General features: G+C 35.2%; 44 protein-coding genes and 7 pseudogenes (2 of these 51 cut by a window edge). 40 read left to right on the forward strand and 11 right to left on the reverse strand.

What is annotated here, in order from left to right:
• Positions 1–420, reverse strand: partial view of a bis(5'-nucleosyl)-tetraphosphatase gene (locus J6L97_RS04530; protein ID WP_013086487.1) — the 5' portion only. Its footprint begins 36 nt before the window's first position; the window shows 420 of its 456 coding nt (coding positions 1–420); its start codon is at positions 418–420; the stop codon falls past the left edge of the window.
• A gap of 107 nt (positions 421–527) precedes the next feature.
• Here J6L97_RS04530 and lepA point away from each other — a divergent pair, with 107 nt between their 5' ends.
• The 5 genes from lepA to J6L97_RS04555 all read left to right on the forward strand — a co-directional run bounded on the left by lepA (position 528) and on the right by J6L97_RS04555 (position 7,771).
• Positions 528–2,366, forward strand: a complete 1,839-nt coding sequence (gene lepA, locus J6L97_RS04535) for a translation elongation factor 4 (RefSeq protein ID WP_013086486.1) — start codon at positions 528–530, stop codon at positions 2,364–2,366.
• 1 nt (position 2,367) lies between these two features.
• Entirely contained in the window at positions 2,368–3,051 is a 684-nt protein-coding gene (locus J6L97_RS04540; protein ID WP_057726507.1) for a class A sortase, read from the forward strand.
• A gap of 120 nt (positions 3,052–3,171) precedes the next feature.
• Positions 3,172–5,445 (forward strand): single-stranded-DNA-specific exonuclease RecJ, encoded by a 2,274-nt coding sequence (recJ, locus tag J6L97_RS04545; RefSeq protein WP_013086484.1) that lies wholly within the window; start codon positions 3,172–3,174, stop codon positions 5,443–5,445.
• A gap of 37 nt (positions 5,446–5,482) precedes the next feature.
• A complete protein-coding gene (locus J6L97_RS04550) occupies positions 5,483–5,998 on the forward strand; it encodes an adenine phosphoribosyltransferase (RefSeq protein ID WP_054832699.1) in 516 nt (171 codons plus the stop codon).
• A gap of 453 nt (positions 5,999–6,451) precedes the next feature.
• Complete coding sequence (locus J6L97_RS04555) at positions 6,452–7,771, forward strand: FAD-dependent oxidoreductase (RefSeq protein WP_054832701.1); 1,320 nt, start codon at positions 6,452–6,454, stop codon at positions 7,769–7,771.
• Between the two features lie 43 nt (positions 7,772–7,814).
• Here the strand turns inward: J6L97_RS04555 and J6L97_RS04560 are convergent, their stop codons facing one another.
• On the reverse strand, positions 7,815–8,909 hold the full coding sequence (locus J6L97_RS04560; RefSeq protein WP_005719249.1) for a DUF871 domain-containing protein: 1,095 nt from the start codon (positions 8,907–8,909) through the stop codon (positions 7,815–7,817).
• Positions 8,910–9,083: 174 nt separating this feature from the next.
• Between J6L97_RS04560 and J6L97_RS04565 the strand changes: the two are divergent.
• Positions 9,084–9,627, forward strand: a pseudogene (locus J6L97_RS04565) (Bax inhibitor-1/YccA family protein).
• A gap of 87 nt (positions 9,628–9,714) precedes the next feature.
• Entirely contained in the window at positions 9,715–10,029 is a 315-nt protein-coding gene (locus tag J6L97_RS04570) for a sunset domain-containing protein (RefSeq protein WP_013086477.1), read from the forward strand.
• A 67-nt stretch (positions 10,030–10,096) separates the two neighbouring features.
• Here J6L97_RS04570 and J6L97_RS04575 read toward each other — a convergent pair whose 3' ends face one another.
• Entirely contained in the window at positions 10,097–12,370 is a 2,274-nt protein-coding gene (locus tag J6L97_RS04575; RefSeq protein ID WP_013086476.1) for an HAD-IC family P-type ATPase, read from the reverse strand.
• Positions 12,371–12,498: 128 nt separating this feature from the next.
• Here J6L97_RS04575 and J6L97_RS04580 point away from each other — a divergent pair, with 128 nt between their 5' ends.
• From J6L97_RS04580 to J6L97_RS04650, 14 genes and pseudogenes are all read left to right on the forward strand, one after another.
• Positions 12,499–13,347: a LysR family transcriptional regulator gene (locus J6L97_RS04580; protein ID WP_057726506.1), complete on the forward strand. Its 849-nt coding sequence runs from the start codon at positions 12,499–12,501 to the stop codon at positions 13,345–13,347.
• A 73-nt stretch (positions 13,348–13,420) separates the two neighbouring features.
• Positions 13,421–14,257, forward strand: a pseudogene (locus J6L97_RS04585) (arginine deiminase); the annotation flags it as partial.
• A gap of 100 nt (positions 14,258–14,357) precedes the next feature.
• Complete coding sequence (locus J6L97_RS04590; protein WP_118992340.1) at positions 14,358–15,215, forward strand: IS982 family transposase; 858 nt, start codon at positions 14,358–14,360, stop codon at positions 15,213–15,215.
• Positions 15,211–15,624: pseudogene (locus J6L97_RS04595) on the forward strand (arginine deiminase family protein); the annotation flags it as partial. The gene J6L97_RS04590 and the pseudogene J6L97_RS04595, both read left to right, overlap by 5 nt.
• 10 nt (positions 15,625–15,634) lie before the next feature.
• Positions 15,635–16,929 (forward strand): annotated as a pseudogene (locus J6L97_RS04605) (amino acid kinase family protein).
• Positions 16,930–16,942: 13 nt separating this feature from the next.
• Entirely contained in the window at positions 16,943–17,479 is a 537-nt protein-coding gene (gene citX, locus J6L97_RS04610; protein ID WP_013086469.1) for a citrate lyase holo-[acyl-carrier protein] synthase, read from the forward strand.
• A 115-nt stretch (positions 17,480–17,594) separates the two neighbouring features.
• Positions 17,595–18,761 carry a GNAT family N-acetyltransferase gene (locus J6L97_RS04615; RefSeq protein ID WP_057726908.1) on the forward strand — a complete coding sequence of 389 codons (1,167 nt, stop codon included), beginning with the start codon at positions 17,595–17,597 and terminating at the stop codon, positions 18,759–18,761.
• Positions 18,762–18,776: 15 nt separating this feature from the next.
• The gene (locus J6L97_RS04620; RefSeq protein ID WP_005719234.1) at positions 18,777–18,938 is read left to right on the forward strand and encodes a hypothetical protein; all 162 of its coding nucleotides are present in this window, start codon (positions 18,777–18,779) and stop codon (positions 18,936–18,938) included.
• Positions 18,928–19,545, forward strand: coding sequence for a LysR family transcriptional regulator substrate-binding protein (locus tag J6L97_RS04625; RefSeq protein ID WP_013086467.1), 618 nt, complete (start codon positions 18,928–18,930; stop codon positions 19,543–19,545). Before J6L97_RS04620 ends, J6L97_RS04625 begins: the two co-directional genes overlap by 11 nt.
• Positions 19,546–19,634: 89 nt before the next feature.
• On the forward strand, positions 19,635–20,183 hold the full coding sequence (locus tag J6L97_RS04630; RefSeq protein ID WP_013086466.1) for a hypothetical protein: 549 nt from the start codon (positions 19,635–19,637) through the stop codon (positions 20,181–20,183).
• A gap of 95 nt (positions 20,184–20,278) precedes the next feature.
• On the forward strand, positions 20,279–20,941 hold the full coding sequence (locus J6L97_RS04635) for a putative quinol monooxygenase (RefSeq protein ID WP_054832952.1): 663 nt from the start codon (positions 20,279–20,281) through the stop codon (positions 20,939–20,941).
• 570 nt (positions 20,942–21,511) lie between these two features.
• A complete protein-coding gene (locus J6L97_RS04640) occupies positions 21,512–22,549 on the forward strand; it encodes a hypothetical protein (RefSeq protein WP_054832954.1) in 1,038 nt (345 codons plus the stop codon).
• Positions 22,550–22,722: 173 nt separating this feature from the next.
• Positions 22,723–24,321, forward strand: a complete 1,599-nt coding sequence (locus tag J6L97_RS04645) for an ATP-binding cassette domain-containing protein (protein WP_013086463.1) — start codon at positions 22,723–22,725, stop codon at positions 24,319–24,321.
• A complete protein-coding gene (locus tag J6L97_RS04650) occupies positions 24,318–25,901 on the forward strand; it encodes an ATP-binding cassette domain-containing protein (protein ID WP_057726909.1) in 1,584 nt (527 codons plus the stop codon). Before J6L97_RS04645 ends, J6L97_RS04650 begins: the two co-directional genes overlap by 4 nt.
• A gap of 43 nt (positions 25,902–25,944) precedes the next feature.
• Here J6L97_RS04650 and J6L97_RS04655 read toward each other — a convergent pair whose 3' ends face one another.
• Together J6L97_RS04655 and J6L97_RS04660 are read right to left on the reverse strand one after the other, a co-directional pair.
• Positions 25,945–26,664 carry a hypothetical protein gene (locus tag J6L97_RS04655; protein ID WP_057726910.1) on the reverse strand — a complete coding sequence of 240 codons (720 nt, stop codon included), beginning with the start codon at positions 26,662–26,664 and terminating at the stop codon, positions 25,945–25,947.
• A gap of 388 nt (positions 26,665–27,052) precedes the next feature.
• A complete protein-coding gene (locus J6L97_RS04660; protein ID WP_005719224.1) occupies positions 27,053–27,292 on the reverse strand; it encodes an RpiB/LacA/LacB family sugar-phosphate isomerase in 240 nt (79 codons plus the stop codon).
• A gap of 75 nt (positions 27,293–27,367) precedes the next feature.
• Here J6L97_RS04660 and J6L97_RS04665 point away from each other — a divergent pair, with 75 nt between their 5' ends.
• Complete coding sequence (locus J6L97_RS04665) at positions 27,368–27,937, forward strand: hypothetical protein (protein ID WP_057726911.1); 570 nt, start codon at positions 27,368–27,370, stop codon at positions 27,935–27,937.
• Complete coding sequence (locus J6L97_RS04670) at positions 27,938–28,309, forward strand: nuclear transport factor 2 family protein (protein WP_057726912.1); 372 nt, start codon at positions 27,938–27,940, stop codon at positions 28,307–28,309.
• Between the two features lie 47 nt (positions 28,310–28,356).
• Here J6L97_RS04670 and J6L97_RS04675 read toward each other — a convergent pair.
• Positions 28,357–30,667, reverse strand: a pseudogene (locus J6L97_RS04675) (phospholipase D family protein).
• A gap of 307 nt (positions 30,668–30,974) precedes the next feature.
• Between J6L97_RS04675 and J6L97_RS04680 the strand changes: the two are divergent.
• Together J6L97_RS04680 and J6L97_RS04685 are read left to right on the forward strand one after the other, a co-directional pair.
• Positions 30,975–32,153, forward strand: coding sequence for an IS256 family transposase (locus J6L97_RS04680; RefSeq protein WP_005728142.1), 1,179 nt, complete (start codon positions 30,975–30,977; stop codon positions 32,151–32,153).
• A 66-nt stretch (positions 32,154–32,219) separates the two neighbouring features.
• On the forward strand, positions 32,220–32,780 hold the full coding sequence (locus J6L97_RS04685; RefSeq protein ID WP_057726997.1) for a histidine phosphatase family protein: 561 nt from the start codon (positions 32,220–32,222) through the stop codon (positions 32,778–32,780).
• 90 nt (positions 32,781–32,870) lie between these two features.
• Here J6L97_RS04685 and J6L97_RS04690 read toward each other — a convergent pair whose 3' ends face one another.
• On the reverse strand, positions 32,871–34,238 hold the full coding sequence (locus tag J6L97_RS04690) for an aspartate kinase (RefSeq protein WP_054833014.1): 1,368 nt from the start codon (positions 34,236–34,238) through the stop codon (positions 32,871–32,873).
• 19 nt (positions 34,239–34,257) lie between these two features.
• Positions 34,258–35,748 carry a threonine synthase gene (gene thrC / locus J6L97_RS04695; protein ID WP_057726998.1) on the reverse strand — a complete coding sequence of 497 codons (1,491 nt, stop codon included), beginning with the start codon at positions 35,746–35,748 and terminating at the stop codon, positions 34,258–34,260.
• Between the two features lie 111 nt (positions 35,749–35,859).
• Between thrC and J6L97_RS04700 the strand changes: the two genes are divergently transcribed.
• Complete coding sequence (locus tag J6L97_RS04700) at positions 35,860–37,095, forward strand: homoserine dehydrogenase (RefSeq protein ID WP_054833015.1); 1,236 nt, start codon at positions 35,860–35,862, stop codon at positions 37,093–37,095.
• Positions 37,096–37,110: 15 nt separating this feature from the next.
• A complete protein-coding gene (thrB, locus tag J6L97_RS04705; RefSeq protein WP_013086455.1) occupies positions 37,111–37,974 on the forward strand; it encodes a homoserine kinase in 864 nt (287 codons plus the stop codon).
• A gap of 26 nt (positions 37,975–38,000) precedes the next feature.
• Here thrB and J6L97_RS04710 read toward each other — a convergent pair whose 3' ends face one another.
• The gene (locus J6L97_RS04710) at positions 38,001–38,648 is read right to left on the reverse strand and encodes a hypothetical protein (protein WP_057726999.1); all 648 of its coding nucleotides are present in this window, start codon (positions 38,646–38,648) and stop codon (positions 38,001–38,003) included.
• A 170-nt stretch (positions 38,649–38,818) separates the two neighbouring features.
• Between J6L97_RS04710 and J6L97_RS04715 the strand changes: the two genes are divergently transcribed.
• From J6L97_RS04715 to msrA, 6 genes are all read left to right on the forward strand, one after another.
• Positions 38,819–39,697 (forward strand): YitT family protein, encoded by an 879-nt coding sequence (locus tag J6L97_RS04715; RefSeq protein ID WP_057727000.1) that lies wholly within the window; start codon positions 38,819–38,821, stop codon positions 39,695–39,697.
• A gap of 491 nt (positions 39,698–40,188) precedes the next feature.
• The gene (locus tag J6L97_RS04720; RefSeq protein WP_057727001.1) at positions 40,189–40,734 is read left to right on the forward strand and encodes a DUF6994 family protein; all 546 of its coding nucleotides are present in this window, start codon (positions 40,189–40,191) and stop codon (positions 40,732–40,734) included.
• A gap of 37 nt (positions 40,735–40,771) precedes the next feature.
• The gene (locus tag J6L97_RS04725; RefSeq protein ID WP_123811765.1) at positions 40,772–41,806 is read left to right on the forward strand and encodes an IS30 family transposase; all 1,035 of its coding nucleotides are present in this window, start codon (positions 40,772–40,774) and stop codon (positions 41,804–41,806) included.
• A gap of 1,226 nt (positions 41,807–43,032) precedes the next feature.
• A complete protein-coding gene (locus J6L97_RS11215) occupies positions 43,033–43,167 on the forward strand; it encodes a hypothetical protein (RefSeq protein WP_263386387.1) in 135 nt (44 codons plus the stop codon).
• Positions 43,160–43,327, forward strand: a complete 168-nt coding sequence (locus J6L97_RS04730) for a hypothetical protein (RefSeq protein ID WP_013086450.1) — start codon at positions 43,160–43,162, stop codon at positions 43,325–43,327. Before J6L97_RS11215 ends, J6L97_RS04730 begins: the two co-directional genes overlap by 8 nt.
• 116 nt (positions 43,328–43,443) lie before the next feature.
• A complete protein-coding gene (msrA, locus tag J6L97_RS04735; protein WP_057726633.1) occupies positions 43,444–44,010 on the forward strand; it encodes a peptide-methionine (S)-S-oxide reductase MsrA in 567 nt (188 codons plus the stop codon).
• Between the two features lie 70 nt (positions 44,011–44,080).
• Here the strand turns inward: msrA and J6L97_RS04740 are convergent, their stop codons facing one another.
• Positions 44,081–44,704 (reverse strand): M23 family metallopeptidase, encoded by a 624-nt coding sequence (locus J6L97_RS04740; protein ID WP_057726632.1) that lies wholly within the window; start codon positions 44,702–44,704, stop codon positions 44,081–44,083.
• 652 nt (positions 44,705–45,356) lie between these two features.
• Here J6L97_RS04740 and J6L97_RS04745 point away from each other — a divergent pair.
• The 5 genes and pseudogenes from J6L97_RS04745 to J6L97_RS04765 form a co-directional block, all read left to right on the forward strand.
• Positions 45,357–45,551, forward strand: a pseudogene (locus J6L97_RS04745) (hypothetical protein); the annotation flags it as partial.
• A 648-nt stretch (positions 45,552–46,199) separates the two neighbouring features.
• Positions 46,200–48,044: a heavy metal translocating P-type ATPase gene (locus J6L97_RS04750; RefSeq protein ID WP_057726631.1), complete on the forward strand. Its 1,845-nt coding sequence runs from the start codon at positions 46,200–46,202 to the stop codon at positions 48,042–48,044.
• A gap of 82 nt (positions 48,045–48,126) precedes the next feature.
• Positions 48,127–48,357: a heavy-metal-associated domain-containing protein gene (locus J6L97_RS04755; RefSeq protein WP_057726630.1), complete on the forward strand. Its 231-nt coding sequence runs from the start codon at positions 48,127–48,129 to the stop codon at positions 48,355–48,357.
• Positions 48,357–48,902 (forward strand): hypothetical protein, encoded by a 546-nt coding sequence (locus tag J6L97_RS04760; protein ID WP_057726629.1) that lies wholly within the window; start codon positions 48,357–48,359, stop codon positions 48,900–48,902. Before J6L97_RS04755 ends, J6L97_RS04760 begins: the two co-directional genes overlap by 1 nt.
• A gap of 19 nt (positions 48,903–48,921) precedes the next feature.
• The gene (locus tag J6L97_RS04765) at positions 48,922–49,557 is read left to right on the forward strand and encodes a Crp/Fnr family transcriptional regulator (protein ID WP_057726628.1); all 636 of its coding nucleotides are present in this window, start codon (positions 48,922–48,924) and stop codon (positions 49,555–49,557) included.
• Between the two features lie 340 nt (positions 49,558–49,897).
• Here J6L97_RS04765 and J6L97_RS11340 read toward each other — a convergent pair.
• A pseudogene (locus J6L97_RS11340) lies at positions 49,898–50,698 on the reverse strand (transposase).
• Between the two features lie 623 nt (positions 50,699–51,321).
• On the opposite strand from J6L97_RS11340, the gene J6L97_RS04775 reads away from it, so the two are divergent.
• Entirely contained in the window at positions 51,322–55,419 is a 4,098-nt protein-coding gene (locus J6L97_RS04775) for a YSIRK-type signal peptide-containing protein (protein ID WP_057726627.1), read from the forward strand.
• Positions 55,376–57,671: the 5' portion of a mucin-binding protein gene (locus J6L97_RS04780; RefSeq protein ID WP_263386388.1), read on the forward strand. It continues 1,886 nt past the right edge of the window; the window shows 2,296 of its 4,182 coding nt (coding positions 1–2,296); the start codon lies at positions 55,376–55,378; its stop codon lies off the right edge, out of view. Before J6L97_RS04775 ends, J6L97_RS04780 begins: the two co-directional genes overlap by 44 nt.

A 57,671-nucleotide genomic window follows, 5' to 3' on the forward strand; every position in this document is an offset into this window, starting at 1 on the left:
TTTTAAGATTAATTGAAGTTCTTTGTAGCTGAATTCTTTGTAATTTTGTGCAGCCAGACATTTTTGAGCTTCATCATAACTTAACCAGGCACTTTGACGAATTTCGCTTTCTTGTAGTTTAATTTGTTGTCCTTCAATAAATTCTGCTAAAAAGAAAGTAACCTCTTTTTGGCGATTTTTTGTTAAATGGTATGTATCAACTTGATGAAACGTAAAGTCAAATTTAGGGTTAAGACCCACTTCCTCATAAACTTCTCTTTGTGCAGCGTCCTCATTAGATTCTGTTCCTTCTAAATGTCCTTTAGTAAATCCCCAAGCACTTGGAAATTGTTTATAAGGTTGACTTTGAATCATTAGATATTCTAGTTGTGATTTCTGTTTGCGCCAGATGATAGCACCGGCTGATTTTTCAGTTATCATCATTAAACTCCTTGTATTATTAAATTTGGAAATTATTATGCTACAATTTCGTGATTTTATCTAGCTTTGCTATAATAATTATTACATAGTAAAGGGTGAACGATTTTATGGATTTAGAAAAATTAAAAGACTATCAAAAACATATTCGAAATTTTGCGATCGTGGCACACATTGATCACGGTAAATCAACTATTGCTGACAGAATTTTGGAATTAACTGATACTGTTAGTCAGCGTCAACTTAAGAATCAAATGTTAGATGATATGCCGCTCGAACGCCAACGGGGAATTACTATCAAGATGAACTCTGTTGAAGTTAAATACCATGCTGAAGATGGTGAAGACTATATTTTCCACTTAATCGACACACCAGGGCACGTAGACTTCTCTTATGAAGTATCACGCTCTTTGGCTGCTTGTGAAGGGGCTTTGATGGTAGTTGATGCTTCTCAAGGTGTACAAGCTCAAACTTTAGCTAACACCTATCTAGCAATTGATGATGATTTGGCAATTTTGCCAGTTATCAATAAGATTGACTTGCCATCAGCTGATGTTCCTAAAACAAAGGAAGAAATTGAAGAGATGCTCGGCTTAGATGCTTCTGAAGCTGCTGAAGTTTCAGGTAAAACTGGTCAAGGCATCAAGGATATGTTGGAAAAAGTGGTTAAGGACATCCCGGCGCCAGCTGGTGATATTGAAGCACCACTGAAAGCCTTAATTTTTGATTCAAAGTATGATGATTATCGTGGTGTGGTAATGTCCGTTAAAATTGAAGATGGCATGGTTAAGGCAGGCGATCGGATTCAAATTATGAATACCGGTAAGGAATATGAAGTTACCGAGGTTGGTGTTTCAAGTCCTCATCCAATTAAGAAGGATGTCCTGATCGCCGGGGATGTAGGCTACATTACTGCTAATATCAAGTCAGTTCGTGAAACTCGGGTTGGTGATACGATTACTCAAGCAGATAATCCTACTGCAGAAGCTCTGCCAGGCTATCGTCAAATTCCACCAATGGTATATTCAGGTATGTATCCTGTTGATAATCGAGACTATGAAGATTTAAAGGAAGCCTTGCAAAAACTACAACTGAATGATGCTGCCTTGGAATTCGAACCAGAAACTTCAACGGCCTTGGGCTTTGGTTTCCGTTGTGGCTTCTTAGGCTTGCTTCACATGGATGTAGTTCAAGAAAGATTAGAGCAAGAATTTGATCTTGACTTGATCATGACAGCGCCATCGGTTGATTATCATGCAATTATGAACGATGGTTCAACTAAGGTTATCGATAACCCGTCTGATTTACCTGATGCAGGGGAATACAAAGAAGTGCAAGAGCCTTATGTTAAGGCAGAGATTATGGTGCCAAATGACTTTGTTGGTCCGGTAATGGAACTTTGTCAACGTAAGCGTGGCGAATTTGTCACTATGGATTATCTTGATAAGTATCGTGTGAATGTTATTTACAACATGCCATTAGCTGAAATTATTTTTGACTTCTTTGATGATTTAAAGTCATCGACTAAGGGTTATGCTTCATTAGACTATGAAATTACAGGTTACCGCGCAACTGATTTAGTTAAGATTGATATTTTGCTTAACAAGGAGCCAATTGATGCCTTGAGCTTTATTGCTCACAGATCGGAAGCTCAAGACCGGGCTCGACAAATGACTTCAATGCTGAAGAAACTAATTCCACGGCAAAACTTTGAAGTAGATATTCAAGGTGCAATTGGTGCTAAGATTATTTCTCGTGCAACCATTAAGCCATATCGTAAGGATGTTACTTGGAAGATTCATACTGGTGACCCAGATCGTCGTGCTAAATTGCTAGAAAAGCAGAAACGTGGTAAGAAACGCATGAAGGCTGTTGGGCGGGTAGAAGTGCCTCAAGATGCCTTTATGGCAGTGTTGAAGATGAACGATGACGATATCAAGGGAAAATAAAATGGCTAAAAAGAAAACAAATATTAGTAGAATTATACTACGAGTTTTGGGCATTATCCTTTTAATCGTTGGTGTGGCGCTAATCTTTAATAAACAAATTAGCAATCAAATGATTCGTCATAATCAGCAATCTACTCTCAATGGCTTGAATAAAAGTAAAGTTACGGAAAATCTACGTAAAAAAGGGATGTATGATTTTAGTAAAGTAAAATCATTGGGAATAGCGCAAGCAACAAGATCACAAGTTAAGAAAACTTCTGGTGCGATTGGTGCGTTAGCAATTCCTGATGTAAATATGTCCTTGCCAATTATGTTAGGCATGAGTGATGATGCCATGTCGACAGGCGGTGGTACGATGCGAGCTGATCAAGTGATGGGTAAGGGAAATTATCCTTTGGCGGGTCACTATATGACAGCAAAAGGTATCTTATTTTCACCATTAGAAGATGTCAAAAGGGGAGAGTTAATTTATCTAACTAATCTTAATAAAGTATATGTTTATCGAATTTATATGAAAAAGATTGTTGATCCTACAGCTGTTTGGCTAGTTGATAATACGAAGAAAAATATCGTAACTTTGATCACTTGTGCTGATGGGGGCAAGAATCGCTGGGCTATCCGTGGCAATTTAATTAAAACGGAAAAAGCTACCGATAATAATTTAAAGATTTTCAAGTTAAAATAAAAATCTACAATCTTTAACCTGATTTAGATTTGCGTTAAAATTATAATAGATTTTGTAATAAAGACACTCAATCATGAGTGCCTTTTCGTTTTGAAAAAAACATAAGGTGTTTGATAATTAATGAAATGGCAAGAAAGAACAGCTCAAGAATTAGCACCAGACTTAGTTGAAAAGTATCAATTGAGTCCAATCGCAGCTACGTTATTTGCTTTACGCGGTATTAATACGGACGAAAAGCTCGATTTTTGGTTTAATGCTACAGAAGATAATTTAGCTGATCCAGCACTTATGCACGATATGGATAAAGCGATTGAGCGAATTAATCAAGCAATTGATAATGGTGAAAAAATTACTATTTATGGCGATTACGATGCCGATGGGATTACCGCAACAACCATTATGACAGAGACATTAAGTATTTTGGGTGCAGATGTTCATTATTTTATCCCTGATCGCTTTAAAGATGGTTATGGTCCTAATTTAGCTCGATACCAAGATATTGTAGCTGATGGAACTAAATTAATTATCACAGTTGATAATGGAGTTACTGGGATTGAAGAAGTTAAATATGCGCAGGAGCATAGCGTTGATGTGATTTTGACAGATCATCATACTTTTCAGGAAGAAAAACCAGCTGCTTATGCAACTGTCCATTGTAATTATCCTGGGCAAAAATATCCTTTTGATGACTATTGCGGTGCTGGAGTCGCTTATACAATTTGTCGTGGTTTAATGCAAGATACGATGCCCGAATTACTTGATTTAGCAATGATCGGTACGATCGGTGATATGGTTAAAGTCACGGGTGAGGGTCATATTATTGTTAAGCGTGGCCTGGAAATGCTTAATCAAACAGAGCGACCTGGTTTGCGTGCTTTAATTAAAAATGCTGGTCTAACTTTAGGTGGAATCAATGAGACTGATGTAGGATTCAATATTGCTCCACGTTTGAATGCTGTCGGCCGGTTAGATAATGCTAATTTGGCGGTTGAGCTTTTACTAAGTGATGATGACCTTGAAGCACAAAAAATTGCTGATAGGATTGAAGAACTTAATAATCAGCGTAAAGAGTTGACCACTCAAGTTTATGAAAAATGTATGGATTTGATTCAAAAAAATAGCTGGCAGAAGCAAAATACTTTAGTTTTATATGATCCAGAATTTCATGAAGGTGTCTTGGGGTTAGTTGCTAATAAGATTGTTGAAAAAACACATAAGCCGACAATTGTTTTAACTAAAAATGCTGCAGGTGAAATTAAAGGATCAGGTCGTTCATTTACTGGATTTAATTTATTTAATGCATTGAATCCTATTAAAGACCAATACTTAACAAAATTTGGTGGTCATGATTTTGCTTGTGGCTTGTCAATGGAAGAAGAAAAAATTGCTCCGTTACGAGATCAATTTGAAAATAATTTCCAAGTCGAGGGTGGTCTTGAAACTAAAGATTATGATATGGAACTACCTATGAAAGGATTAAGTCCGCAAACTTTAGCGCAAATCAACCAGGTAGGACCTTTTGGTACGGGTGATCCACAACCAATTTTTAGTATTTCTGATCCAACGATCACTCACTTTTTTAAAATGGGTAAAGATAAGAATCACGTTAAATTTACTGTTAACAAGCAAGGTGGAAATTTAGCGGTAGTTGGTTTTAATAAGGGCTTTTTGAATAATAATCTTTTACCATTTATTTCTAAAATTTTTGTGCAGTTATCATTAAACACTTACCGAAAGCAAATTTCTTTACAAGGAATTATGACTGGTCTCGCTTTTGCTTCCCCTAAATTAGCCGTCCCAATGCCGGTAATCGATTTACGTCAAGAAAAATATGTGATGGGTTTTGCTGATCGCTATCTATTATTTGATCAAAAAAATATTCCGATTGTGCGTAATAGACTGCAAATCGATGAAGATAAGATTAGTTTGGTTAAAGATTATGATCAAACAGGTGAAACGATCGCTTTACTTGATGTGCCACGTAATCAAGTTGAGTTGGATGAAGCTTTGGAAAAGAATTACCAACAGATCTATTTGCGTTTTTTGCTTGATCAATTACCAGTCGAGCAAATTCCAGCTAAAAGTTATTTTGGAAATGTTTTAAAGTATATTTATAGCCATCCAACATTAACCCCAGCAGATTATCGAACCGTAGCACCATATTTAGGTTTAGATTATGATAGTGTGCTTTTCATTCTGAGAGTATTTTTTGAACTTGGTTTTGTAAAACTAGACGAAGGCAAGCTAGTCGGTGCCCCAGCTCCTAAGAAGCAGCCATTAACGGCATCGAAATACTTGATGGCAACTTCTTCGCAAATTAAGTTTGTCAGTCAATTGCGGACGATGCCAAGTCAACGTTTAATTACATATATTAATAATTTGGCAAATAATTAGATAATTATCCTGTTTTCAGTGTTTTTATTGTTAAAATCTGGTAAAATATATTGCAAGTGTTCAGGATTTTCCTAACAAGGGCATTGTTTTCCGTGACATCACACCGATTTTGCAAGATGGTGAATTGTATCATGCCGCTACTCATGAATTAGCAGAATATGCTAAGAGTAAGAAGGCAGATGTAATTGTTGGACCTGAAGCTCGTGGTTTTATTGTAGGTTGTCCTGTAGCTACTGAATTAGGCTTAGGTTTTGTACCTGCAAGAAAGCCACATAAGTTACCAAGAGAAGTTGAACGTGCTTCCTATGACTTGGAATATGGCTCAAATAGTTTGGAAATGCATAAAGATGCAATTAAGCCGGGTCAAAGGGTGGTTCTGTGTGATGACTTGATGGCTACTGCTGGTACCTTAAGAGCTTCTAAAGAATTAATCGAAAATCTTGGTGGTAAGCTTGTAGGTGCTGCGTTCTATATTGAATTACCAGATTTACATGGTAGAGAAAAGTTGCCAGATGTTGATATTTACAGTTTGGTTCAATATCATGGTGCTTAAAATAGAATAAATAAAAAGAGGGAATTAAATTGTACTGAGACGTAAAAAGTAGACAATTAAAATATTGATTGAATCCTTAATGGCTGGTTTTCTAACTAAACTATTTCCTAAAAAGTATTATAGTCATTGGTGTTATGGACTAGAATATATTCGAAAATCCATCTCCATGGTATCACATAGAAAAAACATTTGATCAGGAATAGTTGGCTTTTAGCACATATCTAATAAAAATCGCGCTTGATCTAATTTGCAAAGATCGTTATACTAAAGAAAGTGTTGCATCGAGAATCCTTGTTCACGATGCCCGATCAACAGAAATTCATAACAATCCTCTTAAAGGCGACTCGCTTTTAGGAGGATTTGTTTTTTTATTCTAAAACAAAAAAGATGAGAAATTATTCTTGATCGTCCACAATAAGGAAAACAGGATATTAAGAATAGGGAGGCTTAATTATGAAAAATGTAAAGAACATTATTATTGGTTTTGGTAAAGGTGGTAAGACTCTAGCTAAATTTTTAGCACAAAAAGGTGAAGAAGTCTTAGTTGTTGAGAAGTCAGATAAGATGTATGGTGGAACTTGTATTAATATTGCATGTTTGCCATCTAAGCGTTTAATTATCGAAGCTGGTAATGGCGTTGATTTTGTTGACGCGGTCAATGGCAAAAATGATATGACTTCAATGCTACGGAACAAGAATTATCATATGTTAGCAGATGAAGAGAATGTTACCGTACTTGACGGCATCGCTAAGTTTATGAATAATCATGAAATTGCAGTAACCACGGTAAATGGTCAAATCGAAGAATTTCATGGTGACAGAATTTTTATCAATACTGGTGCTTTGCCTGTTATGTTGCCAATTCCTGGTTTAATGGAAAGTAATGCTATTCTTGATTCGACTGCTGCAATGGATCAAACAAATTTACCTAAAAAGCTAGTGATTATTGGTGCTGGTTACATTGGTCTAGAATTTGCATCGATGTTTGCAGAATATGGCTCAGAAGTAACTGTGCTTGATTTACATGATAACTTTTTACCACGTGAAGACGATGACATTGCGGTCGAGATAAAGCATGATCTTGAAAATAGTGGCGTGAAATTTGAGTTAGGCGTGAAGATCAGTAGAATAGATGACCATACTGTTTACTATGAAAAAGATGGCGTGACTACAACAACAGTTGCTGATAGAATTTTAGTAGCCACAGGAAGAAAACCAAATACTGAAGATCTTGGAATAGAAAATACTGATATTGAATTGACTGATCGTGGCACAATTATGGTTGATGATTATCTAAGAACTAACGTAGAAAATGTTTGGGCAATTGGTGATGTCAAAGGCGGTCCGCAATTTACCTATATTTCACTTGATGATTTCCGGATTATCAAGGATCAATTATATGGGGATGCTCAAAGAAGAGTCAGTGATCGAATCAATGTACCATACAGTGTATTCATTACGCCGACATTATCTCGCGTCGGCTTGAATGAAAAGGAAGCAAAATCCCAAAATATCAAATATGAATTAAAGAAACTGCCAGTAACTGCAATTCCTAAGGCTCAAGTATTGAAGGATCCACGCGGTTTATTTAAAGCATTAATTAATCCTGCAAACAACCAAATTCTTGGCGTCACTCTTTATGGTGCCGAATCTTATGAGCTAATTAATCAAATTAGTATGGCAATGAAAATGAAGATTCCAGCAAATATTTTGCGTGATCAAATCTATACTCACCCAACAATGAGCGAAAGTTTTAACGATTTATTCAAGTAGAAAAACACCTCGTGTCTACAGATAATGACATGAGGTGTTTTTATTATTTGTTACCGATTAATTTAAATTTTGACCATGGTTTAATAAAGTCGAGCAGGAATAATTCGTCTGATCTAATAGAACCGACTTTGTTCATCCTTGATTCCTTATGAGGTTCAAGGACAATTTGTAGTTCATTTTTGTAATGACCAAAGTTGTCGTTACCAATGATAATATCTCCGCGTTGGAATTCTACATTGTTGTCGTGTACTGGATTAGGAATATCTGCATAAGTTACACGGGGCATGGTTGAACGAATTACATCCTTAGTGATATCACCACGGCGGAAATGTTGAGGCGCTTCTACGATAGTTTTCTCAATCTTATTAACATCAGTAACGTAGTTTACGTGCAACATCAATTGATAGCGATTAACTTTAGATAAGGCTTTTAACTCGGCTTCACTGGCATAAGCATTACCGATGATTACATCATCAATCAACCCAGAAGCCCAGAGATGCATTGCTTGCACATCAATTGGTAAATTACGGTCTTGCTCAAGCGTTGGTAAACCATCTTCCACGTTCCAAGGTCCCATTTGACCTACTTGACTTGAGACAAAAGCGGCTGAATGAATGCCAAACTTTTTGAAGCGTTCAGAACAAGCGATAAAGAAGTCGTAAGGTAAGCCAGTACCGCGTTGAGGATAAAAATTGTGACAGCCATAAATAAACGGTGTATTAGCTTGGTAAGAAATAATATTGTTAAGATAGTCAACATTATTACTCATGTTGAGTTCAATGATTAGACCATATGGGTTGTAAGAAAGCATTGCTTCAATTGCACCATCAAATGTTGTGTCAAGACGGATGCCTGCTGCACCAATATCAGCAAAAAATTTCAGGTCATCATAGCTGACACCTAGTTGTTTGAAGATTGCAGGATTAACATCTAAAAAAGTTTGAAATCCCAATTTATTGCCATATTCAATGATTTTTTTATACTTAGCTTTGGTTTCTTCAGGGCTGCCTTGTACTTCAAGCATACTCATGAAGATACGAGAAAAGCCATATTTGTGAGCTAAGTCCAGATAGTGAGCGTTGCCTTCAAATTTGCTGTGGCCTGGATAAATTGACAGACCTAAAGATCTCATTGTCATAATAGTACCTCATTTTTGATAATTGTCTATACCAATTATATGATATTTTTTATTATAGGTCTAGTCCAAAAGCGACGAGATAGTTTATATTTTGGTAGGGTGTCTCGCTACGTTTTTAATTAAGCAGGTGTTATATTTAAAGTACAGGGTATGTGTTAAGAAGGAGAAATTAAGATGGATAATTTTGATCAAGAATCTGGTCAACAGCAATATGCTAATGATTCAGGATTAAATGTTTTTTTAGCAAAATATATGGTTATATGGCCTTAGCGGTTTTCGTTTCAGCAATTAGTGCATATTTGACAATGACGGTTTTTGCGGGACCTATCTCTGCCTTTATTGCACAACACCAATTGTTTACGGCGTTACCTTTGCTTTTATTGCAGGTGCCTATAGTGGACAAAATATTGCTTCAGCATTTGTAGCTTCGGCAACCGTCTTTGTAACAATGGCGATTTTAGGAACAATTACCAAAAAAGATTTGAGTCGAATAGGGTCCTATGCTTCTGCTGCGTTAATTGGGTTGATTGTAGCCATGTTAGTTAATTTGTTTTTACATAATCCAATCATTGACTACGTTTTTTCGATTATTGCTGTGATTATATTTACTATTTTAACTGCGTGGGATGCACAAAGAATGAAAGATATTTATTTACAATATGGTGATGATCTTTCAACTAATGGGCTTGCAGTTTTAGGTGCAAATGAAGATAAGTAATTGAAACTAGTTTCTAATAAACGTAGGAACACTTCATATATAAGCGTATACTATATAAATATAGTGACATATTAAGGGAGTGTTTTTATGAAAAGATGCAAGAATTGGGTTGTGACTATTGTTGCATTGCTGATGTTAGTGGGAGAAATCAGTGTTCTGCCTGCAAATTTGCAGGGGTCGACATCAGTTGTTAATGCAGCTATTCATCACAGAAGGAGAAAGCATCAATATCGTGATAAAACTAAGATTTATACCGGTAATTACAGAATTGTTGGTAATAAACGATCAAAAATCTTTCACGTAATGCGCGGTCATAATTATCGAATGAATCGTGAAAATGCGGTTTTCTTCAAGAGTAAAGCAGCAGCACGTGCAGCAGGATATCGTGAATCAAAAAGATAAATTAAAAGACTTCTAAGAGTTCAAAGTTCCTAGAAGTCTTTTAATTTATAAAATTTATGGTAATAATCTATCTGTTTTTCATCACAGGTTGGTAAATTAAGTCGATTATTATGGCAGCAATAATCGCTACAATTACGGTGATTGCTAGATTTTGAATAGAAATTTGGACCATTGCCCAACCACAAAGAGCTAAGATAAAGGTCAATAGAACATCTGCAATTTGAACACTACCAACCAACTTGGATGGGTAATCTTGCCAAAAGTACTTACGAGTTCTAGTAATCAAAACAATCAACATTGCGCTAAGAACTAGGTATACGTAAACCATAGTAGAAACAGCACCGTGACTCCAACCGTGTGTGTTTAAGAACCAAACAAACCCAATACCAATTAAAGTCCAACCAGCAGCTAGTGAAAAGGCGATCTTAGCAAGCTTAGCCATATTCCAGTTTTCTGGCTTATAAGTAATGTGAGTCCGGTCCGTCCCAATCATCATCGTAACCATATTGTTCATAATGGTATAGATAACCATTGCATTCAAGGCCATTGGGATGTAGTCAAAGAAAAGATAGCCAAAAGTTAACAGCATCGTTAATTCAGCAGTTCTAGCAAGCTTGGTTAGTGACCAAGTAGTCATTCTTTGGTATACGCGATGTCCAGCGTCTAAAATTTTAACAATTGAGCCTAGACCATCGTCTAGTAATACCATTTTACCCGAACGCTTAGCTACGTCAGCAGCATTTGAAACCGCGATTCCTACTTCAGCTTGTTTTAATGCAGGTGCGTCGTTAACTCCGTCACCAGTCATCCCTACGATATAGCCTTTTTCTTGGAAAAGCTTTACCATCTTGAGTTTATCTTCTGGTAAAACATCAGCAATACCGGCCAAATCATTAATATCAGTATTTTCATTGAAATCGTGAATCGAAATTACTTCACCAGTTAAATCAACTTGTTCTGCCACTGCAGCAGCGGTCTTTTGATTGTCACCAGTTAACATAATTGGGCGAACGCCACGTTTCTTGAGTTCAGCCAAAGCTGCTTTAGAGTCTGTTCTAACTTTATCTTGTAAGATGAAGACACCAGCTAACTTATCGTCAATCAAGACTGCCACTGAGCGTCCTGCCTTGAAATTAATTCCAGAAATTTCTTCATCGGCATGTTTATCGATCAAGGATAATTGCTTAAATGAACCAAGCTTTACATTATGTCCAGCAACATCAGCCATAGAATAACCAGTGTCAGAAGTAAATGGAGTAAAGTTTTCAGCATTCATGACTGGAATGTTATTTTCTACTAAGTATTCATCGATTGCTGTATCGATAATACCAGCATTACGTTTATCAGTTGCGGCTCCAGCTAAAGCAAGCACGTCTTTATCAGGCAAGTCACTTAGATCAGTCCAAGCGGCCACGGCAGTTTTGTTTTCCGTAATTGTTCCAGTCTTATCGAGTAAAAGCAAGTTCAAGTTAGCTGCGTCCTGAATTCCAGTTAGGTCAGAAGTCAGGACCCCTTCTTTACTTAAGCGGGTTGCTTCAAATGAGTTGGATAAAGCAAAAGTTGATGGCATTGCTACAGGAATTGAAGCAATAAACATCATTGCCAGGAATGGCAACATATTAATAAAGGTATTGAAATTACCGCCTTTGAAGAAGGAGGCGATAATAATAACTAAGGTTAAAACACCATCTAGTAAGCAAAGGTAGTAGATAATCTTAGTCAAAAGTTGTTGTAAGTGACCAGGAGCAGCGGAATTGTTGATCAAATTAATCGTCTTACCGCTTCTAGAATCTTTACCTGTAGCAGTAACAACAGCTAGGCCATCACCTTCAACAACTGTAGTACCGGCAAAGGCGGTGTCATCAATTGCTTTCTTAACTGGTTTAGATTCACCTGTAATTGAGCTTTCATCACAAGCTAAGTTACCGTCAACAATTTTAACATCTGCTGCGAGTACGTCCCCGCGTTTAAGTGAGATTAAATCGCCTTTAACTAGTTGTTTAGAATCAAGTTTGATCCACTTGCCATCGCGTTCAACTGATACAGTAGGAGTCAACTTGTGTGAAATATTATTTAAAACTCGTCTTGATTGCTTTTTCTTAGATGCACCGTTAAATGCAGCAAATAAAAGCATCAACAACACGAATAATGATTGGACCCATTTGCCCAAGATACATTCTAGAATTAAAGCAGCTTCTAGAATCCAAGCGGATAGGTTCCATAACTTAGACAAGAACTCTTTAAAGAAATTGTATTCAGGCTCTGGTACTTCATTTAAGCCATCTTCTTTTAAGCGCTTGTCTGCTTCGGCTTGAGTTAAGCCGTGAAATTTATCAGACATTATTTTCCCTCCAAATCTACCTTAATAAGGTAGCACAGATATTGCTATGAATAAAATACTAAAATACAATATAAGATATTAAATATTTTAATATCACTATCAATTGAAATAAAAAAAGGATAAATAATATGAATCTAAAACAGTTACGTTATTTTCTAGTTGTAGCAGAAGAAAAGCAGATTACAGCAGCTGCTAAGCGCTTGTATATTGCACAGCCACCATTAAGCTATCAATTAAAACAATTAGAGAAAGAGTTGGGCGCGCAATTATTTAAAAGAACGGCACATGGTATTGAGCTAACTGATGTGGGACAAATTTTTCAAAGCTATGCCAATGAAATTATTTCTCTAGCTCAAAATGCTGAAAACCAAGTACATAAGACTATTTCCGGTGAATTGGGAACGATTGCAATTGGAATGGCATCTTCCTCAACGGGCTTGATACCAATGAATTCTTTTAATGAATTACGAAAATATTATCCGGAAATTTCTTTTGATATTTATGAAGATAATACTTATGGCATCCTGGATAAATTAGAAAAAAAGACAATCGATCTAGGCATTGTACGAACGCCTTACAACCAGACAGGTTTAAATACTAAGACTTTAACAACTGAAAAAATGATGGCTATTAGTGTAGACCCAGATTTTCAGCAAAAAAAAGAATTACGCATTAAAGATCTAGCAGATCAGCCATTGATTATTTATCGCCGCTTTGAGGATATTTTTAATCAAACTTTTGCACATCATGGGCTTAAGCCATTTTATGCGGTTAAGTGTGATGATTCACGGACAGCAATTACTTGGGCCAAGAGAAAAATGGGAGTAGCGCTAGTACCAGAATCAATTGCGACAACTTATGCCCAAGAAAATATGATCGCAATTAAACATGCTAATTGGATAACACATTTGCAGCTGGTTTGGCGTAAAGATCATCAAGTTACACCTTTAATGAAAAAAATCATTGATGCAATATGATAATACTGTAACTTTTGCCTAATTGATCCATAATAAATGTAAACGGATACAATAATTAATAGAAGGTGGTTGAATGTCGAGTCCGATTCATGTTTATTCAGAAATTGGTAAGTTAAAAACGGTGATGTTACATCGACCGGGAAAAGAACTAGAAAATCTAGCCCCAGATATTTTGCATCGAATGTTAATTGACGATATTCCTTATCTGAAGATTGCCCAAGAAGAACATGATGCTTTTGCGCATGTATTGAGGCAGCAGGGGATCAAAGTATTATATCTTGAGGATTTATTAGCAGAATCTTTAACAGATGAGAAAGTTCGTCGGGCATTCTTAGATCAGTTACTGGATGAATCAAGTATTAAAAAACAGGATCCTTTGCATCAATTATTGCTGAACTATCTCCAAGAATTGCCAACTAAGGAAATGGTAAAAACGGTGATTGCTGGAATTAGAAAAAGTGCGATTCATAATTCTACCCCATCTTTAGCAGATTTGGCTGAGGACCCAGATTACCCTTTTTATCTTGATCCAATGCCAAATGTATATTTTACTCGAGATCAACAGGCTGCAATTGGTTCAGGGATGACCATTAACCGGATGACTTTCAGAGCTAGACGACGTGAATCATTATTTATGGAAACAATTTTGAAAAATCATCCTGATTTCAAGAACGCAACTATTCCAGTTTGGCGTGACCGTTATCATCATGGTCGCCTTGAGGGCGGGGATGAACTAGTTCTAAATAACCATGTGTTAGCTGTAGGTATTTCACAACGCACTTCTGCAACTGCAATTACTGACTTAGCTCATAATTTATTTGGTCATTCAAGTTATGATACGATTTTAGCGATTAAGATTCCGCACAATCATGCTATGATGCACCTTGATACAGTTTTTACAATGATTAATTATACGCGTGGTGCTAGTTAAATCGTTTTAGTTAATAAAAAAATCCAATCTTGTTAGACTCGACTTGTAAATAGTAATAATAGAAAAGAGTCTGATCTGATTGAACTGCCTTAAGCTTAAGCGTTTTAGCCACCATTTACAAGTTAGTTTTAAAGATTTAGTGATAATTTGTCGGCACTGGTATCGTTTGTATGCACCGGCTGAGTTTACTCATCGGCGAAATATTGATCAAATTAAAACTACGGACAGTCTGATTTTGGCTTTACTTATCTGGCAAGCTAAGACAGGAATTGAATCACAAAGAAGATTCTGTGAATGTTTCAATTGTTTATCACACTCACGTTTTAATCGGCGTTCACGTCAGCTATTGCAATTGATTTATCAGATACGGCAAGAAATGAATAAAAAGGTTGACCTGAATGGACATTTCTTGATCATTGACAGCTTTCCGGTACCTGTTTGCCAACCAATTCGCAACTATCGTGCTAAAATTTTTCGCGGTTATGCCAACATTGGTTATAAGGCCACCAAGAAAATTTACTTCTATGGTTTCAAAGTTCATGCCATTGTTAGCGATGACGGTTACATTCTTGATTATGTCGTAACAAAAGCATCAGTTCATGATGCCAAGGAGACAGTTGAACTGATGGAAAATGCACATCCATCTAATTACTATCTTCTTGGCGACGAAGGCTATTTAGGCAAAGAACTGCATCAACAGCTAAAACAAATGGGTTATGAACTTTGGACACCATATCGTAAAAATATGACAGGAGCTAAAAAGCACAATGATCATCAATTGATGGCTATTCGCAGAACAATTGAAAGCGACTTTTCGCTTCTGACCTATTACAATGCCGAGAACAATCGAGCACGTAGTCTGATAGGCTTTCAAAGCCGGTTGGAAATTGCAATTTTAGCTTATAATTTGGCTTATTGTCTAGAAAGATTTAACTAGCACCACGCGTATTAATTATGATCAATTTACGGTTCATCCCTTTATTTTAGATAAAGCCGGCAAAATTGATATTTATGTTCTACAGCCCGATGATCACAACGGTGTAAAAATTACAGAAAAGAATGATTTGGTGCAGGTTTTGAAAGAAAACTTGCATTTAAGCGAATTGGATTTAATTCCAACTGGCGGTGGTGATCCAATTGCCGCACCACGTGAGCAATGGAATGACGGCTCAAATACCTTGGCAATTGCACCAGGTGAAGTCGTTACTTATGATCGTAATTATGTATCCAATGATTTGCTAAGAAAACATGGCATCATCGTTCATGAGATTCGGTCTAGTGAACTCTCACGTGGTCGTGGCGGTCCTAGATGTATGTCGTGTCCGTTGGTTCGTGAAGATTTATAAGAGGCAAAAAATGAAATATTTACAAAATGTTTTTCAAGGTAGAAGTTTTCTCGATTGTAAAGACTATACTCCAGCTGAAATTTCATATTTAATTGATTTTGCATTACATTTAAAAGAACTTAAAAAAGAGCATATCCCGCATGAATATCTGAAAGGTAAAAATATTGCACTACTTTTTGAAAAAGCATCAACTAGAACGCGATCTGCTTTTGTAGTAGCTTGTAATGATTTAGGCGCTCATCCAGAATATCTAGGCGCAAGCGAGATCCACTTAGGTAAAAAAGAAAGCGTCAAGGATACGGCTAAAGTCCTAGGCTCAATGTATGATGGAATTGAATATCGCGGTTTTGCTCAAGAAGATGTAGAATAGCTGGCTAAATATTCTGGCGTTCCTGTTTGGAAATGGGTGATGGCCGCGATAATGTTGCCGACAGTCTTTTAGTTTGTGGCTCAATGTTAGGTGTTAATGTACATATTGTTACACCCAAGCCTTTGTTTACACATCCTGATGTACAAAAAATTGCTCAAAATTTTGCCCAAGATTCAGGTTCAAAAAATTTGATCACAGATGATATTGCTCAGGGCGTTAAAGGAGCCAATGTTGTTTATACCGATGTTTGGGTTTCGATGGGTGAAAATGATTGGTCTGAACGAATTAAATTATTAAAGCCATATACGGTCACAATGAAAATGATGCAAATGACTGGTACACCAGATGACCAATTGATCTTTATGCATTGTTTGCCAGCTTTTCATGATCGAACAACTCAGGTGGGAGAAGAAATCTATGAAAAATATGGCTTAAATGAGATGGAAGTAACTGATGAGGTCTTTAATTCAAAGTATGCTTGGCAATTTACAGAAGCTGAAAATCGATTGCATTCAATTAAAGCAGTGATGGCGGCTACTTTAGGAAATTTATTTATTCCGATTGCCTGTGGCGGTGGTGGCATCCCTGTTATTGTGAAAGATGGGCATCTCAGAGGTGTTGCCGGCGTAATTGATAAAGATTTTTCCGCTGCTAAAATGGCAGAAGATATCAACGCTGATGAATTAGTAATTCTAACAACGGTGGATCATGCATTTTTGAATTATGGCAAAGAAAATCAACAAGCAATTGGTAAAATAAAAGCTGAACAGCTCAAACAATACCTAGCAGAAGGTTATTTCGCAGCTGGGAGTATGAAGCCTAAGATAGAAGCTGCAATTGAATTTGTAGAAAAAACAGGTAATTTAGCAATTATCACCTCTTTGAGCAATGCCAACAAACTAGCAGACGGAGTCGGCACAATCGTTTATAATTAACTGGGTGATAAAAATGAATATTTTTAATGAAGGAAAAAAGCAGGATATTGCCCAAGTTTTAGCAGCTAAAGATAGGCGAGTAGCTGTACAACATAAGATTTTTAATAAGTATCCTAATCAAACTCTAGTCGACATTAAGATGAATATCCCAGGACCAATCAAGAATAATCGCTATTTAACTAAAATGTTTATGTTTGGTATCAATGAGCTGGAAAATGCTTGGACTAACCTAGGTTATCATTTTAAATTGGTGACACAGCTTAATGATGATAGTGGCTGTGAAAACTTCTATGTATTATCTTTGTCAATTGAAAAAGTAAAGCGCTCAACAATTGATTTTGAAGATCAGACATCATTGGGACGTCTCTTTGATGCAGACGTGTTGGTAAAAAATAAACAAGCTGCAATTTCACGCAGAGATTTGGGCAGGCAACCACGTAAGTGCTTTTTATGTGATCGCCCTGCTAAAGAATGTGCTCGCAGCCGGAGACATTCAGTGGAACAGATGCAGGCATTTATCTCTCAGCTTTATCAAGAATACGTTGCGTAAAATAAACCGGGATTTTATGATTCCGGTTTATTTTTATGAAAAATCTAGTTAAAAATTAAAAAAATGAACTAAAATAGTAATGAATAAATTTATAGATGTACGTATAGGAATAAGCATGAAATTAAAGAAAAATAAGAATAATTTAAAGCAAATTACGGCATTAATTCAATATGCATTTTTGAAAAATAATGATTTGACTAAAGATGAAAATTTTATGAGTCGTTATGATCATAGTACAGGTTATGGCTATTTTGATAAGGAAAAATTAGCTAGCTATATTATGGTTAATCGATTTAAAAGTGATGTTTTTGGGCATCATTTACCGATGGCTGGAATAGGTTATGTAGCTTCATATCCTGAGTATCGTAGCCAAGGTCATATTTCCCAATTAATGAAAGAAATTTTGCATGACTTACATAGGCAAGATATTCCGTTTGCTAACCTGGCACCATTTTCGGAGAGCTTTTATCGCCAGTACGGGTTTAGCAATAGTATTTATCAAAAAGAATATCGCTTTGATGGAAGCGCATTGCGTAGTTTTAAATTACCACGTTCTGGTCATATAGTGCGTGGCAAGTGGGACAATTTAGCTGTTCAAAATGGTGTGATTCAACTTTATGAACGTCAACTGCATAATGATGATGAACGTAACACGGTTATACGTGAGGCATGGTGGTGGAATAGACTTGATTCTTATTATCATCACCGCAATGTAGCCGTTTATTTTGACGCGGATGAGCGGCCAATTAGTTACTTGATTTATCGCATTAGAGACAATACTTTTTTAGCTGATGAAATGTACGCAATTACGCCGCAGGGATTACTGAGTATGTTTGGTTTTATGGGTTCGCACGCGGGCAGTGTTAAGCAATTTAAAATGAGCGTACCAGAGAAATCGTTACGAGCTGAACTTTTTCCTGAACAAAACGAACTCCAAGTTGATTTGCGTCCTTATATGATGAGTCGAATTATTGATTTTGAAAAAGTTTTGGCTTGTATGCGGCCAATGCAAGAAGGTGATTTTAATCTGGAAGTCAATAGCGATGAACAGTGTCCTTGGAATATTGGAGTTTGGCAATTAAGTAATCATGGACGTAAGGTAGCGGTAGAACGTAAGGAAGATGCATTGGTTGATTTTTCGGGATCAATTACCGCGTGGACCCAGGTGCTATTAGGTAGACTAACCATGAATGCTGCTGTTAAACTAGGATTAATTACAGATTACCGCATCAAAAAATTAGATTTTGTTAAAGGCGATGTATCATTTTATGATTATTTTTAGTTGTGAGGTTAAAAAATGAGTAAAGAAAAGAAACTCAATTTAATAAAATTATTTGGCATTGTAGTTAGTGGTTTGAATTTGATCTTTTTTGCCTTGATGGCACTTAATAAGCATGAAGATACTAAGGATAAAAGAAGAGTAGCAGAAGAAGGACACGCACCGCTGGATGAAAAATAAAATGACGGAATTAAAGATTGCATATTTTGACCAATTAGGTCGTAAGGAATTAGATCAGGCAGTGCAGCATTTTGTGTTAAAACATCCTAATGTAGATGTAAAACTACTTGCGACTAGTCATGATGGTGCTTTTGCAAAACTGAATGAAGATGAAGCAGACATAGCAATCAATGATTTGCGTGACGAGAATCTTAACTTTGATGAAACAGAATTGACTCAAGCTGGTGTAATGGCAATTTTGCCCAAGGGAATGTATCCTAATGGCATTCAAATGATTGAAAAAGACGAGCTCAATGATATGACTTGTTTTATTGTGGCTAAACCTGAAGAAGAGGTTAGTGAGCTACATTTATTTAAAGATTTGTATCAAATTGGCAGTCAATTCATCGCTTCTAACTCGGTTGAAGAAGCAGCACTGTTGGTCGCCTCTGGGTCTGGCTATTTTATTTTAAATGAGAATACGGCTAGGTTAATTAATACTGCAGATTTGCAGCCACTTTTCTTGCTTGATCATGGTCAGTTAATAAAGCAAAAGATAATGGCTTTTTATAAGTCAAATTCAGCGTTAAGTAGTGAGTTTATAAAGCTATTGCAGCAAGAATATTAATCTGTAAAGTTAAAAATATCTTGTCTAAGTACTATAAGATACTGTAAAATATATTATGAAAGCGGATTCATATATTTTACATTCTGGAGATGATTTTTATGCTAAAAAGAAATTTGTTACCTTTAACATCAATGGTACTTGTTTTAGGATTAACTGGTTTGGCTAGTCAAGTTGAGACTGTTGATGCTTCAACTTATGGTAATGGTGTACAGGTTACTATTCCAAAAAAGATGCAGGGTACTTGGTACTCTTATGATCGTAATGCACATAATGGCACAAAGATCACCTTTACTGAACATACTGTTAATGGCAAACCAATATTTACCCAGGAGGCTTCGACAATTAGTGATTACTTCAATGGTAGAATTGCTAACCAGAAGAACTTTGATAAGGTAACGCAAAACTGGATGTCTGGTAAAACTACCAAAATGAAGAATGATACATTCTATGAGATTGATCCGTGGATTACTTTTGAAAATTGGAGTCTTTATCGAGTGGTACCACAAACCATTAATGGTAAAAAGCATAACGTGCTGGTTTATTCTAGTAGATATGATGGTGGTAACTACTTCAGAAGCAAGAAATTAGCTAAAAAAATGAAGGACTACAAGTTTAAGAAAGTTAATTACACGTTATAGTTTTGTGACATCCCTTAACTAAGGGATGTTTTTTACTAATAGACGCGGTAAAATTTAGTATAATAGTGACAAAATTAATTCTTGGAGGAGAAGTTATGAAATTAAAACAAACACCAATTTTGCGTTTATATAAACTAGAAACTAATAAAGAGGATCATGCAAAGTTCGTTAAGGCGGGGCAACATAATATGCTTACTTCTCAAGAAAACGAACCAGGCACATTGTTTATGCAGACAAGTCATGACGAAGAAACTACTAATTTTGTAGTAGAATGCTATCAAGACGAAGCAAGTTATGATACTCATGCTAATTCAAAGCAATTTAAGGATTTTACTGACGTTGCTAAAGATATTTTAACTAGTCGAGTAAAGGTAGAATTGTTTCCGGAATTTATTTCTACAAAGGCAGAAAAACTAGCAGTTACCGGATCAAATGATTATGTTATTTATCTGACTGAAATTGGTGTTTCTTTAGGTAAGGGCGATGAGTTTGCTCATGCTGTAATGAAAGAAATGAAAACGGCAGTCGAAGAAGAAAAAGATATTTTGGCAATGATTGCAGGAACTGTTGCCGATCAACCAAATGAATGGTTAGCTATTGAAGTTTATCGTAATAATGAAGCTTACAAGCAGCACTTGGAAACTAAGAACTTCAAAGAGTATTTGAAAAATACAAAATATTGTGTTGAAAGTAAGAGTTTACGTAAGTTGCAACCAGATGTAATTGTTGACCAAGGTGCAATTTTCTACCAACCATAAAGAATAAGACGAAAAGAAGACCAGGCTATGTGGAGTACATAACCTGGTCTTTCTAGTTAGAGGGGAAAAAGATTTATTAATATATATTATTCTGGTTTTTAGTGGCGATGTTTTACCTTTGCTACTGCTGGTTTATTAATTAATACTGAGCTGATGGCCATTAAACCAAGCGTTAAAAATGATCCACCAATTAAGAGTAGTTTAATCAAGGTTCTCATTCCTTTCATCTTAATTGATCTTATAATAGCGAAATAATATTAAGAATTTATATGTAAAACCTAATGGATTAGTTAAGAAAATAAAACTAGAAAAAAGGCTGGTTAGCACGTAAAATAGAAATAGAGTCAAAGTCTAGTGCAACTGCGCATAAAATAAAGCAGTATCGATGGGATGTTGCTTGTTTTGGTTAAAAAATAGAGAATATGCTTGTAGCCCTTTTCGTAAATAGCGTTAATGTTGTAAAATGGAAAGTGCATTAAGTTTATTAATGAGAAAATTGATATATTATTGCAAAAAAGGCCGTAATGGCCCTTTTTGTTGTGAAAAAACTAAAAGAATATAGGATTGGAAATGCCAGGAATAGTAGAGCAAACATTATTAGAACAACAAAATATTGATTTAAATGAAATGGTAACAATGAATCAAATGATTGATCAATTGTTGCCTAATGCAAGTAAAGAATTACAACAAAAACTAAAGATTAAAATTTATAACTTTGTGCGTACACGTAAACAACCAAGTATTACTGTGCGAAGAAGAAAATATTTTAAGCCGGCTGTTGCTAAATTAATTATTGGTAATGTACAAGATTACGCAGATGCAATTGAACGTCGTGCTAAGGAAGCCCCAGCTAAAGAGGATGCTACTGATAAGAAGCCAGCTTCTAAATCTAAGCGGGTTAAGACAATTACTAAGCGTAAGATTTTAGCTAAAGTTATAAAGAATGATAAGATTGATAAATCTATTCAAAAGAAATTAGAAGATAAGATTGCTTCAATTGTAAAGACCAACTTTATTAAGCCAGTTAACAAGCGGGGAAGTTTTTCGGTTGAAGATGGTGAAAAAGTTATAGCTGAACTTAGTCCTTTTTATCAAAATATCAAGATTGATCAAAAGTATCGCAAGAATGCTGAAAAAGCGGCTGAAAATAAGGAAACAGAAACTAAAGAAAAGCCTGAGCAACATTCTAAGGATCAGAATGAAAGTCGTGAAGGTCAATCTAAGGACTTTGAGCGTAAGAATAATCAGAAGAATAGCAATAATCGAAATAATAATCAAACGCAAAATCAACGTAAGCGACAAAATAAGCATCCTTTTGAGATCAGAAGAGAAAATAATAACCGCTCACGTAATAATCAGTCTAACCGCCGCTATAATAATCGAAATAATTATGATAGTCGGAATAATTATGAATTTGATGAAGCTAGCGGTTTGCGTGAACGCTACAATACAGTAATCAGAAATTACAATCAACTGGAGCAAAGATATAATGCTTTGCAAGATAAATATAATCAGGCTTTAGATGATAAAGCTAGATTGATCGAAGAAATGGGTAAGAAGAACGAAGACTTACGTCGTGTATTGATCGACGTTTTGCGAAAAATGTAGTTTTTGGTAAAGAAAGAGACTAGTAGTCAATTTGAATTGATTACTAGTCTTATTTTATGTTTATGAAATATGATTTAGCTTAAAAATTAAAAAAATATGTGTAAAAAATTATTTTTGTGTAGTAATATTAAAGGATGATAAATGTTTTTATTAATGATTAATGGAGGAGAAGTATGAGTTTAAAAGAGCTATTTAAAAGCAATGTGTTTCGAGCCTGCATTATTATCTTATTGTATGTTTTATACGCATTATTTGGGAGTTTTAGTGAATATTTATTTAAATATGCTCTGAATTCAATTACTGCTGGTAATTTTAATACATATGTTTATTGGCAAATAATGCAGTTTGTTTTAGCATTATTCACTTCGTTGCTTTTACCAATTACTACCGTTGTTTTCACTAGGCAGACGCAAAACTATCTGCATAAAATTCGGCAAGAAATCATGCATCATTACTATGATGAAAAAAGTGATGAAAAAGTCTCTAGTATGCAGAACCGATTAACAGCCAATTTAAAAATCTTATCAGATGATTATGCTACACCTTGGATTACTATTTTAAGTGGGGTTTTAGAGATTGTGATTGCTATTGTTTTACTAGCAAGCATGAACTGGATTCTAATTTTGGTTACTGCCATTTTAGCTGTGATTACACTTTTTGCTCCTAAAATTATGGAGAAGAAAACATCAGCTGCCACAGATAAAGTAAATAAAAAGAATGAAAAGCTGTTAAATACAATTGCTCATTGGCTTGGTGGATTGCAGGAACTACGTCGTTATAGTGCATACAGTCGTTTGGTTAAGCAAATTCATCGATCAAGTAGTGATTATGTGGACGCAAGTAAGGGTAGTGCAAAATTAAGAAGTGTAAGTTATTTGATTAATGCTTTTAGCAATTCAATTGCACAAATTGGTATGAGCTTTATTGCTGGAATCATGTTTTTGCTTAATATGATTTCATTCGGTGATTTTGCAGTTGCTAGTGGTTTTGCATTTACGATTTTTTCAGCAATTTGGAATATTACTCAGTCGTTAACGCAAGTTAAGTCAACTAAGGCTTTACGCGAACAGATTACCGATTTAAGAAAGCAAGTTCCTGATGAAAATAAAGATAAAGTATCAGCCTACGGTCTTAAAGTTTCAGGCTTGTCTGTAAAATACGATCAGGGGGAAACAATTTTTTATCCTGATTTTACAATAAAAAAAGGGCAGAAAGTTTTGCTTACTGGCGATTCAGGAACAGGAAAATCAACCTTGTTTAATGTTTTGTTAGGTAAGCTAAAACCTGAATCTGGTACGGTGACCTATCTAGATGAAAATGAAACTATCATTCCTGAAGGAAAAGCTAGAATTGGCAATATGCCGCAAAATCCAGTAGTTTTTCCCGCAACGATCAAAGAGAACATTACAATGTTTAACGAAAATTTGCAGGATAAGCTTCAAGATGTTGTTCAAGCAGTTCAACTCCAATCCGACTTAGCCAAAATGCCAGATGGTGTTAATACAACAATTGATCTAAAAAGTGAAAATTTGTCTGGTGGACAACGGCAAAAAGTTGTTTTAGCGCGAACGGAAATACACGAGCAATCGTTTGTTTTAATGGATGAAGTAACTAGTGCGATCGATCAAAAAGCTACCGAAAAAATCATTGATGAATTGCTCAAAACAGATCAAACTATTTTGATGATTGCTCACAACTTTACGCCAGAATTAAAAGCAAAATTTGATCAAGAAATTAAATTAAAAAGTAAGAAAGGGGATAAAGTAAGATGAATTTGAAAGCTTTTATTAAAACCAATCCAGTTCGTTTCTGGTTAACTGCAATTGGTTGGATTATTATTCCTGCTTTATCAATTACCAATACTTACGTTGTACAAGAAGAGACGAATATCCTTTTAAGTCGTAATTGGACTAAGTTTATTTTAATCAATGTTCTTGCTTTTCTGATTATGTTAGTTGACTATGGTGTGAGTGCTTTAGTTGATTATCAGCAGCAGGCTCAGGTACAAGACTTAAATGATCAAGTTAGAGATAAAATTGTTAAGCGATATTATTATGACGGGAAAAAGCATACTGTTGCACAGATGCAAAATCGTTTGACTAATGATTTACAAATGCTTAACAATAACTACTTTATTAATGTCTTCTTATTGATTTATGGTGTGTCAACGATCGTTTTTGTTTTAATTTATCTTATTTTATTGAGTTGGCAATTATTGCTGGCTATTTGTTTGATGGTAGCTATTTCTTTTTTGCTGCCAAAGTTAACAGAAAAGCCGTTACAAAAAGCAACAGAATTAATTTCTGACAGCAATCAAAAATATTTAGATACATTAAATGATTGGTTATCTGGTCTGGATCAACTTCAACAATTTTTATCTGGAGCTAAACTATTTTCCGTAATAGAAAAAACATCAAAAAAATTAGAAGATGCTAATGTTAAGCAAACGGCTTATATTAAACTGCTTAATGCTGTAAATGGAATTGTTTCCGCGGCTTTTGGTTTAGCATTGTTTGTGCTTGCTGGTTGGTTGGTTAAAAATCATCAAATTCCAATTGGTGCCTTATTGGTAGTCGGTAATTTTCGGTATTACTTAAATGGAGGAATTGATACACTTACTAACGGGTTAGGAGCAATGAAAGGTAGTAAAGAATTACTTGCCGAAGTTGATAAATCTGCTAGTGATATTCCGATGCAAGCTGAAAAAGATGTAGTTATGCCTAATGTAATTAAAACAAAAGATCTAGTTTTAAAGTTCCCTAATGGAGAAAAATTGACTTATCCTGATCTGGAGATTAAGCAAGGCGAAAAGATTTTATTAACTGGCGATTCTGGTGCAGGTAAGTCTACTTTGTTTAAACTAATTTTAGGTGAACTTAAGCCTAGTGCAGGTAAAGTTGTTTATGAGGATAAGGCTGGTAAGAAAATTAATCCTGATTTGAGTAAGATAGGTTATTTACCGCAAGATCCAGTAGTTTTTCCAGCATCGATTGAAGAAAATATTACGATGTTTAATGAAAAACTGAATGGAAAAGTTAAACAAGTAATAAATGAAGTGAACTTTGCTGATGATATCGCTAAGTTTACTGAAGGACTAGATGAAAAGATTAATCTTGATAAGCTAAATATTTCCGGAGGTCAAAGACAAAAAATTGTATTGGCTAGAGCAAAAGTTCACAATAGTGATATTATCTTGATTGATGAGGGAACTAGTGCAATTGATCAGAAAGCTACAATGTTGATTTTGAAGAATTTATTGAAAAGCAAAACGACGATTGTTTTTATTGCCCATAACTTTAATGAAGGAATGCATCAGTTGTTTGATCGAGAGATTCATTTAGTAAAAGAATAGTTGAAGAAAGACACTGCATTTTTAGGGTTGCAGTGTCTTTACTTTAGTTTGGAAAGATATAGGTATTGAAACTGTTATTCTTATTTATTTTAAAATAGCTTAATAATTGATAAGCCATCCAGTCAGTATCGTCTGCTTCAAAAAATATTGAAGGATAATTTTGAAACATTTTAACTAGAATAGTTTCAATAAAATTATTAGAACTAAACCTATCCCAAGAACAGATGTATGCAATCTCGTTGTTTTCAGTGAATACAAGATTATCTATTTCTCCGAGTTCATTAGTACTATAATATCCAGTTTTTGTTGGAACTTCTTGGATAAACGTGTCAATATTAGCAGTTAATGGTGACACAGATTGATGAACTTGTTTGTAATATTTATAAAGTAATTGGCAACATGTTCTGTAATCGGGACTTTCTGTATTGAAAAAATGAAGAGATAATTTGTTATTGATCTCAATTTTTAAATCTTTTTTGTTAACGGTAAGCGTATAACAGTGTCGTTTGCAGATAAAACCATTTCTTAATAAAAAATCTACGATTGGATTTTCATTTGAATCAATCATGACTTGCAATGCTTGGTGCTCTGCTTGAACTATTTTTGAAAATGGAATATTTACAGAGTAATCACTTAGATTGAATTTTAGATAAATATATTTGTTATGAAAAAGATTGTGATAAGTAGAAATAGTGCCTAGATGCTTATCGTTATCAGTTACTTTGTAGATTTTAGGAGATATTTTTTCAATTTTTGTAGTCATTTTTTATCCTTTTGATAATTGAAATTAATTTTTGATCGGTTCCGTTTTTAATTATGAAGTTATAAATCGGTTCATAATTGAGCACAGGGAAAATAAGATCAGGATCAATTTTAGGTATAATGTCAATCATTGATTTCTTACTAATTACGTTGAGATTTTTAACTTCTTGAGCATTTCTTATCTTTCTTTTTGCTTGTGAAGGAGGATAACCTTGTCCCCAAGGCTGTTCAAAAAGATTTTTTATAGTCTGCTCAAAATTGATTTCACCACTCCAACCCCAATTAAGTCCTAGTGGAAAGGAGACAACACTGCCGTTATTGATATGACCAAAAAGAAAAGCATCTTGTGGAGTGGGGATATAACCACATTGAATATTAGGAAAAGTATTTCATGCAAGCATCATTCCTTGTCCAGAAGTACATCCTGTCACAATGAAGTCAGTCGCCTTGCTATTAATTAATAATGCAACAGCTAGGGAAACTTGCACGTAAGATAGACTAGCCGAACTATCTTGATAAATACCAAAATTGAATACTTGATCATTGGATCCTACAGATTCTTTGATATACTTCTCTAATATGAAATTTTTACTTTTTTGCGATGTAGCTTGAATAATACCTATTTTCACAAATTTTACCTCAAAGGTTTATTTTGAAAAAGCTTTATAATATTGCGTAGGAAAATAAATAAGAAGGTGAGCACAATGAAAGACAGAATTATTGTTGGAACTCCTGTTAAATTGAGTCATGTTTTAATCGGTATAATTGTGGTGATTTTTCTTTCACTGTTTTTAACAGGATTTGGTTATCAACCTTGGTGGCTATTTCTTATTGTACTAATTTTAGGCGTATTTGTCACTTTACCGACTTGTTTCAGTTCATATTGGCAAATTGATAGTAAGAATATCACATCTATCACTTATGATAGCAATGATGCACTAAAATTGCTACAGTTACTTGGTTTGCGTAAAAAAGATAAGCAAATCATTAATTTGTCAGAGATAAAAAATGCTTCTGTTGTTTATCGTAAAAATTTGCGTCTCAGTCCCGTTGATTTTAATCCCGACTATCTAGATTTAATCTTAGATCTAAATAAAGGAACAAAAGTTACCTTATCACTTGGAAGTATTGATTATCAGAAATTAGATTCTATTCTAACTTTATTGGAGGATAAGGATATTGCAGTACATGATAAGCAGGGAGTTCAGCAATTATTGAAGGAAAATAAAAATTTGTTTAATCATTTTCACAGGAAAGAATGGACATCACTTTAGGTGAGTAAAAAACAGATAATTAGAGACTATTTCCAGGCATGGCTTAAACCAAATATTGAAGTTATTAAATCTATCTTTGATAAAAATGCTACATATAGTGAGTGCTATGGACCTATTTATAGAAATAAAAAGGAGATAATATCTTGGTTTGAAAAATGGAACAAGCAGGGAAAAGTAATTGCTTGGCCAATAGAAAAGATATTAATTAATGAAAATACATGTATTGTTGAATGGCATTTTAAATGTAATTACCAGAAAAAAATTAGTGAATTTGACGGCGTATCAATTATAGATTTTAATGATCAAAATAAAATAATTTCAGTAAAAGAATATCAATCTAAATCTCAACATTATTATCCATATAGCAAATAAGACTTCAAGTCATGATAGGTTAGAAGCCTTATTTTGAATGATACAATCTAATTTCTATGGAAGAGATTACCAAACCAACTATGGTTCTTTTTAGCCTCTTCTTTTCGTCGTTGTTCACGATCTTCTAACATTGCCTTAGCCAGCATATCAACTGTTTGAGTTAATTGTGCTTGATTGTCTCGTTGTTGCTTATCTCTAAATGAACTACTATTTTGATACTTATTCATTAACGTATCATCATCAAGCCATTTATCAAAGTTTTCCACGTCAAGGATAAAGCCAGTACTAGTTTGTTGTGATGCAATGTGATATTTTCTAGGCAAATATTTAAAGTAGCGATCAAGCATAGTAGAGCCACTTCGCCGTTTGATCGGAGATTTTATTGAAAAGCTCTTTATTGATTTGAGCTTTTAGCCGGTCATCTTGTTTAATAAATAAGATATCGCTACCAATTTTTGCTTGATTGATTAACATTCCCCAGTCATTTCGACCAACGAATAGGGAATAATCGTAATTTTCTTCAAAATACTTGCTGACTTGGTTATACATATCAAATTTATCAAGTGCAGTTTTTAAAACATGCTTGATTGGATATAAGAAGTCTCTTTCAATCTTCTGCGCGTCTTCAACACTAACGTTAGTAAAGAATTTTGCTAATTCAACTTGACAATATTTAAAAAGATCATCATTTGCACGGCTAAATAAGCTAGTTAATGCTGCATTACGTTGATCACTTTCACCTGAAAAAGTAGATTCAAAGCTTAAGTACCATAAACGACGCATAATTTCAGGCTTTAGTGAAAATTGTGATTTAATAGAGCTTTCTTGTCTATTCATCGTGAAAATGAATGCTGGTGAGGGATGAGTTAAATTACGGTTGTTAGTAACTTCCTTGATGAATCTTTCAAAGTAAGTACGCGTTGTAAGTTCAGGACTGACATCATCAATCATTAATGGACTTACAGGACCATTTGTATATACATAGTCACTTAGCGTGTTGGTAATTGTCATATTGATATTACTCTTGCCAAAGGCATAATTCTTTGGATCCATCATTCCACTATCTAAGAAATTATGAGCACCAATTAATTTAGCGGCTAGTCTTTTCCCTAGGGTGGACTTACCAGTTCGACCTTGTCCGATTAGTGCTGTAGCAATAGGCACGTCCTCTCTAGATACGTTGCTTCCAGATAATTCATATAAATTGCGGATTTTCCAAAGCCATGGTGATTCATACAGAAACAACATAAAGTCACAAGCTTGCCAGCCTTCACCAACTTCTTTGTAAGTATTATATTCATGAGTGATATCACAGAAAAGCTGAAGTGCATTTTTTAATTGCTCTTCAGTTAAATCAGAAGTAATAACTTCAGAAGGGATGTTATCACCAATTTTAGAGGCTTGGAATAATTGACCATTATTGTAAAACTGAACAGGAACAGGGAAGAGATCTTCTTCTTTTTCAATTTGTGTTGTATCTGCTTTTGCCTTTTTGTCTTGACGAATAATGTGCTGAGTTAAGCTATATAAATCTTGCCCGATTGTATCTAGCTTACGTCTTTTATTGCCACCTTCACCAAATAAAGTAACTGTTTGTGAAGCAACAAGCTTTTCATTTTCAGATAATTTCTTTAATTCATCATCTTTGCTGTAATGGTCACGATACTTTTTGATCTCTTCAGCTGGAAGAATGATGATGTCTTTACCAGTTGAATTAGGACTATTTTTAATTTCTAGAGAAGAATCCTGCATCACATGAATGCGTAGCTCTTCTTTATCTTTGTCTTTTAAATAACCAGATAATTTTTTAGCATCAATGTATGTTGCAGCTTGATCAAGGTTATCCTGAAACATTTGTTGGTAGCAATTGAACAATGGATCAGAAGTATTGCCGTAGTCCCAAACTAATTGCTCCATATTTTTATTAACAGCCGCATCGGTAAGATTCATTGAACCCGAAAAGACGGAGTACTTGCTTTGATTTCTCATTAAATAAAGCTTAGTGTGAATCAAATTCTGTTTGGTGAAGAAAAGTTGTAAACTACCATCTAAAATGCGTTTAGTGAAGGTACTATCTTGGTGCTCGTAACTATATTCAATCAAATCACGACGCTTATTTAAAATTTGGTCAATTCTTTTGCCAATTGAATTTGATCCATTATCAGTTAGTCCAAGAATTAGTGTGATCTGGTCAAAACGTGGTAGAAGATTTTTCTCAATAAATTTAATGTTGGAAACAAAGGAAATACCTTTAAACTCAGAGAATTTATTTGATTCTCTTTGAAAATCAACTAATTGCCAAAAATCGGCATTGGAAATTAATTTTTGATCAGTATGATTGAGTATTTCTAATCCCATATGAAATCCTTTCGTGAGTATACAAATATTTGCTTTTAGTGTATCGTGAAAAATTGAATTAGAGCAAGGAAAAATTAAATTATCATTGAATTTATAAATTGGATTAAGTAAAATTTGATTCAAATAACGGTAGTAAAAAAATATATAATATGTTATTGCTTGGGAGACAATTATGAGAGACTGTAAAATAGTTTGTGTAAGGATGAATGATTCCTTAAATTTATTTCTTTAAACATTAGAAAAAGGAGTTCCTTTCTCGTATGATTGGTTTGAACAAAAAAACACATACAGAAAGAAGAACTCCTTCATGAATGATTTTACCAAAGATTTTGCTCAAGCTCTATTCAATCCAGACAAAATAAATGATTTATTGCGCAAAGAGCTACAACAGGCTGTTAATAACTTGCTAGAAGCTGAGTTGACTGCCTTTCTAGGCTATGATCCCTATGCCAGAAATGGCTGGAATACTGGCAATTCTAGAAATGGTGCTTATTTCCGCAAGGTTGATACCCAGTTTGGACCAATTGAAGTGCAAGTGCCTCGAGACCGCAACGGTCAGTTTCATCAGCACACGCTGCCTGACTACAAGCAGCACTCTGATGTTTTGGAAAGCACGATTATCAAGCTATACTCCAAAGGCGTAACTACCAGAGAAATCGCTGACTTGATTGAGAAAATGTATGGCAGTCATTATAGTCCAGCTCAAGTATCAAATATTTCCAAGCAGATGCTCCCCAAGATTGAGGCTTATCACAAGCGCAAGCTAAGCGACAAGTTTTTCTGTGTCTATTTGGATGCGACATACCTTCCTTTGCGCCGAGAAACGTTTGAGCGTGAAGCAGTATATATTGCCATTGGCATTAAACCTAATGGACATAAGGAAGTCATTGACTACTGCATTGCTCCTAGTGAGAACATTGAAGTTTGGACAGAGATGCTTCAAAACATGAAGTCCAGAGGCTTGAAGCAAGTTGAGCTTTTTCTTTCTGATGGTGTTGTTGGCATGAAAACAGCCTTGGCCAGGACTTATCCTAAAGCTCATTTTCAACGCTGCCTGGTTCATGTCATGCGCAATATCTGCGCTAAAGTACGCGTCGACGATCGTGAAAAGATCATGAACGAATTCAAGCAGATACATCAACAGACAAGCAAAAAAGAAGCTGCAGCTGTCTTGCACAAATTCTATGCCAAATGGAATAAAGCTTATAGCCATGTCATCAAAGGTTTGAAGGAAATTGAGCCCGATCTGCTAGTCTTCTACAATTATCCCAAACAAATCAGAGCTTCAATTTATTCAACCAATATGATTGAATCCTTTAACAACGTCATCAAGCGTAAAGCTAAGCCTAAGGCAGAATTTCCAACTGAACAGTCGCTTGATGCATTTATTGGCATCCAGGCAATGAGCTACAATGACCGTTATTTCAATCGAATTCATAAAGGCTTTGGTCAGGTTCAGGACACCTTAGAATCCTACTTTGATTAAATAAATAATTAAAAAATCAATTTACGAGAAAGATCTATTTACACAAAAGATTTGACAGTTTCAATTATGACAACAGTATATTTTGTAAGACATGCTCAACCTGATTTATCAGTTCATGATGATTTAACACGTCCTTTGACAGAAAAGGGGTTGCAAGATAGAAAAAAAGTAACTGATTACTTTAGAGATAAACACATCGACCAAGCTTTTTCTAGTCCATTCAAGCGTGCAATTGATACAATTCAACCAGTTATAGACGAGAAGGAACTAACATTATCATCTATTTCTGACTTTAGAGAAAGAAAAATTGGTGATGAGTGGATTTCTAATTTTCATGAATATTGTAAAAGACAGTGGGAAGATTTTGATTATAAGCTAAAAAATGGCGAATCTTTAAAAGAGACGCAGAAGAGAAATGTTGCAGCTTTGAAGCTAGTTTTGTCCAAATATCAAGATCAAACTATGATTATTGGTGGACATGGTACAGCAATTGGATCAGTAATTAATTACTATGATCCAAACTTTAAATATGAAGCCTTTGCTATGATCCAGCCAAAGAATCCATTTATTGTGAAAATGAACTTTGATGGAGAAAAATATTTGGAGTATAAAGTAGTTACTTTTTAGTAAAAAGATAATCTCATAAAGTAAAAATGGTAAATCAAGGTACTAATAACCAGATTTACCATTTTTTTATTTGTTATATTATAGCTTATGTTAAATTTTATCCTGAGCAATGAAATTATCATAAATGGTTTTGATAACTACTTCTTCATCTTGCCGTCTGGTACCAATCATAATTGAGATTTGGGATGCACCCTGGTTAATCATTTGAATGGAGATGTTCTTTTTACCAAGAGGGTAAAGCAGGCTAGCACATAAAGTCAGCTTGTCCTTCATCCCTTCACCTACCACCATTGTGATCGCATAATCATCAATCCACTGCATTTGATCAGGATTTAGACTAGTTTGAATTTCATTACAGATAACATCAATTAACTGATCAGTTAGGACATCTTTTTTGAAAATAATGGTAATATCATCAATTCCAGATGGCATATGTTCATATGAAACGTGATGTTTTTGCAAAATTTCCATTAACTTCAAGGTGAAACCAGCACCTTTATTTAACATATATTTTCTTAAATAAAGGGCCGCGAAGTTTTTGCCTCCGGCAATACCTGTGATTGTGTGTTTAGGTATAAAGCCGTCCTCTGGTACGATCATTGTCCCAGGTTTTTCTGGAGCATTAGTATTTTTAACATTGACAGGAATTTCGCCTTGAATAGCAGGAATTAAGGCTTCATCGTGAAAGACGGAAAATCCCGCATAAGATAGTTCCCGCATTTCTTGATAAGTCATTCTTTTAATTGGCTTGGGCTGATCAACGATATGGGGATTGGCTGAAAAAATAGCATCGACATCGGTGAAGTTTTCATAAAGATCAGCGTTTAACCCCCTAGCTAGAATAGCACCGGTAATGTCAGAACCACCGCGAGAGAAAGTAGCAATATGTCCTGATGGTGTAATGCCATAGAAGCCAGGAAAAATGATCTTTTCATCTTTTGCAGCCTTAATTCTTTTTAAGTTCACATAAGTTTCAGGATTGACTTCAGCATTATTAGAAGTGCCAGTGACAATTAAACCTACATCTTTTGGCTCTAAAAATCGTGCTTTAATTCCTTGATGATTTAAAATTTTAGCAATCAAAATTGCATTAAGACGTTCTCCGTGTGCTTTAAAGGTTGCCATGCGGTAGTCATTATTAGGGTAACTTAGCTTCGGCAATGTAAGTAGAAGCTGCTTAATATCCTCTAATTCTGCTTCAGGCAGCTCAAAATATTGGGCAATTAATTCATAACGCTTAAAAATACGGGTAGCGATGTCTTGATAATTATTACTCCTCAAGCTCATATATGCGTAAGTGATCATTAGATCGGTTACTTTAATATCATCCTCAGTTCTTTTGCCCGGTGCTGAGACTACAACGACTTGTCTTTCGGGATCGGCATTAATAATACTTAGGGCCTTATCTACGCTATTACCTGAGGCTAGGGAAGAACCTCCAAATTTAACAACTTTCATATCTATTTTTCCTTAACTATTATTTCAAATCTAAAATTGAACTGATTTCTTTTTCCATATCATTTGGTTCAATAATTTTTTCGGTCTTGGGTTCACGATCAAAAAGGGCACGCACACCGATTGATAATTGACCGCCTAATTCATCAAGCAATTCTTTAATTGCACCGACGCCAGTTTGCATACTAGGACCACCAGTGATGGCTTCATACACCGTTTCTGGGAACTTATATGGACTGGCTGTTGAAACAATGACCATTGGGGTTTGATCGCCGGTCTTCTTTTGATATTGATTTGCTACAAAAGAGCCAACAGCAGTATGTGGATCAATTACATAGCGGTCATAATTGTAGACCCGTTTGATTTCTGATTTAACCTCTTCTTCTGTTGCAAAACCAGCTGCAAAATTTTTTTGTAATTTAGTGAAAACTTCACCGCTAACTTGATAATGACCGCGTTGAGTCAATTGATTCATTAAACTAGCGACTTCATAGTTATTTTCGTCATAAAGGTCAAATAAAAGTCGTTCCAAATTGCTGGAAACTAGGATATCCATTGCTGGTGCATTGGTTAAATGGAACTTACGTCGCTTATCGTAGACACCATTATTAAAGAAATCAGTCAATACATTGTTTTCATTAGATGCACAAATCAACTTTTTAATAGGCAAACCTAATTTCTTAGCATAATATCCAGCTAGGATGTCACCAAAGTTACCTGTTGGCACAGCAAAGTTAACTTCGTCTCCTAGTTTAATTTCTTGTCTGCGTACTAATTGTCCATAGGTGTAGAGGTAGTAAGAAATTTGCGGAACCAGACGACCAATATTCATCGAATTAGCTGAAGAAAATTGATAGCCATTAGCATTAAGTCGGTTTTTGAAAGAATCATCGTTGAAGATTTTTTTAACTTCAGTTTGAGCATCGTCAAAGTTACCTTTGATTGCAATTGCACGCAAATTGTTGCCGCGTTGGCTGAGCATTTGCTTAAGTTGAACAGGACTAACGCCACCTTCAGGATAAAAGACTATGACATCGGTACCCTTTTGATTAGCAAAGCCACGCATTGATGCCGTACCAGTATCGCCAGAAGTAGCGGTTAAAATAATAATATCTTTATCAATCTTTTCAATTTGAACAGCTCTGGTCATTAATTGTGGCAACATTTGCAAAGCTATATCTTTGAAGGCAAGGGTAGGACCGTGAAAAAGCTCCATGTAAAAACGGTTATCGTGCTTTTCGATTGGAACAATGCTGCGATCATCCCATTGTTCACTATAAGCGCTTTGAACTGCAGTGGTGATTTGCTCCTTAGTAAAGTCATCAAAGAATAAGCTAATAACCATGGCAGCGATTTGCTTGTAGGAAAGTTTGGATAAATCTTCTAACTTAAAATTAGCTTGAGGAAAGGCAACAGGCACGTAAAGCCCACCGTCTTGAGCCAAGCCTTGAATAATTGCTTGAGGTGCAGTTAAAGTGTTTTCTTTTGAACCTCTAGTACTACGATATTGCATAAACAATCTTCCTATCTTATGAAATATTAATATTATAACTATTGTACCTTGATTAGCAGCTATGATACAATCATAAAAATAAGAAAATCATTAAAAAGAGGATAAGATCAAATGGCCATCAAAATTGCATTGCTTGGATTAGGAACAGTTGGTTCAGGTGTTTTAAAAATAATTAAAAATAATAAAAAGAAGATTAGACAAACAAGTGGTGAAGAAATCATCATTGAAAAAGCTCTAGTACGTAATCCAGAAAAACATCGTAATTTAGTTAACGAAGTGATGCTAACTACAGATTTCGATTCGATTTTGCAAGATCCCGAAATTAAAATCGTAGTTGAATTAATAGGTGGGCTTCATCCTGCTAAGGAATATATTACTGCAGCAATCAATGCTGGAAAAAATGTAGTTACGGCCAATAAAGACTTAATGGCAACTTTTGGTTCGGAATTGATTAATTTAGCTGCAAGTAAAAAGTGTGATTTAATGTATGATGCTAGCGTTGCAGGCGGGATCCCTATTTTGCGGACCTTGGCTACCTCTTATTCCAGTGACATTATTTCCGAAATTCAAGGAATTATTAATGGTACGACGAATTATATTTTGTCACAAATGGGGGAAAAGGGACTAAGCTACGAGGAAGCGCTGAAAAATGCTCAAGAGCTGGGCTTTGCGGAGGCTGATCCCACTAACGATGTTACAGGTAAAGATGCAGCATACAAGATTGTAATTTTAAGCAAGTTTGCTTTTGGTACCAAGATTAGTATTGATGATTTTACTATTCAAGGGATTAATAATCTAAAGGATTTTGACATTAAACAGGCTCAGAAGTTAGGCTATGTCATTAAGCTGGTTGGGATTGCCAAAAATATTAATGGTAAATTATTTGTAGAAGTTGCTCCATGTTTGTTGCCAGAAAATGCGATTATGGCGCATATTAAAAATGAACTAAATGCTTTACAAATTAAGAGCCAAAGCCTAGGAACAGCAGTATTCACAGGCCCTGGTGCGGGTAGCTCTGCAACGGCTAATTCAGTCATGAGTGATGTGATTACTGAAATAAAAAACGTAGTGAAAAAGACCACCGGTCAGCCATTTAGTAATTTCTCCCATGTTATGCAATTAACAAGTTCGGAGGATGTGAAGTATTCCTATTATTTATCTTTCGAAGCAGAAGAGACCTTGTTTGATTTGAGTAAATTACTCTCTGATTTGGAAATTCCGGTTCGTGAGATTAAACAAGTACAATCAAGAATTGTAGTTGTAACCGAAAATATTAGTCGACAACAGCTCCAAGATTTAGCAATTCAAGATCAATATTTAAAAGCTAGCTATAAGATTTTACAGTAAAGGAAGGGAGAAAAAATGATTATTAAAGCACCAGCTTCAACGGCAAATTTGGGCCCTGGCTTTGATTCACTTGGCATGGCGGTTTCACTTTATTTGGAAGTAGAAGTTTTAAGCGTAGCTGATCGCTTTCAGGTGGATCATGTGATGAAAGGAATTCCACATGATGAAAAAAACTTAATTGTTAAGACTGCACTAACAGTTTATCCAGGTTTACAACCGCTTCATTTACGCGTCAAAAGCAATATTCCGTTGGCTCATGGTTTAGGCAGCAGTTCAAGTGCTATTGCTGCCGGAATTGAATTGGCTAATCAAATTGGTAAGCTGGGACTATCAGATGAAGAAAAGGTTCAATTAGGAGCTAAAATCGAGGGACATCCTGATAATATTGCACCGACTATTTTGGGCGGCTTGGTTGTTGGTGCTGAAGTTAACCATCATTTTGATGCAGTTGAAGCACCACTTCCTCCATATGCGTTGGTGGCTTATGTACCCGATTATAATTTGGAAACTAAGACAGCTAGAGCAGTTTTGCCTAAAGAATTGGCTTTTGGCGTAGCTACGCATGGCTCAGCAGTTGCTAATACTTTAATTGCTAGTTTGTTTGCTCAAGACTACCCTAAAGCAGGAGAATTAATGGAACAAGATGTATTCCATGAAGTTTACCGAGAAAAACTAGTGCCAGAACTTGTAAAAGTGCGGGAGGTAGCTCATTCAAAACATGCCTTGGCAACTTATTTGAGCGGCGCAGGTTCAACTATTATGACGTGGATTGAAGATAAACATGTAGCTGGATTTTTGTCGGGCTTACGTAAACATGATTTAAAAGATGAGACATTGATCTTACATCCTGATGAACAAGGTGTCCAAGTTATCCAATAAAAAAGACTGACCAAACGGTCAGTTTTTTAGTCATCAAAGGTTGCGGCAAAACTATCACCATCAACTAGCATTCTTTTAGCATTGACAGCATACCAATAAGGAATAACCTCAGTGCCATTTTCTTGCTCGAATTCGCAGTCGGCCATTTTTAAAATTTGATCTAAATTTTTAGCACTGACGTTAGGGTAGAGCTTCAGCAAAGCTTCTTGAGTAATGCCACTTTGCGTAAAGCCACTAGCGGGATAGTTGGCAGAAAAAATATCAGAAAAATCATCTAAGTCATATCTAGGCTTAAATTCTTCATCAAAGTATTTGATTTCGATGTTTTCAATTTCCATAAAGGCACCAAGCTGTTTTGCCATGTAAGGGAACTTATTAGCTAGTTGTTCAACAGTAAAACCATTGTTTGCTTTAGTTTGTGCATTGGGATGCAGTTTAAGCCAAGCTTCACGTATATTATGACTATCTTTTCTTGCAATAAGAAGGTCTTTGACTTTTTGAATAGCTGCATTGTGTCTGTTTACGGCTTTTTGCCAGTCTAATCGATTAGGATATAACTGTCTATAGCGGACAGACAAGGGATGATCGATTGCGTTGTAGATAAAATTCAGCTTGTCAGTGGTATAAGAAGTTAGTTCATCGTTACGCCACATTAATTCATAGTAAGAACTCATGAAAGACACCTTTCTATTTGGATAGACTAATTAATATTAACTGAATAGTATCATTTTTTGCCCCGATTAACAAAAGTGATAAAAATGTCTATTTAGATTGGTCAGAAGCAAAACTTTTGTTAAAATTAATGTGTTTACTATTAGTATTTGCTCAAAGGATTTGACAAACTATGGATCAACTTGATAAGTTCAACCGACGCTACAATTTTCTTTCAAAATTGTCAGCTGCCTTCTTTTATTCAATTGCGGTTGCAGTAGCCCTGAACTTTTTTTGGACGCCGGGGCATATGTACTCGTCAGGAATCACGGGTTTTGCGCAGTTAATTAATACTGTAAGTGAAAGATATCTACCGTTTACGTTATCAACATCAATGATGTACTTTCTTTTGAACTTCCCTCTATTTATATTGGCTTGGTTCAAGATAGGGCGTAAATTTACTTTCTTCACCATCGTTGCTGTTGTTCTGGGTTCTATCATGATGCACGCTATTCAACCTTGGCAAATGCACCTGGATCCACTGGTTTGTGCGATTTTTGGTGCTTCAATCAATGGTATTGGAACTGGGATGGCATTGAAAAATGGTATTTCAACTGGTGGACTGGACATTATTGGGATTGTAATTAGGCAAAAAACGGGCATTAGTTACGGTAAGTTCAACATTTTTATTAATTTGATTATTATCGCTGCTGCGGGATACATGTTTGGTTGGCCACGTGCTCTTTATTCCGCCTTGACTATTTTTATTAATGGGCGAGTAATTGACGCGGTTTACACCCAACACCAGAAGATGCAAGTAATGATTGTTACTCAGCACCCACAGCATATTATCGATGGAATTCAGAATCGAATGCATCGTGGAATCACTATTTTGCACGATGCTGAAGGTGCATATAGTCATATTGAAAAGACAGTTTTGATTACCATTATTGATCGATATGATATGTATGATATTCGCCAAATCGTGCAAGGAGCAGATCCGTATGCTTTCATGAGTGTTAGTGAAGTTGAAAAAGTATATGGTCGCTTCAAGGAGCAAGAAATCGTTTAATGGATAGCCCTTAAACCTTGATATATAAGGATTTATAAATGAAATTTGAATCCTAGGGGCACTTTGGGAGCAAAACTATTCAAAAAGAAGCAGAAATGCTTCTTTTTTATTTGGAGTGGCTTTTTGTAATTATGGCTTTATTATTGGTCTTTGTTAAAAGTGATTAAAAATGATATTATTTCGATTGAGAGATGTTGATATATCGTGGATCATTTAGTATTCTCCACGAGTGTGGAGGTGATCCTTGTCGATACTGAAAATTATTTTGACGAGGTCGGTATTCTCCACGAGTGTGGAGGTGATCCCAAGTCAAAAGTACGCAAACAGCAACCCTAATTGTATTCTCCACGTATGTGGAGGTGATCCCTTGTTGACGCTCCCACATCAAATGCAAAATCAGTATTCTCCACGTATGTGGAGGTGATCCTGAGCCTTCCTGACGGCTGACTACGTGACACTAGTATTCTCCACGTGAGTGGAGGTTAAGTTATATGGAGAAAGATATGTTTACAAAGCAAGAATTTAAGCCGCAGGGTTATAAGGAAAATGTCGAAAGGCTTAAACTTTTTTATCACAGTGAATTTTATCAAGACTTGAAAAAGTTATATCCTAATTATTTGAATAAAGTTGAAGATGCTTTATATCAAGATCCGGATTCTAGTGATGAATTTCTTTATATTGCATTAAGTGAAAAATATAAACTCGATGTTTCTAAGAAAAATAACTCTTTTTGTCTTATTGATAAGGTGGGAAACAGTGAAATTGCATTAGGTGCGGATGCTATTTGCGGAGTAAAATGTTTAGCTAAATACTATCCTGATCTCGATGACTGGATCGATGCTTATGAAACAATACGAAGTCAAACATCCCTGCATTTTGTATGGCCAAGACATAAATTACCAGCGATCAATACTCTTAGATACATTAAATATTTGGACCGTATTGATTTTACTTTATTTGATTTAAAAAATTATTTTCCCGGATTTAAAATTGAAGTGCAACACCAAGTGTTAAACAAAAAGGCCATGAAGACCTAAACTTGAAGTGACGAAAAATCAAGAAAGGAAGATCTTCATGACCAATTCAAATTCTAGCATTTCTAAGCACTATCATCAATTAACCAGCGTACAACGTGGACAAATTCAAGCAATGCTGGATTCCGGCATAACTTCCCGTACTGTTATCGCTCAAGAAGTCGGCTGCCATAAGTCGACAATCAGTCGCGAAATCAAACGCGGAAGCGTCCTGCAAAGAGACAGCAGCTATTTATTGTATGAGCACTATTACGCTGATACTGCACAGCTTTATTATGAGAAGCGTCGCAAAAACTGCTATCAGCGCAATCCATTGAAGCATTATGCTGTCTTTTTGAGAATGCTCTCCAGACGCTTCAAAGCTAAATTTGATGCCACCAGCATCGATGAATTCGTTGGTGAATTCAAAAGGACTATGCCAGGCTACCCTTGTCCCAGCACACCAACTGTCTATCGCTATATTGATCAGGGCTTGCTGGACATAAGCAATATTGATCTGCCTATGAAGCTCAAAAGACGCAGGAACAAGCGTCATCACGGCCAGAGCGGTCATGCTTTGCACAAGAAGAATCTTGGCAATTCCATTGAACAGCGTCCTAAAGAGATTGAAGACAGAAAAACGCCGCTGCACTGGGAAGGAGATCTGGTTAAAGGCGTCAGACGCAAGAATCAGCCTGCTTTAATGACTTTGACCGAAAGAACCACACGCTTTGAAGTAGTTATCAAGATTCCTGACTATCGGGCAAGCACATGCCAAAGGCTGCTTCAAAATGAGATTGACAGACATCCTGCCTGGTTTAAATCGATCACGTTTGACAATGGCTCTGAGTTTGCGGATATGACCAAGATCAAAGGCTGCCAGATCTACTTCGCCCACCCATATTCTCCATGGGAAAGAGGCACCAATGAGAACTGCAATGGACTTCTGCGTCAATTCTTCCCTAAAGGCAAAAGCATGAAAGATAAGTCAGCTGCTTATGTTCAACAGGCAACTGATGCCATTAACCGCAAACATCGTCGAATCCTTCAATATCACACAGCAGAAGAACTCTTCAAGCAATATATTTCCTCATAGCCTAACTGTTGCACTTAATTTGACAATTCAGGAAAAAATTATTTTGAAGGTAATGAAAACACGCCGCTTGCTAGAGCTTATAAAAATGAAGTGACTAATCTATGGTTATCTCAATTTTATGATTTTCCATCCTTTGTAAAAAAGATGCAATTAGGACGTTTTGTTGATAAAAAATATAACGTTTTGAATATTGCTAGTCGGCAAAATGAAATCATTAAAAAATTTCTTGCAAAATCAGAATCATCTAATTCTATGCCTATATATGCTAACTCCCTGATTTCTTTAGTAAAAGACAATATAATTTAATGAATGACCAGGCTGAAATAATTTGCAAGCACTTTGTGTAGGTTCTTTTTTATATCGATAGATATTAAAGAAACACTTTGTGTTAAAAGCAATAAAAAATGCTATGATTTTAGGTAGGGATTGTTGCTGTAGCGGGATTCATTTAGTGTATTCTCCACACATGTGGAGGTGATCCTCAACAGTGGCAGAATGCCTTTAATGATCTTAAGTATTCTCCACACATGTGGAGGTGATCCTAATATGGACTTATAAACGCTGGTCTAATTCTAGTATTCTCCACACATGTGGAGGCTAAATAGCTGCTCTGAAAATATGTTCTATAGAGTGACTGTTTTTGTATATTATTTAAAAATATTGTTGATGGTGCACGGAGATTGCGTTCACTTATATAGTGAAAAGATGCTAAGAAATCTAAAATAGAATCGAGATGAATTGGTAATCTGGTAATCGTAAGAAGGACTTAGCTACTAATCGTTGTATTCAATTTTGATAACAAATTAGTTAAAGAGCAAAAAATATGAAGAATTATAAATTTAATAAGTTTATGTAAAAACAGTGTCATTAAGTTAGGCTATTGATTTTGGTGAAAAAACAATTAAAGCATCATTTGGCTTTAGACGGCCAGATTGATGCCTTTTTGGCATATTTTTCTAAATATCATTCGCGTTACACGTAAAAGCGTGTGTTGTATATAGTGAAAGGAGGCTAAGAGAATCGGAGCTAAGAGGTGACAAATATGCCGAAAGCCCAATTGCAAAGTGCAAAAGAAAAAACCACAAATCAAAGTTCACTTCAAGTTAAATCTTTGGATCCTGGTTTTTGAAATTTCCATTAATTTGGAATGAATAATTGAAGAGGGGGACCGGAACTCCCTTCCTTTTCTATATTTTCATTTTAGTAAATTGAAAGTATTTTTACAAATGAAAAATATAAAATTAACTCATACTGGCAAAAATACTAAATGGTCATTAAAGTTCTATCCTAAAAGAGCTTTGTTAACTGGTGTTTTGATTGTGATTGCTATAGCATTATGGAAAGTGATTTTTAATGGCTAAATATACAGAAGTAAATAAAAAGTGGAATGATAAAAATGAGGCCCGTAAGCTTTACATTAATAAGAGGTCAACGACGAAAAACTTTATTTTAAATCTTGCTATCGAAGATGATTTAGAACAGATTGAAAAGTATATTGAAGAAAGACACAATAATTTGTAAAGAAATAAAATGGGATGCATCAGGTAATAAAAAGTGCATCTCATTTTTATTTGTATATAATACTAGTTAACTTAAAAAAACAATAAAATTCAAATAAAATGGAGGTATTTCAAAGAATGACAGAGAATAATAAACAAGCCGAAGGCACTGATACCAAGGCAAAAGCCAACTACGACACAGCAATCTTCGCTGGCGGTTGTTTTTGGTGCATGGTCGAACCTTTCGATACAGTTGACGGGGTAGAAAAAGTAGTTTCTGGTTATACTGGTGGTCATGTTGCTAATCCAACATATGAGCAAGTCTGTTCAGGTACGACTGGCCATACTGAAGCTGTTGAGATTACCTTTGATCCAGCAAAAATATCGTATGATCAATTGCTAAACTATTATTGGCAAGTGACTGATCCCACAGATGCAATGGGGCAATTCCAAGATCGTGGTGATAATTATCGACCAGTAATTTTTTATAATTCACCTGCTCAAAAAGAAGCAGCTGAAAAATCTAAGCAAAGATTACAAGCTAGTGGCAAATTTGATAAACCAATCGTAACTAAAATTGAACCAGCTAAGCCATTTTATCCAGCCGAGGAATATCACCAAGATTTTTATAAAAAAGATCCACTTAGATATGAAATGGAAGAAGCAGGTGGAAGAGCTAAGTTTATCAAGGAACATTGGGATTAATAAAAAGCAGATCATAACTGTTATAAGCTGTGACCTGCTTTTTTACTTTCAATATTTTAGATTATGTTAACTATTTCTTTAAGTTGCTTTTGATAACCTCGATTGGATTGAGCCAAGTTCCGTTGTTAACGTTCCAATTCTTACATGGAAAACCATATTTGTTTATGTAATCTTTATTTGTTTGAGTAACGCCAAGGTGTAAGTGTGAGCCAGTTAGCTTACCGATCTTTTGACCTAATTTAATCTTTTGACCAGTCTTAACATAAATGTCTTTTTTCTTATTAAAGCCTTCTTGGTAAACTTCAACGTAATTATCAGGACTAATAACCCAGATGAACCAGCCAAGGCCGTTGCCATAAGCAACCTTTTTAACAGTACCTTGATGAATTGCATATATGTTAGAATGCCCAACTTCTGAAAAACCAAAATCCCAACCATCATGGAAGTAGGAAGGGGGTGTAGTAGAACGCATATAGTTAGTTATGCCAAAAGTTTGTGCATTATACATTGGACGAACACCATTTTTCTTGTTGGCTTTAAACGGATAAGCCCACTTGAGATTCTTGGGTTGAACTTCAGTTGTATTTTGTGAGTCATCAAGCGTATCAGCAGAAGCAGTGGCAGTTGATAAAACAACGCTTGAAGTTAATAATGCAGTACCTAACAAAGAAATTATTAATTTACGAAATTTCATTATAAAAACAAACCAGATAAGATCTGATTTTTGTCTCCTCTCTTAATTCACGTACACTATTGTAGCTCAGGAGTTTTACGATAAAGTTACAATTAAATTTCGATTGATAACAAAAAGTTAGTATAGGTATATGTGAATATGCTTTTGGTTAGGCTAGTTAAAAGCGGATGATAAAGCAGTGTCATGGCTAAAGTGTTTGGATGAAATTCTTAATCGTGAGCGATAAAGATTGGCAGACAAATAATATTTTTGTTTATTTGTTTAGGAGAAATCATAGCAGAATGATATTATGATTCCTCTTTTTATTTGAATATTATGTCCAGCAGATATTGTCTATTTAATAAAAATCGATATACTTGGTAGTAGGATCAAAGTGATGAAAAAATGGTGTTTGCGTATTTTCATTTGGCGCTATAAAGGGATTTGTTTACTGTATTCTCCACACATGTGGAGGTGATCCCAATCAATCTGTAAATATTCAATCAGGTGCGATGTATTCTCCACACATGTTGAGAGTGTTACTGTCCTTGAGCGCACAGATAAATAGCCTGTAAACGCCGGTATGCCAGCATTTTTGATAGATGAAAAGTGTAATAATTCCGGCTCTTTGTCAGATCCTGTTGATAATGAGTAAATGAATAGAATTAAGCAACCATTAAAAGATTTACAAGCAAAATTTAAGCAAGCATTTGGTAGTGACGATCTTCAATTGGATAAACGAGTAGTTTATGTTCACGGCGTACCAGCGGATCTTAAATTACCATCTAGCGTTGCCGGTAATGTTATGAGTTATGATGCACATACAACTTTGCCAATTGCTGCTGGAGAGATTAAATTGGCACATTAATTTTTATAGAATTGAAATTTGAAAGCTAGAGTCTATGCTTTTTGCATGGTTTCTAGTCTTTTTTTGTATATTCTCTCTTTTATTAAACGAAATTTACACGATAAAACTGTGATTTTTTGCTTAAAAGATAAATATAAAAAGACACTAGTATCTTGATAACAGTCAAGTCACCTAAATTGTTTTTTACCTATGATATGTAGTGTCAAGAAAGGGAGAGGTGAAGTTTGAAAAAACTAGTGAGTTGAAAAGTATTTTAAATAAAAAAAGGACACACCAGATAAAGGTTAACATTAATTCAAAAAATTAAATATTAACCATAAAACCTTGACTTTGAGCAAATCTAATAGCCTGCTTAAAAAATTGAGAAAGCAAGTTAAACATTGACTGCGAAACCCTACACAAACGAGTCGTTTATACAAAAATAAGTTTACGTGCTCAAAGTCACATTCAGTTGTGCTTGAAAGGTTAAGCTACATATATATAAATTCGAGGTAATAGAGGAACTATTCACTCACCTCCCCATGATTTGTAGTGTGTAAAACCGCTTCCTCACAACTAATATATTAAAAAGTAAGAGTAAGGGACAACGGATTTGTTTTTCATGGCTCTGTTGTCCTTGAGTCAAAGACGAAAGGAATGTTTATAAAAATGATTAAGTTACAACAATTTTTTATGAGGTACAAAAAGCAGGTTTTGCTTGTTAATACTATTCTGCTGTTGCTTGCTGAAGGATCTAAATGGCTATTGCACATGAATTTACCATACCAGGCTTTAATGCTTATCGTGGGGATTGTCGGAGTGCTTCCAATTGCTTTGACGGCTATTTCATCTTTAAGGGTTAAATTAATTCCTATTGATGTTTTAGTATCGCTGGCGGTAATCGGTGCCTTCATTATTGGTGAATTTAATGAAGCAGCCATTGTTACTTGGCTATTCATGTTAGGAGATGTACTGGAAGAATTAACCCTAAAGAAAACGCGGTCAGCCGTTGCTGATTTAACCAAAATGGCACCACAGACTGCGTTAGTTGTTCAAGATGATGGCTCAACTGAGAAAGAAGACGTCGATTTCATTGATCCTGGTGAGAAGATTTTAGTTAAAACTGGTGATCAGGTTCCAGTCGATGGCAAGGTTATTTCAGGTTCTGGTTATCTTAATGAAGCCAGTGTTAACGGTGAATCTAAATTAGTTAATAAAAAAGCCGGTAATGAAGTATATGCAGGAACTATCCTTGAAAACGGTACATTGACTGTCGAAACTACCGCAGTCGGTGAAGATACGACTTTCGGTAAAATTATTGAAATGGTTGAAGAAGCACAAGATACAAAGTCACATACAGAAAAGTTAATTAACCGGTTTTCCAAATATTACACTCCTGCCGTACTTGTAATTGCGATTGCTGTGGGCCTAATTACTAAAGATCTTAAGTTAGCTATTACGGTCATGGTGCTAGGCTGCCCAGGTGCTTTAGTTATTGGTGTGCCAGTATCTACAGTTGCTGGTATCGGTAATGGTGCTAAAAATGGCATTATGTTTAAAGGGTCGCAAGTAATGGATCAAACTCACCGGATTGATGAAATTGCTTTTGATAAAACCGGCACTTTGACTGTTGGACATCCAGAAGTTAGTGCAATTGAGGTATTAAATGGGCCCAAAGATGAAATTATTAAATTAGCTGCTCAAATTGAGCGTCAAAGTAACCACCCCTTAGCTCAGGCAATTGCCAAATTAAATAAACAAAAGCCAGCTTCAATTAAAGTGGAAACTGTTAAGGGTAAGGGAATCATCGCCACTTTAAATAATCAAAAATATTATTTAGGTAACCAAGACTTAATCGTTGAAAATACCCGTACCAATGCAAAATTAGATAAGACAATTAATCATTTGAGTCAATTAGGTACTTCAATTGTCGCTTTTGCTAATGAAGATCAAAGTCAATTAGCTGTTTTTGGCATTAAAGATCAATTGCGCCCAGAAGCTAATGATGCTTTAACCCGCTTAAAAGAATTAGGGGTTAAAAAGTTAGTTATGCTTTCTGGAGACAATCAAGAAACTGCTGAACGAATTGCGGCGAAGTTGCCAATCGATGAAGTTCATGGTCAAATGTTGCCACAAGACAAGGCTGCTTTTGTTAAAAAAGAAAGAGCCAAGGGACACCATATTGCTTTTATTGGTGATGGGATCAATGATAGTCCGGCCTTAGCTAATGCTAATGTTGCAATTGCCGTTGGTAGTGGGACGGATGTTGCCATTGAAGTTTCAGACATAGTTTTAGTTAAAAATGACTTGCGGAAGATCGCTTATGCCCTTGGCTTATCCAAGAAGACAATTTTGAACATGAATGAAAATATCGTGATGGCTTTACTGACAGTCTTATTGTTGTTCATCGGTTTGTTTGCGGGTTATGTTGAAATGGCAAGTGGGATGTTTATTCATGAATTTAGTATCTTAATTGTTATCTTGAACGGAATGAGATTAATCAAATTTCAATAAAAATTGACGATCATCAAGTTTATAATCAACAAAACAAAGTAGCATTAGATATGTAAATTAATAAGGAAGGGTGAATCTAATCATGAAAAAAGTAATGATGAAATTATCTGGCATGACCTGTCCTTCATGCTTAAGCAAAATTGAAAGGGCGGTTGGTAGTTTGGATGGAACCGACCAAATCAAAGTTTTATTCAATGCAGGAAAGCTAAAATTTACGCTGGATCCTGATAAGACTAAAACTGTTGATGTCAAGACAGCTATTGAAAAAATGGGTTATGAAGTACAAGGAATTAAGGAAAAGGAGCTTAACTGATGAATGCAGAAGAAAAATACCAGGCGGAATTGAAGCAAAGCGACCTTGATCACCATCAGCCAACTGCAGCTGCCATGACTGGTCACATTATTTCTAACTTGTTAATCCATTCTTTAAAGATTAACCAAGCTAACTTATTTGCTAAAGGATCTGCTAGTCTTTTTTTAGCCGAAAAAGCTGCTGGTTGGATTGCTTATGAACGTCAGGAATTTGACCAATTGAATCACTTATTGGTTAATAATGGTGAAAGTATTCCAACAATTACAGCTCAATTTAAGGAATATACTATGCTAGAAGAAGATGGCAGTAGTAAATATTTAGCAGGTGATAAGCAATTATTTGCTTTGGTAAAAGATTTTGATACGCAAACGCTCTTCATTACTAAGGCAATTGCTTTAGCTAATAATGAAAGTTGGCCAGAATTATCTGCTAATTTAACTAATTTAATGGCTTGGATTAAGGAGCAAATTCGGGTAACTCAAGACTTCTTAGGTCATGAACTAAAAGAAGGATTGTATGTCGAAGACGACGATGATGACTTTTAATTAAAGGACGATGAATTTAATGGCTGATTTATGTGTTAACTTAGTACCACTATTTAATGCTTTACCTCAGGATGAGAAGATGCAAATCGAAAAATTAGTTCAGCATAAAAACTATCAAAAGGGTGAAGTAATAATTGATCCAACGATAAATGATAATTTAGTAATTATCGCTGATGGTAACGCTAAGCAGTACACCTTAGATGAAAACGGCTATGAGAATGTTTTGCAAATCTTGCATACGGGTGATTATATTGGTGAGGATTGGCTTTTTGGTCAAAAAAATATCAATAATTACCTCGAGGCTACGGAACACAGTGAAATTTGTTTATTAAAACGGCAGGATCTACTGAAGCTATTGCATAAACAGCCAGAATTAAGTATTCGATTATTGGAACTAAATATTGTTAAAGTTTCGGAAATGCAAAAACAAATTCACTTGTTGGCTTTGCCGAAGGTTGAAGACCGGTTATTAAAGTATTTACAAACATATGCAGATGAAATTGGTAAAAATAATTTTACCTTACCCTTAAAAATGAAGGACTTAGCTTTATACCTTGGAACAACACCTGAGACCCTGTCTCGTAAATTTGCTTTATTAGAAAAGCAAGGTCAACTGAAGCGTCAATTACGTCGAATTGAATTATTCGAAAATTAGTTTAATTAGGCAATGATTGCTTAGTTGATAATATACACGTTATATCATTATGTTAATTTGGGGATGCATGTTTCCACTAATTCAGGGTAGTGATGTTTGGTCATCGATAGTGGGGATGTTATGGATTGGCGCTTGGATACTAATAGGACCGTTGAAAAAGGGATTAACTATTAAATTTGTTACTCCTAAACTCGATAAGAAATACCAATTAACAATCAACCCCATTGATAAGAATTAAGAATAACGGAAATTTTCAGGAAGTTTAAATACCAGCAATTAATTGTGATTAGGGGCAACGGCTCTTTGTCAAATCATATTGATGGATAAGTTTAATGAGGAATTAAGCAGCGAAGAAAAAGCTTGATTCCTTTTCTTTTACAATATTTTCTTCAAGTCTAATTAAGAGATGACTAAAATTTCTATAGCCATAAGCAGTACGTTCAATTTGTTTAATCTTACGGTTAACTCCTTCAAGACAACCATAAAGTCTTGCATCACCCAATAAGTATTTTCTAAGGTTTGGTCACAATCTAAACTATCTAAGACAACATGTTCCTGAGTGAGATAATCTTTAAAGTGCCAATCGTAATATGGGGTAGTCCTATTAAGCCTGTCATACCTCATGAGATAAAGCTTCCAAGGAGACTTTAAGAGCTTATATTCACGGCTGCTTTTATTAAATTGCTTCATGATTTGAACTCTAAAAATATTAAACGATCTAGTAAGCATTTGAACCATGTGAAAACGATCAATACTAGCGATGCAGGTCATTGAGCGATCTTCAGTAAGAGCAGAAAGTATTTTTCGCTTAGAAGTGTTAGAGATATAGCAGCCTTTATTAATAAGATTAGATTGAGCCATAGATCTTTTAAGGCAAGCATTGCATAAAACGCGCTGTTTTTTAAGTCTGATTATAACTGGATAGCTAGCATCAGCAGTAATAAAGCACATGTTAGAAGTAGAATGACCAGTATGCTTAAGATTAGATGAATGGTAGTAAGGACAATGCGGGGTGAATAAGTTCGGCTACATAGAGATTATGATATTTGCCGTTAATACATTTTTTAAAATAATCAAAAAAAATAATATTAGAATCTTCAATATTGAGATGAAATTTAATACAGTCATTAAGAAAGGACATAGCAAAAACTCCTAGTAAACTTAATTGAATTGGTCGAAGAAGGATTTTAAGTTAAGAGAGGCTATGGCCTCTTTCTTTATGCAATAAAAAATCCTGTCGATAGAATATCATAAATATTCATCAACAGGAAAAATTATACAGCCATTTAAATCTTCTGGTGTAACGGATCTAATGTGGTAATTCATATTCAAAATTCATTCACTTCCATAATAATGTTATATTATGACTATAACATTATTATTTAATAATTTGATGTCTAGCAACCACTGTATGTTTAAAATTTATATTTTATACTTCAATTCACTAACCCATAGGCTTTTGAAAAGCCTAATGTAAGCTTATAAAAATAGGATTGGTTCAGTTGTTATTACTTTACTTTTTCATTGATATATGTAGATTATTTTCAGTGTAGCAACACATATTTGAACTATTTAGGAAATATTTTATAATAAAGATAGTAAACGATCTATTAGAAATTAGACATGGAAGTAGATCAGTTTTCAATTGAAAATTTTTATGTATAAAACATAAAGTCACAATAAAGAAAGGAAAAGTATAAATTTCTATAAGGTTAAAAGTCGGATAGTCACAACCTAATTCCATGTTATATATGGCAATGAACAATGTTATTCAATAAGCATTCTGAAACCAAGCAACGCTTTGGAATTCGTAAATTAACAATTGGTGTAAGTTCAGTTTTGTTGTCAACCTTATTCTTAACTGTAAACAATGGTCAAAAGGTTAACGCTGCAACAGGTGATACTGTTACTAATGCAGATAGTAATAAGGCTGATGCATCTGTTACAAAAGAAACTGAAGCTAACAAGTCAAATAATGATAGTAGCAGTGTTAGCTTAACTAATACCTCAAATGGTACTGATAGTACCGAAAAGCAAACAACTGAAGTAGAAGATAAAAGTGCAGATACAACTACTAACGGTAGTGCTAAAGCAGATGACACTAAGGTGACTGAAGATAAACCATCTGACAGTAGTAGTGATCAAAAGCTAACCGAAGATAAAACAGCTAACAATGATAATGAAAAGCAAAATCAGCAACCAGATAAGACAGCTATTGATGCTAAAAGCTCAGATACTAGTGAAAAAAGTGAAAAAGCAGTTACACCAGCTAATAATGAGCTAGCTAAAGCAACTGTTAATAAATTAGTAGCTATACCAGCTAATAATAAGCTAGCTAAAGCAGCTGTTAATAAATTTACAACAGATGCTTCTACACCGGTATTATCACAATCTGCTGAAAATGGTAATATGACTCTCTCGATTAGTTTGCCAGAACTTTCAAATAAAGATTATATTCCTCAGACGATTAAGTTAAACGCAACTAATGTAAATTCTGGTGACAAAATTGTTATCAAAGTTAAAAAAAGCTCAGCGTACGGTTTTGCTAAAGAGAACTTTCCAATTGGAACAGTTACCGAATTCGATCAAGGGGCTTATAAGGTATTTCAAATAGTTCTCAATACTACTGGTAAATTTGAATATAAAATTACAGCTAAAAGGACCAATAATTATCAGGGACAAGCCAGTCCGATGCAAGATACAGGAGTAACTACAAAAGATATTCAGTGGTCTATCAACGGTGAAGATCAAGCACCATTGTCATTTAAACAGACAATAATTCCAGAGTTAATTTCAAACGGAGTTAGTCTAGCAAAAGCAACTGGAGATAAAAACACTGATTTTACAGAAGTTGCTCCTAATGAAGATTACAACTTTGTTTATTACATGGGTGAAAATGATGGTCTGGTTCATGACGGATCATATATGGCAGGCGTTGTTAATAGTGCGGTTAATTATGGTACGACAATTACAATTCCAGTTCCTGAAAATTTCCTTTTAAATCAGGAAGTAAGTGATAAGGCCAATAAAGAGCGTGGCTTAACTGGCTTTACCATGACACAAGATGGGATGGGCAAAGATGTAATTATTACTGTTCCTAAAGGTCAGAGCGCGCAAGGCTGGAATAGCGGTGGTAGATATTATACATTAACTGGTAAATTTGTTTATGATCAGATTCCAGAAGAACCTACTACCGTGACAGCTAAAAGAGATAGTGTCATTGATCAAATTTATACTTCAGATGGTCAGAGAATTACCGCCAAAGGAAAGCCATTTAGTGTAACTATTTCTGGTAAAAAGGGTAGACCTGCTTCAGGACCACTTAGTCTTTCAGCTTCAGGAGCGATTTCTAATAATCAACTTTTATTAGATTCAAATCCTAATAATGATCCGGTAGCTGTAAACTGGTTTGGTTATAGCAATGATTACGATAATATTGAGAATGCCAAAATAAAGTTAGATTTGGCAGATGGCTTGTATGTAACTGGGATTAAGACCCCTAAAGACCTAGGAACTGTCTATAACAATATTGGTAATATTCAGAGTTATACATATGAAATGACATTAACTAATGGTCAGAAAATTACGGGTACAGTAAAAGCTGGTGATATTGCTAAGTCTACTGCCACCACTACGGATGCAGATAACAATCAAACTATTATCGGTATTAGAAGCATTGTTTTTACACCAGACACCAATACAATTGGTAAGGATACCAAAACAGATAATCTCCCTAACCCTGGACGTATTGTTGACCAAGAGGATAGAATAGATGGTAAAAATCCATCAAATGTCTTTATTGCCTTGGGACATTTGAGTCATACATATGATAATGGATCACAAGTAAAGGCTAATGATAAATTAACTTCAAGTATTACTATTTTTGGTAGTAATTTTAGACCAGATAGGTATAATAACAAGCCAATAGTTTCATATACAAGTAGTAACACTCAAACAGTATTTGATACATCTCAATATAAAGCATCGCTGAGCACTTATGGTGGACAAAATTCAACCAATCCAGGAAACCAAAATGCCGGAGGCATTTCTTTAGGCGACGGTGGTGGTGGATCAAATTATGATTATATTTTTGAGCCAATCTTTTATTATGTAGTACCAGATAATGCGGTATATAGTGGTGGTGCAATTAGTAGATTAAATTCTAACGGTAATGAGTCGCCAGTTCCTGTAGTGACTAAATATTTCGTTAATGGTCACCAGGTAGTTAAGCTTGATTATAGTAACACAAACTATTACTATAATACTAAATATGGAACTAACAATGGTATTCCTTTAGATAATGCAAATAACCAACCATCGAATACTAGGTCATGGGAAATCTATGCATACAGTAAAGACATTCCTCTTTTGAATAATAGTTATACATCCGGTAAGTTTTTAACACCTGAAAATGCAGAAAAATCAGGTTCAACTGTGAAGCTAGACCCTAGCAAATTCTACTATGTTGGTGGAGGAACCTGGACAATTAATACAGCATCAGCTGTAGTTCTAGCCGATGCTGCGAATGGTAATAAAAATCCTGATGGTCTTTATGCTCAAAATGGTACATCTGATGATAAAGGATCAGATGGGATGAACTTTAGAGTAAATGTAGTAAATTACGATATGACAACAGATCTAAAAGATCTAACTGGATTTATCAATTTACCAGTCAAAGGATACAACAATACCACAACTAACTTCTTTTTGAGTGGTCCAGTTGATGTTCCAGATGGTACAGTTTTGTATTCAACTAGCTCAACTGATTTACCATCAGGTGTACATGCGAAGACACCTTCAACTGATAACTTTTTAACTAAAGAACAAGTTGAAGCAAAGATTGCTAGTCGTGAGATGAGTTGGTCTGATGTTAAGTCAATTGCAGTAAAATATGATACTGTCAAGGCTAATTCCGCAACTAAAGACATTTATATCCACGGAACAGATCCAGATATTACTAAAGATGCAGGTAAAGTTGCTCAAATCTCTTGGGGATTATATGGTGGTAACGATATGCCACCATTGGTAAAGAAAAATGCTTCTACGATAGTTATTTCTGGCTCATCAACAGTAAAAACTAGATTGCACTATGTTGATCCAAAAGGTAAGGATCAATATGTTGATGTTCCAACAATGTCAAAAACTTATAAAGATAATGTTGACACCATGCGGGATTCAGATTTTAATGAGAAGAATATTCCTGCAAGCCTGATTCCTCAAGGATACGAATTAGTACTACAAAATGAAAATGGTAAGGCTGTTGCCGTAAAATCAATTATTGATAATGGTGGTAAGACTTGGGTAACTGATGCAGAAGACGGTTCAGCTCAATTTGGCAAACTAGTTCTTTATAATTTTGATGGTGATACTGTTCAATTTGAGTTGACGCCAAAAATTGATAAGGCTACTCAAACAGTTAACCGTACTGTGCATTTTGTTAGTGATGGTGATAGTCCACAAAAGCTTGCTAATGATGTATATGAAACTGCAAAAATAACTGAATTGACTAATGAAGTTACTGGTGAAAAGCAATATTCAGCTACTATTACTGCTGGTGGTGTTACAATTGATGCTCCAGTAGTTGTAGGTCAAGATGGTCAGATATCCATATCTTTTCCAGCAACTACAATTCCAGAAGTGAATAAGTATTATGTTGTTGATAGTACTAAGAGTGAAGCTGACGCAATTAGCCCTACATTTACTTTCACTAAAGATGGTAATTTAGTTATCGAAAATACTGTGAAATATGCTCCAGTTAAGCAAGAATTACAAGTCCAAGTTTACGATGATGATGCAAACGATCCTAGTCAAGCATTAGATACCACCGACAGTTGGCAAAAAGGTACCTGGAACAGATGCTGAATTTCCACCAAATGAATGGAGCGAAGCTAATGCAACCAGTACTTCAACTAGAACCATTCACTACGTATACGATGATAATACTTTTGTAAATGGGGTTAACGTAAGCGGACAAGCTGTCCCTGGATTAAACGACATTATTCAAAAAGTTAACTTTGCTCAATCTGCTAAAATCAATCTAGTAACCGGTGATGTTTCATATCAAGGAGACTGGAATGCAATTAGTTCAACAACCACTAATCAACAGGGTGAAAAAGTGGCTAACCAAGAGAATGGTAACTATGCAGAAGTTATTTCTCCATCTTCTAAGACCGGCTATCCTGAACTTAAAGGATATACAGCTCACCAAGAAGTAGTTAATGCTAGTCAAGCAACTCATGGTGTTGATATTGGACAGGTTTTAGTTAAATACACTGCAAATGATTCTTTAGTTCAAATAGAATATGTCGATCAAGATACTGGTCTTGCACTTAAAGTTGATACTAAGAATGGTAAGAGTGGTGAAACATTCGACTATTCAACTACTGATACAATTGCAGACTATGAAAAGAGCGGATATGAATTAGTTCATGATGGATTTACTGAAAATGACGGTAATCTTAATAATAAGACTTTTGATTCATATGATGATGTTCCAGATAATCACAGACCAGAAACGATTAATCAGAAGTGGAAAGTAACTTTAAAACATAAGAAGATAACTGTAACTAATGATGATCCAAAAGATCCAGATGGTAAGATTACTACTGATAAGGGATATGATCATAACTATCCAACTGGTGTGAGTGAAACTGACTTAAACAATACAGTTAGAAGAAATATTTCCTTTATTTATACTGATAAACCAGAAGGTAGAAACCAAGCTTTCCCTACTGAAACACAAGAAGTAGCTTATAAACGTCAAGCTACAATTGATTTAGTTAAACTTGCCAATGGTGATAGTGATGCTGTTTCATATTCAAACTGGGAACCTAAAGAAGCAGGCAAAGAAAGTTTTGACAGTTATCAAGTTAAACCGATTAAGGGCTATGTAGCTAATTATGAACTGGTTCCAAGTGCTGATGTTCATAAAGACCAAGATGGTAAAGCTGAAAATGGACAGGATGTTGTAGTTAAGTATTCACCAGTTGGGAAGATCATCCCTATCGATAAAGATCGTAACGAAATTCCTAATGCACCAACTCCTGAATACAACAACGATCCAACTGATCCAACTAAGACTACAACAACCGATGTTCCTGAAATTCCAGGCTATCATGCTGAAGTGCCAAACGTAACTCCAGATAATCCACTTGAAGATACTAAGGTAGTTTACGTTAAGAATACGCAGGTCATTGATTTAGTTTATGTTGATACAAAGACCAATACAACTTTAACTACTCAAAACGACGTAGCACATGGTGATTCTGGTTCAACGATCCCAACTAGTGTAACCGATACTCTGAATTCAACTATTCAAAGTTACTTAGATAAAGGCTATGTAATTGATCCAGATAAAGTTAGCGGAACAGTTCCTGATACTTTTGACTTTAGTGATCAAGCCGCTAATGGTGCAGATAAAGAACATCAAGTTGTGACGATCTACTTAACTCATGGTACTGTAACAGTTACTGGTAATGATCCAAAGACCCCAGGTAAACCAATTAATCCTGAGGATCCTAATGGAAGTAAGTATCCATCAGAAGCTGGAAAAGATAATTTAGTAATTTCTAGCCAAAATATTATTCATTATTATGATGAGGCTGGTAATAAGATACATGATGATAAAGTGACTACTGACGATAGTACATTAACTAGAACAGTAACTATTGATAAAGTTACAGGCGACGTAATCAATCCTGGTAAATGGACTGGTGGCAAGGAATATGGCAATGTTAATACACCGGTAGTTAACGGTTATTATGTTGATAAAGCCAGTGCCAGTGCCGGTGCAAGTACCGTAACTCCTGCTGATGCTGATCCTAATAGTGGACGCGTACATAATGGAGTAATTACTAATGAAACTACAGTGATTTACCACCCAATGGGTCACATTATTCCAATAGATAAATCAGGCAACCCAATTCCAGGTGCTGAAACTCCAATCTTTAATAATGATCCTAATGATCCAACCAAAGGATCTACAACTAAGTCACCAATTATTCCTGGTTATCATCTTGAAACTCCTAGTGATTCAGCAATCACTCCTGATGAACCAGGTAAGGATCGTCCAGTAATTTATGTAGCTGATACTCAAGAATTGAAGGTTCAAGTCT

It is taken from the genome of Lactobacillus crispatus, from assembly GCF_018987235.1.
Taxonomy (GTDB): Bacteria; Bacillota; Bacilli; order Lactobacillales; family Lactobacillaceae; genus Lactobacillus; species Lactobacillus crispatus.

Excerpts from the sequence above, each read along its gene's own strand:
- lepA (WP_013086486.1), top strand. The coding sequence starts at position 528 with ATGGATTTAGAAAAATTAAAAGACTATCAAAAACATATTCGAAATTTT.
- J6L97_RS04540 (WP_057726507.1), top strand. The coding sequence starts at position 2,368 with ATGGCTAAAAAGAAAACAAATATTAGTAGAATTATACTACGAGTTTTG.
- recJ (WP_013086484.1), top strand. The coding sequence starts at position 3,172 with ATGAAATGGCAAGAAAGAACAGCTCAAGAATTAGCACCAGACTTAGTT.
- J6L97_RS04555 (WP_054832701.1), top strand. The coding sequence starts at position 6,452 with ATGAAAAATGTAAAGAACATTATTATTGGTTTTGGTAAAGGTGGTAAG.
- J6L97_RS04560 (WP_005719249.1), bottom strand. The coding sequence starts at position 8,909 with ATGACAATGAGATCTTTAGGTCTGTCAATTTATCCAGGCCACAGCAAA.
- J6L97_RS04570 (WP_013086477.1), top strand. The coding sequence starts at position 9,715 with ATGAAAAGATGCAAGAATTGGGTTGTGACTATTGTTGCATTGCTGATG.
- J6L97_RS04575 (WP_013086476.1), bottom strand. The coding sequence starts at position 12,370 with ATGTCTGATAAATTTCACGGCTTAACTCAAGCCGAAGCAGACAAGCGC.
- J6L97_RS04580 (WP_057726506.1), top strand. The coding sequence starts at position 12,499 with ATGAATCTAAAACAGTTACGTTATTTTCTAGTTGTAGCAGAAGAAAAG.
- citX (WP_013086469.1), top strand. The coding sequence starts at position 16,943 with ATGAATATTTTTAATGAAGGAAAAAAGCAGGATATTGCCCAAGTTTTA.
- J6L97_RS04615 (WP_057726908.1), top strand. The coding sequence starts at position 17,595 with ATGAAATTAAAGAAAAATAAGAATAATTTAAAGCAAATTACGGCATTA.
- J6L97_RS04620 (WP_005719234.1), top strand. The coding sequence starts at position 18,777 with ATGAGTAAAGAAAAGAAACTCAATTTAATAAAATTATTTGGCATTGTA.
- J6L97_RS04625 (WP_013086467.1), top strand. The coding sequence starts at position 18,928 with ATGAAAAATAAAATGACGGAATTAAAGATTGCATATTTTGACCAATTA.
- J6L97_RS04630 (WP_013086466.1), top strand. The coding sequence starts at position 19,635 with ATGATTTTTATGCTAAAAAGAAATTTGTTACCTTTAACATCAATGGTA.
- J6L97_RS04635 (WP_054832952.1), top strand. The coding sequence starts at position 20,279 with ATGAAATTAAAACAAACACCAATTTTGCGTTTATATAAACTAGAAACT.
- J6L97_RS04640 (WP_054832954.1), top strand. The coding sequence starts at position 21,512 with ATGCCAGGAATAGTAGAGCAAACATTATTAGAACAACAAAATATTGAT.
- J6L97_RS04645 (WP_013086463.1), top strand. The coding sequence starts at position 22,723 with ATGAGTTTAAAAGAGCTATTTAAAAGCAATGTGTTTCGAGCCTGCATT.
- J6L97_RS04650 (WP_057726909.1), top strand. The coding sequence starts at position 24,318 with ATGAATTTGAAAGCTTTTATTAAAACCAATCCAGTTCGTTTCTGGTTA.
- J6L97_RS04655 (WP_057726910.1), bottom strand. The coding sequence starts at position 26,664 with ATGACTACAAAAATTGAAAAAATATCTCCTAAAATCTACAAAGTAACT.
- J6L97_RS04665 (WP_057726911.1), top strand. The coding sequence starts at position 27,368 with ATGAAAGACAGAATTATTGTTGGAACTCCTGTTAAATTGAGTCATGTT.
- J6L97_RS04680 (WP_005728142.1), top strand. The coding sequence starts at position 30,975 with ATGAATGATTTTACCAAAGATTTTGCTCAAGCTCTATTCAATCCAGAC.
- J6L97_RS04685 (WP_057726997.1), top strand. The coding sequence starts at position 32,220 with ATGACAACAGTATATTTTGTAAGACATGCTCAACCTGATTTATCAGTT.
- J6L97_RS04690 (WP_054833014.1), bottom strand. The coding sequence starts at position 34,238 with ATGAAAGTTGTTAAATTTGGAGGTTCTTCCCTAGCCTCAGGTAATAGC.
- thrC (WP_057726998.1), bottom strand. The coding sequence starts at position 35,748 with ATGCAATATCGTAGTACTAGAGGTTCAAAAGAAAACACTTTAACTGCA.
- J6L97_RS04700 (WP_054833015.1), top strand. The coding sequence starts at position 35,860 with ATGGCCATCAAAATTGCATTGCTTGGATTAGGAACAGTTGGTTCAGGT.
- thrB (WP_013086455.1), top strand. The coding sequence starts at position 37,111 with ATGATTATTAAAGCACCAGCTTCAACGGCAAATTTGGGCCCTGGCTTT.
- J6L97_RS04710 (WP_057726999.1), bottom strand. The coding sequence starts at position 38,648 with ATGAGTTCTTACTATGAATTAATGTGGCGTAACGATGAACTAACTTCT.
- J6L97_RS04715 (WP_057727000.1), top strand. The coding sequence starts at position 38,819 with ATGGATCAACTTGATAAGTTCAACCGACGCTACAATTTTCTTTCAAAA.
- J6L97_RS04720 (WP_057727001.1), top strand. The coding sequence starts at position 40,189 with ATGGAGAAAGATATGTTTACAAAGCAAGAATTTAAGCCGCAGGGTTAT.
- J6L97_RS04725 (WP_123811765.1), top strand. The coding sequence starts at position 40,772 with ATGACCAATTCAAATTCTAGCATTTCTAAGCACTATCATCAATTAACC.
- J6L97_RS11215 (WP_263386387.1), top strand. The coding sequence starts at position 43,033 with ATGAAAAATATAAAATTAACTCATACTGGCAAAAATACTAAATGGTCA.
- J6L97_RS04730 (WP_013086450.1), top strand. The coding sequence starts at position 43,160 with ATGGCTAAATATACAGAAGTAAATAAAAAGTGGAATGATAAAAATGAG.
- msrA (WP_057726633.1), top strand. The coding sequence starts at position 43,444 with ATGACAGAGAATAATAAACAAGCCGAAGGCACTGATACCAAGGCAAAA.
- J6L97_RS04740 (WP_057726632.1), bottom strand. The coding sequence starts at position 44,704 with ATGAAATTTCGTAAATTAATAATTTCTTTGTTAGGTACTGCATTATTA.
- J6L97_RS04750 (WP_057726631.1), top strand. The coding sequence starts at position 46,200 with ATGATTAAGTTACAACAATTTTTTATGAGGTACAAAAAGCAGGTTTTG.
- J6L97_RS04755 (WP_057726630.1), top strand. The coding sequence starts at position 48,127 with ATGAAAAAAGTAATGATGAAATTATCTGGCATGACCTGTCCTTCATGC.
- J6L97_RS04760 (WP_057726629.1), top strand. The coding sequence starts at position 48,357 with ATGAATGCAGAAGAAAAATACCAGGCGGAATTGAAGCAAAGCGACCTT.
- J6L97_RS04765 (WP_057726628.1), top strand. The coding sequence starts at position 48,922 with ATGGCTGATTTATGTGTTAACTTAGTACCACTATTTAATGCTTTACCT.
- J6L97_RS04775 (WP_057726627.1), top strand. The coding sequence starts at position 51,322 with ATGTTATTCAATAAGCATTCTGAAACCAAGCAACGCTTTGGAATTCGT.